Source organism: Paraburkholderia acidicola, assembly GCF_002362315.1.
GTDB lineage: Bacteria > Pseudomonadota > Gammaproteobacteria > Burkholderiales > Burkholderiaceae > Paraburkholderia > Paraburkholderia acidicola.
Genome location: NZ_MTZV01000004.1, coordinates 1,027,104 through 1,083,717, shown reverse-complemented (window position 1 = coordinate 1,083,717; position 56,614 = coordinate 1,027,104). Strand labels below are relative to the sequence as shown.

Here is a 56,614-nt window from a genome sequence, read left to right as displayed (position 1 = left end):
CGCGACGGCGACGCCGTTGCTGGCCGCCGGCGGCACTTCGACGATCTGCGGCTCTTCGAGCATGCCTGACGACTGCGTCTGGTTGGTCGACTGTCCCGGCGCGGTGTTCGGCGGCGCTGGCTGGGCGGCTTGTGGCGGCACCGCTACGCCTGGTGTCTTGCCCTGCAGCGGCCGGTTCGGGTCGTATTGCGGCTGGCTTGCACCTGCGTCCGAGGCGGCGGCCGGCGCGACCTTCGCGACGAACGGCGTCGGTGCGCGCGTGATATAGAGCGCCACCACCACTGCGATCGCCAGGCCGACGATCAGGCCCAGCACGATACCGAGAAAAGTGCCCCCGGTTTGTTTCGACTGCTTCGTAGTGCGGCGCGGTTTTGCCATCGTTTGAATCACCTGCGAAAAGAATCGTGGAACGGCCGTCGATTATAACGACGGCCACACGCATCCCGCTGCGGAACGCTTACATCTTTGCGGGTGCGGAGACGCCGATCGCTGCCAGACCGTTGGCGAGCACCTGACGCGTCGCCGCGAGCAGCGCGATACGGGCGTTGCGGAGCGCCTCGTCGTCGACGAGAACGCGTTCGGCATTGTAGAACGAGTGGAATTCGCCCGCGAGGTCGCGCAGATAGAACGCGACTGCGTGCGGCGCGAGTTCGTCGGCGGCATGCGCGAGCATGTCGGGGTATTCCGCGAGCTTTTGCAGCAGCGCCATCGCCTGGTCGCTGACGAGCGGCGCGACGTCTACCTTGGGCAGCACCGCCTCGTCGGCGTTGAAGCGCGACTTCCATTCGTTGATCACCGAGCAGATCCGCGCGTGTGCGTACTGGACGTAATACACGGGGTTTTCGTCGTTCTGCTTGAGCGCGAGATCGATGTCGAACACGAACTCAGTGTCGGCCTTGCGCGAAATCAGGAAGAAGCGCACCGCATCGCGGCCGCGGCGAATGGTCGCTTCGTCGAGCAGATCCGGCGCGGCTTCCGCGCCTTGCGCGGCGCCGCCCGACCATTCGATCAGGTCACGTACGGTCACATAGCTGCCGGCCCGCTTCGAGATCTTCACTTCCTGGCCGTCGCGCATCACCGTGACCATCTTGTGCAGGATGTAGTCGGGATAGCCCTTCGGAATACCGACGCCGAGCCCCTGCAGGCCCGCGCGCACCCGCGCGATCGTGCCGTGGTGGTCCGAGCCCTGCACATTGATGACCTTGGTGAAGCCGCGCTCCCACTTCGCAACGTGATAGGCGACGTCCGGCACGAAGTACGTGTAGGTGCCGTCGGTCTTGCGCATCACGCGGTCTTTGTCGTCGCCGTCGTCGGTGGTGCGCAGCCACAGCGCGCCTTCCTGCTCGTAGGTCTTGCCCGCGGCGACCAGCGTATTGACGGTCTTCTCGACGAGTCCTTGCGTGTACAGCGACGATTCGAGGAAGTACTGGTCGAAGATCACGCCGAATGCCTGCAGGTCCATGTCCTGCTCGTGGCGCAGATACGCGACCGCGAAACGGCGGATCGCATCGAGGTTTTCGATGTCGCCGGCACCCTTCACCGGTTCGCCGTCCTTGGCTGCCACGGTTTCGCCGCTCAGGTAGTCGTGCGCGATGTCGGCGATGTATTCGCCGTTGTAGGCAGACTCGGGCCAGCCTGCGTCGCCGGGCTTCAGGCCGCGCGCGCGTGCCTGGGTCGACAGGGCGAGCGTCTGGATCTGCACGCCCGCATCGTTGTAATAGAACTCGCGATGTACGGCGTAGCCCTGCGACGCGAGTACGTTCGACAGTGCATCGCCGAGCGCCGCCTGGCGACCGTGGCCGACGTGTAGCGGGCCGGTCGGGTTGGCGGAGACGAATTCGATCAGCACGCGCTTGCCTGCTTCGCGTTCCGAGTGGCCGAAGGTGTCGCGTTCGGTGAACACGGCGCCGACTACGGCCTGCTTCGCGGCAGCGGCGAGGCGCAGGTTGATGAAGCCAGGACCGGCGACTTCGGCGCCATCGACGAGCCCCTTCGCCTGCGGATGCGCGAGCACCGCATCGACGATCTGCTGGGCGAGCTGGCGTGGATTGGCGCGCAGCGGCTTGGCGAGCTGCATCGCGACGTTGCACGCGACATCGCCGTGCGCGGCGACTTTCGGGCGTTCGAGCGTGATGGCGGGCGCGACGAAGGCGGCATCGGCTTGGCCCTGAGTGGCCTGGGCGACCTGCTCGACGATGTCGGCGAGCAGTGTTTCGAGAGTCAGTTTTTGTGCGGGCAGCATGCTTGTTGCGAGTCCAGTGAGGCAGTGCAGTAAGGCGACCGAGGCGCCGGATGGTAGTTCAGCCACGGCAGGCGGTTGGTCCGCTCGCGGCGGAGGGTTCGTTTCGCCTGCGGCGGATCGTTCATTCCGCCTGAGGCGGATCGTTCATCCGCCTGCGGCCGTCGCCACGGCCGCAGGCAGCGATCGGGGAGGCGGGAGCGGGCGGGACCGGCAAACGGATCGGGCGCGTCGGGAGGTGCTTTTTCGGTCTAGACGGATTTTAGCAGGTGCTAATATGTCCATTGAGTGTCCACTGGATGGATGCCCGATCAAGGGCCGTGGCAGCTGGCGCGCGCCGGCCGAGTCAACGAAACCGCACGACCGCCGCCCTATGGCGCCTCGTACGCGAATCCAACATAACGAAAAGGGAATTGCCATGCTGGTTACTTTCAAATGTCGCGCCGCCCCGGACGTCGTGATGCTCGAAAATCTCGCACAGTATCTCGTCGGTATCGTCGGCAAACCGCTGGGCGAACGCGGTGTCATCATGCACGACGAACTCGATGCAGCGATCGCGAAGCTCGAGTCGGCCATCGTCACCGACAAGCAGGAGCGTGCCGAACACGACGGGCACTTCCACGAAGGGGAAGAAGGCCACGAGCACCATGAAATTCCAATTGGCCTCGCACAGCGCGCGTACCCGTTCCTCGACATGCTGCGCCTCGCGAAGCAGGAAAACAACGATGTGCTCTGGGGTATCTGAACGGTTGTCAGGTGGTGACCCGCGGTGCGGGTGCTGGCATTGACCGTTGACCAGGCCGGGTAAGTCACCGTGCGCATCGAGCGCACCAAAAACAATGAGCCCGCTATAAGCGGGCTCTGTCGTTTCTTCAGGTCTGCGGTGTGCCGTACCTCGATTACTGGCTGGCGGCTTCTGGCGTAGCGGCCGGTGCCGACGCACCCTTCTTCACTTTTTTCTTCTTCGCCTTCTTCACGTGTTTCTGGGTGGGTGGCGAGTACGAACTGACCGCGCTCGCTTCGGCGGGCGCGGCGGTTTGGGCGAGCGCCAGCGACGAACCCGCGGCCAGTGACAATGCAGTCAGTAACAGCGTCAGCTTTTTCATACGATTTTCTCCGTGACGGTTGCAAGTCGTTGAAGCCGGCGCGTTGTTGACCCCGCGTCCGGCGGGCACAGCTGCTTCAGCTTACAAAACCGAAATTCGCGCTGCCAGAAATATTCGGCCTTACACATCCGATATATTGCCCACCCGTCGAGGCTTTACAGCAGCGGCGCGAGCGCCCGTTCCGCATCCGTTTTCGACAGAGCCATGCGCTGCGCGAAGTCTTCAACCTGATCCTGGCTGATCTTGCCGACCGAGAAATACGTGCTGTCCGGATGTGCGAGATAGAACCCGGAGACGCTGGCAGCGGGCAGCATCGCCAGCGATTCGGTCACGCTCATACCGATCTCTTCGGCGCGCAGCACGGTGAACATGTCCTGCTTCACGAGGTGGTCCGGGCAGGCCGGGTAGCCCGGCGCCGGCCGGATGCCGCGGTATTTCTCGCCGATCAGATCTTCGTTGGACAGCGTTTCGGCGGCGTCGTAGCCCCACAGGTCGCGACGTACACGTGCATGCATCGCTTCGGCAAACGCTTCGGCGAAGCGGTCGGCGAGTGCCTTCAGCATGATCGCGCTGTAGTCGTCGTGATCCTTCTCGAACTGCTTTTCCTTCACGTCGACACCGAGGCCGGCCGTCACCGCGAACATGCCGATGTAGTCGGCGACGCCGGAATCCTTCGGCGCGATGAAGTCGGCCAGCGACCGGTTCGGCCGCATCACGCCGTCCACCACCGGCCGCACGCTCTGCTGGCGCAGGTTGCGCCACGTCAGCGCGACTTCGGTGCGCGAGTCGTCGGTGTAGATCTCGATGTCGTCGTCGTTGACGGTGTTCGCGGGCAGCAGCGAGATCACGCCGTTCGCGGTGAGCCAGCGGCCCTGGATCAACCGCGACAGCATCGATTTCGCGTCGGAGAACACGCGCCGTGCCGATTCGCCGACGATCTCGTCGTTGAGGATGGCCGGATACGGGCCGGCGAGATCCCACGTCTGGAAGAACGGCGCCCAGTCGATGTAGTTCGCGAGTTCGTTCAGATCGAAGTTCTTGAACACGCGGCGACCGATGAACTTCGGTTTGACCGGCCGGTAGCCGGCCCAGTCGATCTTCGTCTTGTTCGCGCGCGCCTCGGCGAGCGTGACCATCGGTTGCACCTTGCGGTTGGCGTGCTGGTCGCGGATGCGGTCGTAGTCGGTCTTCAGGTCCTGCAGATACTTCGCCGCGCCTTCATCGGAGAGCAGGCTCGATGCAACCGACACCGAACGCGACGCATCCGGCACATACACCACAGGGCCTTCGTAATGCGGCGCGATCTTGACGGCGGTGTGTACGCGCGAAGTCGTAGCGCCGCCGATCAACAGCGGAATCTTCTTGATGCGGAAGTAATCGTCGCGTTGCATCTCGGAGGCGACGTAGGCCATTTCCTCGAGGCTCGGCGTAATCAGCCCCGACAGCCCGACGATATCCGCGCCCTCGACCTTCGCCTTCGCGAGAATCTCGTTGCACGGGACCATCACGCCCATGTTGACCACTTCGAAGTTATTGCACTGGAGCACTACCGACACGATGTTCTTGCCGATGTCGTGCACATCGCCCTTCACGGTGGCGATGACGATCTTGCCCTTCGCGCGCACGTCGCCGCCGGCTTCGGCGAGCAGCCGCTTTTCTTCTTCGATGAAGGGGATCAGATGCGCGACGGCCTGCTTCATCACGCGCGCCGATTTGACCACCTGCGGCAGGAACATCTTGCCCTGACCGAACAGGTCGCCAACGATGTTCATGCCGTCCATCAACGGCCCTTCGATCACGTTGATCGGTCGGCCGCCGGCCGCCTCGATCTTCGCGCGGACCTCTTCGGTATCCTCGACGATGAAGGTCGTGATGCCGAGCACGAGCGCATGCGACAGACGTTTTTCGACGGGCTGGTTGCGCCATTCGAGGTTTTCTTCTTTCTTCGCGGCGCCGGTCTTGAACTTGTCGGCGACTTCGAGCAGACGGTCGGTGGCGTCGTCGCGGCGGTTCAGCACGACATCCTCGACGCGCTCGCGCAGTTCGGCGTCGAGATCCGCATAGACACCGAGCTGGCCCGCGTTGACGATGCCCATGTCCATGCCCGCCTGGATCGCGTGGTACAGGAACACGGTGTGGATCGCCTCGCGCACCGGGTCGTTGCCGCGAAACGAGAACGACACGTTCGACACGCCGCCGCTGATCTTCGCGTACGGCAGGTTCTGCTTGATCCAGCGGGTCGCGTTGATGAAGTCGACCGCGTAGTTGTTGTGCTCTTCGATCCCGGTCGCGACCGCGAAGATGTTCGGATCGAAGATGATGTCTTCGGGCGGAAAGCCGACTTCGTTGACGAGGAAATCATACGAACGCTTGCAGATCTGCGTCTTGCGCTCGAACGTGTCGGCCTGGCCTTTTTCGTCGAAAGCCATCACGACCGCGGCCGCACCGTAGCGGCGAATCAGTTTCGCGTGATGGCGGAACGCGTCTTCGCCTTCCTTCAGTGAGATCGAGTTGACGATCGCCTTGCCCTGCACACACTTCAGGCCCGCTTCGATGACGTCCCATTTCGACGAGTCGATCATCACCGGCACGCGCGCAATATCCGGTTCCGACGCGATCAGATTCATGAAGCGGACCATCGCCGCTTTCGAATCGAGCATCGCTTCGTCCATGTTGATGTCGATCACCTGCGCGCCGTTCTCCACCTGCTGACGCGCGACCGCGAGCGCTTCGTCGAACTGGCTGTTGAGAATCATCCGCGCGAACGCTTTCGAGCCGGTGACGTTGGTCCGTTCGCCGACGTTGATGAAGAGCGTGCCGGTCGTGACGTTGAACGGTTCGAGGCCGGACAGGCGCAGGGTGTGATCGGTCATGGCGTGGTGTTTTCTATGGAGCGGTGCAGGAACGTGGGACGGCCGCGCGGCTCAGGCCGCGTCGCGATAGTGACTTGGCCAGCGGCGCGGCTTGATGTCGGCGAGTGCTTTCGCGATTGCCGCGATGTGTTCCGGCGTCGTGCCGCAGCAACCGCCCGCGATGTTGACGAGCCCGGCCTGGGCGAACTCCTTCAGCAACCCGGAGGTGTCGGCGGGCGTTTCGTCGAAGCCGGTGTCGCTCATCGGATTCGGCAGGCCGGCGTTCGGGTAGCACGACACGTAGGTATCGCAGAGCTTGGCGAGCTCGGCGACATACGGGCGCATCAGCGCCGCACCGAGCGCGCAGTTCAGCCCGAACGTGAGCGGCTTCGCGTGCCGCAGCGAATTCCAGAATGCTTCGACGGTCTGGCCGGACAAGATGCGGCCCGATGCGTCGGTGACGGTGCCGGAGATCATGATCGGCAGGATTTCGCCGGTGTCTTCGAACAGTTCGTCGAGCGCGAACAGCGCGGCTTTCGCGTTCAGCGTGTCGAAGATCGTCTCGACGAGAAACAGGTCGACGCCGCCTTCGAGTAGCGCTTTCGCCTGCTCGTAGTAGGCGGTGCGAAGCTCGTCGAAGGTCACGTTGCGCGCACCCGGATCGTTGACGTCAGGCGAGATGCTGGCCGTTTTCGGCGTCGGGCCAATCGCGCCGGCGACAAAACGCGGCTTGTCCGGGCTCGAGTAGCGCTCGCACGCGACGCGGGCGATCTTCGCCGATTCGAGGTTCATCTCGTACGCGAGGTTCTCCATGCCGTAGTCGGCCTGGGCGACCGTGGTCGCGCCGAACGTGTTGGTCTCGATGATGTCGGCGCCGGCCGCGAGGTACTGCTCGTGAATCTCGCCGATGATCTGCGGCTGGGTGATCGACAGCAACTCGTTATTGCCCTTGATGTCGCGCCCGTAGTCCTTGAAGCGCTCGCCGCGATACGCTGCTTCGCCGAGCTTGTACTGCTGGATCATCGTGCCCATCGCTCCATCGAGGATCAGGATGCGCGACTCGAGCTGCGCGGGCAGCGTTGCGCCGCGCGTGTAGGCACGGGCGGATGCAGCGGTGCGGGCGGCACCGGCGGAGGAGGCAGGCTGGTTCATGGCGAATCGTGGTGAAGGCGCGTGGCAAAAGCAGCTTGCGCCTGATGGAACGCGGGACCCGCCATTGTAGCCGCAGCCGCCCGGGGGCGCTGAGCGCGGCCATCGGGCGCCAAGACGCCTGCACGGGCGGGCGATATGCATTGTGCAATGACAAAGAAAAAGCCCTGTCCGGCATACCGCCGGACAGGGCTTTTGAGTAACGTGTCGCCGGGGCGTGGGTTAGTGAAGCACGACCGGTTGATTCATCAGACTATCGAATTGCCCGAGGAACTCATCGACTTCGTCCAGCGACGGTTCCTCTTCGATCAGCTTCTGTACATGTTCGCGAAAGCGCGCAGCCATGGCGCCGTCGATATAGATCTCGCGTTGCATATTCTTGTCGACGATCTCATAACCGCCAGAGCGCATGGCGAGATGGCCATCTTCAGGCGGAAACTCGACAACACAATAATTGGGGCTGTTGTAGATCATTTGCATGGCGACACTCCTTCTTTCCGTGGGCTCCAGGCCGTTCCTGCGCCATACATGGAGCATATGGTGTGGAATTCAAGGGGTGGGTCCGGGCAACGCTAGTAAAAATTTCCGGACCTGAAGGTTAGACAGGGGTTTGTAGAAACGTTTCAAGCATGGCAGCAAATCGCTGTGATTGCTCGATCGGTGCAAGATGCGCGGCATCGAGCAATTCGTACCGAGCCCCTTTGATCGCTTCGGCGATTGCCGCCGTCGCGGCTGGCGGCGTGCCTGTGTCGTGTCGACCGGCTACGGTGAGCGTCGGCATGTGCAGCGCGGCGAGCCGGTCGCGCACGTCGAAATCGCGCAGTGCTTCGCATGCACGCGCATAACCTTGTGGTGACGTTTGCAGCAGCACTTCGCGGATCGGCTCGACCACTTCGGGGTGCGCCTGCTGGAAGTCCGGCGTGAGCCAGCGACCGATTGTCGCAGGGGCGAGCGGTGCAAGACCATCGCTGCGGGCCGCGGCCGCACGCTGGTCCCAGAGCGCGCGGCCCTCGGGCGGCGTACCCGCGGACGTATCGGCGAGGGTCAAGGTATCCACGCGCTGCGGGTAATCGAGTGCGAACTGCTGCGCGATCATGCCGCCCATCGATATGCCGACCAGATGCGTATGCGTTACACCCAGCGCATCGAGTAGCGACGCCAGGTCGTGTGCCAGATCCGCGACGCTGAAGTCGGCATCCGTCACCGCGGTTGCACCATGACCGCGCACGTCGTAGCGCAGCACCGTGTAGTCGTCACGAAAGTAACCGGCCATCTGATCCCAGATGGACAGATCGCCTCCCAGTTGATGGATAAACGTCAGCCAGGGGCCGCCGCCCTCGTTGCTCAGTACATAACGTGTGTCGATGCCGTCGATGTTCAGTTGCATGCGGGCTCCGTTAGTCGTGATGCGGTGAAGATGCATTGAATGTAGCAATGTCGCGAGATATACGGTCGCACGAAGCGGGCCAGCGGTGTCGGTGGCGCGGCGTGCAATCAACGTCATGGGGACGTCGCTGGAAGTGCATCGGGTGGATGCGAGTGGCGTCTCGCGAGGAAGTTTCAGCAGTCTGTGTAAGACCCGGTGAGATTCAGGGGCTTTCGGGGGTGTTGCCCGAGGGTGCGTTAGGGGTCGGTGCGGCGGCCGGTTCGGGCACAGGTGATGCAACGGGCGGCGTTGCAGGCGACGTGCCTGGTGGAGCGGCGGGTGAAGCCGTGGCTGGTGCAGCCGGTAATGCAGCAGAGGACGAAGCTGGTATGGCAGCGCTACCAGTGTTATCGCCAGCGCTGCCAGGTGTGGGCGCGGCGATATCGTTTGCCCCGTTCGCTCCGTTCGTGCCGCTGACATCCGCAGCAGGCGAAGCGGCACTGCCCGTCGCATCGCCGTCCAGTGCGCCGAGCTTGCCGCGCCAGACAAGCTCAATCTGCGTGCCGTTCGGTTCGGTTTGCACGATCCGCGCCGGCAGCCAGCCGAGCGACGGCGCGAGCCATACATCGATGCGCCGCTCATCGCCGGCGTGGCGCGGCAGGCGCATGAAGTGCCGCGCACCGACAAAGCCTTGCGCCGCACGCACCGTCTCGTCGCCGATCGTCTCGATCGGCCAGATCTCGCCGCTGTTGTTATCCGCCACATAGAACTGCCGCGTGACGCCGGGCTTGTACGCATCGGGGTCGCCGCGCACGAGGCTCGCAAGCTGCATCACCATGCTGAAGCGGTCCTGCGCGCCGTCGGGCAACGCGAGCGTCGTCGGTGTGCGCGTGAACGCAATCTGTTTGTCAGTGCGGTTGAAGATCGTCACGTCTTCGGGACGCCGGCCGCGCTTTTCGATGTACTGATCGGGCGCGAGGCCGAATGGGTCGATCCGGCCGTGGCTCGAATAGGTGAACGGGCCGACAAACGGCACCGGCATCGACACGACGATCTCGTAGTGCTGGCTATCGCTGGTCCAGTGGATCGTGCCCGGCTGGTTGCGTACGCCGTTGTAAAACGTGTCGTACTGCATGTCGCTGGACGGCGGTACTGAAAACTTCACGCCTGGCGTTGCGGGCGTAGCGTTGGCAGCGTTCGAGGCAGAGGCGCCGGTGGCGGCTGCGTTGCCGTTTGCACCTGAAGCTGCAGTTGCGGCCGCAGCGCTTGCAGCCTCGGGCACTGCGGGTGCCGACGCTGCGACTGGCGCCTTCGCATCGGGCTGCGTTGCAGTCAGCACGTGTTCTTGCGGTGCACGGGGACGGGCGCGCTGAACCTGCGCAGGCTTCGGCACAGCAGTAGCGGGTTCGGCGGCCGGCTTTTGCTCGATGCGCTCCGGCTGCAGCAACGCAATTTCAACTGGTGCATGCGCGGCGTCGGCGGGCTGGAACGTTTGCCGATTACGCTCGATCCACTGTGCGGCGATCCAGTGCAGGCACAGCACGGCGATCAGCACCGCGATCCAGCGCCCTGCGCGCGTGCTCAACCGCGCCGCTGCCGTTGGCGGACGGTTCGGGCGATTCGGACGAGGCGGGCGGTTCGGGCCGCGACGGAGCGCAGATGACGACATGCAGGACGGGATGGACCGGCGGTAATAACTCGTGAGGAATCGGGCGGCGAGTGGCTTCGGTCGATACCGTACACGCAATCGATGAGCCAGCGCGCCTGCGGGGTTCGACTGTACCGTTACCCGCGATGTTCCGGACCCACGCGAAGCAACAGGTCAACTCGCTCTGTGAAACCCGGCTCAGCGCGGCGTCGGACTATACCCCAGCTCGTACGACAGCTTGTCCGCGCATTCGCGCATCGCCGTATCGATGGCACCGCCCCAGCGAATGTCGAACGCGCCTTCATGGCCGAGCGCGATTAGCCCCAGCGCGAGTTCGCCGGTCGAATCGAACACCGGCATGCAGAACGCGTGGATCGTCGCGAGCAGCATGCCTTCGACACGGGCCGCGCCGTGTGCGCGCACTTCGTCGAGCGCGCGCTCCACCTCTGCCGGTGTGCGCGGCGTGTCGGTTTGCGTGAACCGTTGCGCGCCAGCCAGTTCGCGCTCCATCAGCGCAGCAGTCTTGCTGCGTGGCAGATAGGCGGCGAATAGCAGGCCGGTTGCCGAGCCGAGCAACGGCATCACGTCGCCGAGCTTCAACGATGCCTTCGCCGGGTAGCTCGATTCCATCCAGTGCACGACCGTCGGCCCCTGGTTGCCCCACACGGCGATGCCGACAGTCATGTCGAGCCGGTCGCGCAGTTCGGCGAGCGCGACGCGCGCGAGCTTCACGCCGTCCACCCGCGCAAGCCGCGCGAGCCCCAGTTGCAACGCGAAACCGCCGAGTTCGTAGCGTCCCGATAGTGGGTCTTGTGCGACCACGCCGAGCCGCAGGAAGCTCACGAGGTAGCGATGCGCCTTCGCCGGACTCATGCCCGCGCGTTGCGCGAGGTCGCGCAGCATCATCGCGCGCGGTTCGTGCGTCAGCACGTCGAGCAGGCGGAAGCCGACTTCAATCGACTGGATGCCCGAGCGCAGTTTCTCTTCGCCGGTGTCTGGTGTGTCGTCGTCGGCTTCGAATGGCTCCGGGGCATCGGCAGCCGTGGGAGCCTTGGACATGGCCGGCGGATCGCCGGCATCGGCAGCGTTGCGACGGGCAGTGCGTGAGCGGGTGGATGACGGCATGAGCGGGAGCAGGCGCGAGCCGCGAAGGCACGTGATATACAGCGGTGGAAAAACGCGCGTTTGGGTCGCGCGGATTCACCATCGTAGAATAGATTCCTTCTATCGTCATCCATACCGCACATTTCCCTATGAAACTTGCCTCGCTGAAGGACGGCACACGCGACGGTCAACTGATCGTCGTTTCCCGCGACCTGCATACCGCGGCGATTGCCGACGCGATCGTGCCGACGTTGCAGCGCGCACTCGATGACTGGACCTTCTATGCGCCGCAACTGCTCGATCTGTACGACGCGCTGAACCAGGGCCGGGCGCGCAACACGTTCCCATTCGATGCCGCAAACTGCATGGCGCCGCTGCCGCGCGCGTTCCAGTGGGCCGACGGCTCGTCGTATGTGAATCACGTTGAACTCGTGCGCCGCGCGCGCGGGGCAGAGATGCCGCCCGAGTTCTGGACCGATCCGCTGATGTACCAGGGCGGCAGCGACGATTTCATCGGGCCGCGCGACGATGTGATCTGCGCCTCGGAAGCGTACGGTATCGACTTCGAAGCAGAAGTCGCGGTGATCACCGGCGACGTGCCGATGGCCGCGACCCCCGAGCAGGCGCTGAAAGGCGTGCGGCTCGTTACGCTCGTGAACGATGTCTCGCTGCGCAACCTGATCCCCGCCGAACTCGCGAAAGGCTTCGGCTTCTTCCAGAGCAAGCCGGCGACATCGTTTGCGCCGCTCGCCGTTACCCCCGACGAACTCGGCGAGCACTGGCGCGCAGGCCGCGTGCATCGACCGATGATCGTCCACTGGAACGGCAAGAAGGTCGGCCAGCCGGACGCCGGCACGGACATGGTGTTCCACTTCGGCCAGTTGATCGCGCATGCGGCGAAGACGCGCAATCTGCGCGCGGGCACGATCGTCGGCTCGGGCACGGTCTCGAACAAGGATGCGAAGCGCGGCTACTGCTGCATCGCCGAGAAGCGCTGCCTCGAAACCATCGAGCATGGCGCACCGCAGACCGAATTCATGCAGTACGGCGACACGGTGAAGATCGAGATGTTCGACGAGGCGGGTAAGTCGATCTTCGGTGCGATCGATCAGGCGATTGCGCCGCCTGACGGGGCGCGCTGAACGGCCCGACTGCATGCGCGGAATCGACGGGCGGCGCGCGCTTGAGCGCATCGGCATGCGCCAGACCGCAAGCGCTTCACTGCCCGGAATACCGCGGCCTGCCGCACAGATCCGAAAGGGTTTCGCCCGATGCCGGGCTGCCGGTGCGCCGCTAAACTGGCTGACGCGCGCGCCGGACGCGCATCAGGCTGCACGACAACGACAGCACGCAACAGCCGGCCGGCATAGAGAACAACATCGCGAACAACAAAAACCATCAGGAGACTTTCATGCTGCGCTTGCGCCCGTTCGACATGACGACCCGGCGTGCCCGGGGCATATCGCGATCAACCGGAACCGGAGCGGGCACGTCGTTACGCGGCTGGCTGCGCCGCGTGCCGTTACTCGCAGCCGGCCTGCCCACCCTGGCGCTCGCCCAGGTGAAGATCGGCCTGGTGCTATCGCTGACCGGACCCGCCGCATCGCTCGGCATTCCTGCACGCGACACCGTCGCGCTATTCCCCAAAGAGCTGGCCGGCCAGAAGGTCGAATACATCGTGCTCGACGATGCATCGGACACGACGCAGGCCGTGCAGGACACCAAGAAGCTGATCTCTGAGAATCATGTCGACGCGATCATCGGTTCGTCGATCACGCCGAACTCGCTCGCGATGATCGACGTAGTCGCGGAAGGCGAGACGCCGGCCATTTCGCTGGCATCGTCCGCGAAGATCATCGAACCGGTCGATGCAAAGCGCCACTGGATGTTCAAGACACCGCAGACCGACGCGATGATGGCCTCCGCGATCGCCGAACATGCCAGTGATCACGGCGTGAAGACGATCGCCTACATCGGCCAGGCCGACGCGCTCGGCGAGACCTTCTATACCGAAGTGGCGAAATTCGCGGACCTGCATCACATGCGCGTCGTCGCGAGCGAACGCTTCAATCGCACCGACCCGAGCGTGACGGGCCAGATCCTGAAGATCATGGCCGCGAATCCCGATGCAGTCGTGGTCGGCGCAGCCGGGACGCCGGCTGCGCTACCGCCGCGGACGCTGATCGCGCGCGGCTACAAGGGCAAGATCTATCACAATCACGGGGTCGGCAATAACGACTTCCTGCGCGTCTGCGGCAGTGACTGCAACGGTACGTTCCTGCCCGCGAGCCCGGTGCTGGTCGCCACACAACTATCCGTCGATCACCCGGCGAAGCGTCTCGCGCTAGACTACATCGGCCGCTTCGAAGCGCTGCGCGGACGCGGCAGCGTATCGGCGTTCGGTTCGTATGCGTGGGATGCCAGCATGCTGCTCTCGAACGCCGTGCCGATCGCGCTGAAAAGCGCGGCGCCTGGTACATCCGAATTCCGCCGTGCACTGCGCGATGCACTCGAAGCGACACGCGGCTTCGCGGATACCAATGGCGTCGTCAACATGAGCACGACCGATCACCTCGGGCTCGATCAGCGCGCACGGGTGATGGTGCAGATCCGCGACGGCAAGTGGGTGTATCAACCGCACTAAGCCACATTCAACCGCATCGAACCGGATACCGCCGGCACGCAACCCTCGATCACGGAAAACCGCCATGTCGAATCAACCACCGGAATCAGCGGAATCAGCGGCCTCGCCCGATGCACCGGACCGCAACCCCGATTTTTACGCGCACTACGAGTCGCTGCAATTGCGCCGCCATCCGCACGGCATCCTCGAAATCGTGATGAACGGTGCTGGCGCCAACCGCAGCGGTCTCGCCACCGCCGACGCGCGCATGCATCGCGAACTGGCTGACATCTGGCGCGACATCGATCGCGACAACGAGACCCGCGTCGCGGTGATTCGCGGCGAAGGCAAAGGCTTTTCGGCGGGCGGCGACCTGCACCTCGTCGAGCAGATGGCAACCGACTTCGATGTCCGCACGCGCGTCTGGCGCGAAGCGCGCGACCTCGTCTACAACGTGATCAATTGCAGCAAGCCGATCGTCTCGGCGATGCATGGGCCGGCGGTCGGCGCGGGTCTCGTCGCGGGGCTGCTCGCGGATATCTCGATCGCAGCGAAAACGGCACGCATCATCGACGGTCATACGCGCCTCGGTGTCGCGGCGGGCGATCATGCGGCGATCGTCTGGCCGTTGCTGTGCGGGATGGCCAAGGCCAAGTACTACCTGCTGCTGTGCGAGCCGGTCAGCGGTGAAGAAGCGGAGCGCATCGGCCTCGTGTCGCGTGCCGTCGATGAAAGCGCGTTGCTGTCCACCGCGTTCGAAGTCGCCGAAAAACTCGCGCACGGCTCGCAGACGGCGATCCGCTGGACCAAGTACGCGCTGAACAACTGGCTGCGGCTTGCAGGGCCGACCTTCGATACCTCGCTGGCGCTCGAATTCATGGGCTTTGCTGGACCGGATGTGCGCGAGGGTGTGAGTTCGCTACGCGAGCGTCGCCCCGCCGATTTTCCGGGCGGTGAGCCGTTCTGATGCGGTTTCGCCTGTGCGCCGCGGCCGTGTTGCGGCGCGCGGCGCGCAGCACGGCCCGCGCGGTATGATCGGACGAAGCGCATCGTGTCCGTGAACGGGCCGCCGCGCTTCAATCGTTTCCGGTGTGAGGAGAAAGTTATATGACCGATCAATCCGGCACCACGCCGCCTTTCCCTGGCTTCCCAGGTTTCCCCCCGGCCGGCATGCTCGACCGGATGTGGGAAATGATGCGTCTCACGCCGTTCGCGGGTGGCCAGCCCGGCGCCGCGCAAGGCTTCGGACCGTCGCTGTCGATGATGTCCGACATGATGGCGCCGCTGACCAACGTCGAAGAACTCGACAAGCGCATCACTGACATGCGAGCCGTCGAGCAATGGCTGAAGCTGAACCTGAACATGCTGCAGTCGGCGATCCAGGCGCTCGAAGTGCAGCGCGCAACGCTCGCGACGCTGCGCGCGTTCGGCGCGTTTGCGCAGGCGCCGTTGGGACCGAAGGAGACGTCGTCTGCGGCGTCGCCGTTTGCATTCTCGGCAGCGGCAGCGTCTGGCAGCAAGCCGGCTGAGCCCGCTGCAAAAGCGGCCCAGGCGTCGGCGTCGGAGGAAGCAGCCTCGACAGCCACCGCTGGTGCAGAAGGCGGCAGCACACCCGCGTTCGATACATCCGGCTGGTGGAACCTGCTGCAATCACAGTTCAATCAGCTCGCGCAGTTCGCCATGACGCAGCCAGGCGCGACGCCCGATGCGCCAGCGGGCGCGGCCGCGCCTAAGGCAGCTGGAGCGAAGCGGCCGGCCGCGAAGCGCGCACCGGCGGCGAAGCGGGCGTCTAGCAGCACAGGCGCGAAGAAGACTCCACCGAAGTCCGAGTAAAACGCCACCACCGATAACCCGACGCGTACCTCATGCGACTCGCACTGGTTCTGATGGGCGGTGGGGCACGCGCGGCCTACCAGGCCGGCGCTTTGCAGGCGCTCGCGAGCATTGCCCGCGAGGTCGCGCCCGCGCAGCGCGCGTCGCCGTTCACCGTCGTGTGTGGTACGTCGGCGGGAGCGATCAATGCGACCTCGATTGCGAGTCACGCCGACGATTTCGCGCGCGGCGCAGAACGGCTCGTCGATGTGTGGTCGGGCATGCGCGCGAATCACGTGTATCGCACCGACTGGCCTGGTGTCGTCGGAGCGGGGGCGCGCTGGCTCGCGGCGATGACATTCGGTTGGGCCGCTCGCCGCTCGCCGCGTGCGCTGTTCGACAACGCACCGCTCGCGAAGCTGCTCCATGAAGCGCTCAGCTTTCACCGCATCGACCAGATGCTCGGATCGCGCGCGTTGCATGCGCTGTCGGTGACGGCGCTCAGCTATTCGTCGGGGCGTCACCTCACGTTCTATCAGGCCAGCGAACCGATTCACGCATGGCGGCGCGCACAGCGCACGGCGCGGATGGTCGAACTGACGCCTGCGCATCTGCTCGCTTCGTCGGCGATTCCGTATGTGTTTCCCGCTGTACCGCTTGAAATCGACGGTCGCCACGAATATTTCGGCGACGGCTCGGTGCGCCAGATCGCGCCGCTCAGCCCCGCGATTCACTTCGGCGCCGACCGCATTCTCGTGATCGGTGCGGCCACGCCGCGCCCGGAAGTGCCGGCGGTCGAGCTGCAGGATAGCTATCCATCGCTGGCGCAGATCGGCCAGCAGGTGCTCGCGAGCGTGTTTCTTGACGCAATTGGTGCGGACATCGAAAGGATCGAGCACGTGAACCGGATGGTCTTGCAGCTACCCCATGCCGTCGAACCGGAAAGCGGCTGGCGTCACGTAGACGTGCTGGCGATTGCACCGAGCGAACGTATCGAGCTGATCGCAGCGCGCCATCTGAAGCGCTTGCCGCTAACGGTGCGCGGGCTGCTCGGTGCGGTCGGCGGCAACCGGGCTTCTGGTGCGTCGTTTGCCAGTTATCTGTTGTTCGAAAGCGAATTCACGAGCGAGCTGATCGAACTCGGCCGGCGCGACGCACTTGCCCGACGCGATGAAGTGGCCGCGTGGATCGAGCAGGCGGGTGCAAGCGGGCACGCTGGCCGCTGACACAATCGCGATGATGCTGAATCAACGTGGCAACCCGCTTTCCTGTACCTGATCTGGCAGCGAGCCGGACCGTCCCGGACGCAACCAGGTTTTGTCAAGTTCGCGTGCTATCATGCAACGAGCTTTCAGAATTTTCGGGCGCACAGAAAACAATCTACGAATCGCCCGTTTGTCGGCCCAGGCAAGGTACTTCTCCACCCACGGCTGACCGCGTGGCGGTCGCCGCCCCGCGCAAAAACCGGTTTTTTCGCACACGCACAATCGTTTCCAGACGTTTCTTTGCGACATGCATGCATCTGAGCGTCCGATTGCCGCGTAAAATTGAACATTGAGCGTGTGAACAAGCGGTTTCCGTTCGCCAGCCGAAACAGTAACCAGATTCAACAGTCGTCGTAACGCGCAGAAACAGGGGTGGGAATATGAACACCATGCTTTATCCGGAACTTTACAGATCGCTCGAGTCCGTTCGATGGGACATGGAGAAGGACATTCCATGGGACTCGTTCGATGCTTCGCTGCTCACCGACGAGCAGGCGGCGACGATCAAGATGAACGCGATCACCGAATGGTCGGCGTTGCCCGCGACGGAAATGTTCCTGCGCGACAACCATCACGACAGCGACTTCTCTGCCTTCATGAGCGTATGGTTCTTCGAAGAGCAGAAGCATTCGCTGGTGCTGATGGAATACCTGCGGCGCTTCAAGCCGGAACTGGTTCCGACCGAAGAAGAACTGCATGCGGTGCGCTTCGTGTTCGATCCGGCGCCCCCGCTCGAAACCTTGATGCTGCACTTTTGCGGCGAGATCCGTCTGAACCACTGGTATCGCCGGGCCGCCGAATGGCATACCGAGCCGGTCATCAAGCACATCTACGAAACCATCTCGCGCGATGAAGCGCGTCACGGCGGTGCCTACCTGCGCTACATGAAGAAGGCGCTGACGAACTTCGGCGACGTCGCACGTGCGGCATTCGCGAAGATCGGCGTGCTGATGGCGTCGGCGCGTCGCACCGAAAAGCCGCTGCATCCGACCAACCTGCACGTGAACCAGGCACTGTTCCCGCGCGACACGATCCAGTCGCGCCTGCCCGATCCGGAATGGCTCGAACGCTGGCTCGACGAGCAGATCCGCTTCGACGACGGCTGGGAAAAGAAGGTTGTCGAGCGCATCCTGCACAACCTGTCGATCCTGTTCGAGCGCACCTTCAACACGGCGCAGGAACTGAATCGCTACCGCAAGGAAGTGGTCGGCCGTCTGCAGGCCGAGCAAGGTTCGGCGCAGCAACAACCGGCCTGATTGCGCCGGTAGCCGGTAGCAAGAATCAGTAGCCCGAACCGGCAACGGACACGAAACGGCCCGACAGGCGCAAACCTGCCGGGCCGTTTTTCTTTCTGCCGTCGTGTCCGCCTTCGTGGTGTCTTCATTCGTCCGATATTTACTCCTCACTCACCGTCCATTTGCCCGATTCCCATGCCTGCCATTTTTGAACGCAAGCTCACAACCCGCGAAGCACTCGCGCAACTACGTCCGTCGCTAACCGGCCCGGTGGTGTTCACGAATGGCGTGTTCGACATCCTGCATCGCGGGCACGTTACGTACCTCGCCGACGCGAAGGCGCTCGGCGCGAGTCTGATCGTCGGTGTGAATAGCGATGCGTCGGTGCGCATGCTCGGCAAGGGCGATGACCGGCCGATCAACGCAGAAGCCGACCGCATGGCGCTGCTCGCGGCGCTGGAAAGCGTCGACTGGGTGGTGTGTTTCGAAGAGCAGACACCGGTGAAGTTGATCGAAGCGCTGCGTCCCGACGTGCTCGTGAAGGGCGGTGACTACGACATGGACACGTTACCGGAATCTGCACTGGTGCGCGGCTGGGGCGGTAGCGCGCTCGCCATTCCGTTCGAGCACGATCGCTCGACGACCTCGCTGCTGAAGAAAGTGCGCGCTCAGGGCTGATGCGCGTATTTCGTCTGGGGAATCGCGTGCCGGTGATGCGGCGGTAGCGCGGTTATTACGTGGCGATTGCTCGGCTATTGCGCAATCGCCGACGCCGCGATCGCCGGAGCAGGGGCCGGTCCACCAACGACAGCCTGGTCCGCCGCATCCGCAGCCGACAGCGGACGCACCTTGAGCCAGTCGGCGTGAATCTGCCGGTTCAGATGATTCGGCTCGCGTATGCCGGCGGCCGGCAAAGGACCGAAGACGCCGCGCATCGCGACAAACGCGAGCACATTGGCAAGAAGCAGAATGGCGATCAGCCAGCGCAGCATGGTCAGAGTCTCCGTCGAGAGGATGAGGCTGCGTTCATCGGGCACGTGCGGGTCAGGTCGATGGTGCGGAGGATGCGGGTGGTGCGGTCCGTGCGGCATCGTCGGCAGCGATCAATGCGAGGCCGGACAGCACGAGCGTGTCGTGGCGAGTATGCGGTACCTGCAGCGCGCCTGTCACTTCGATCGCTGCGCCGCCGCCCACCACGAGCCGCACCGGCACCTGCCACGCCGCCTGCAGATCGCGCCACGCCCGCTCGATCAGCCCCGCCTGTGCCAGCACGCAACCGGCCGACAGCGAACGCAGTGTATCGGTTGCAAACGACGGGCCGGAGCCATTCTCACCCTTGAGCAAACCTTGCGCGGACGGTATATCGAGTGTCGGCAACTGGGCGGTGTGCTCACCGAGCGAGCGCATCATCAGCGACCAGCCGGGCGCAATCAGACCACCGACAAAACTGCCGTCCGCCCGCAGCGCTTCGAGCGTCGTCGCGGTGCCGAACGTCGCGATCAGCAGATGCTCGCCGGGAAACGCCGCGTGCGCGCCGATCAAGCCAGCCCAGCGGTCGCTGCCGAGCGCGGACGGCGTCGTATAGCCATTGGACACGCCGCATTGCCGCGCGACCGCACGGATCGCCGTGCGCGGCAGAGCGGGCCAGTGCGCATCGAGCAGTGCGTCGATGCGTTGCCCAACCGCGGCGCCCGCGACGTTCGACAGCCACGCTCCGCGCGGTACCGGCAGTTGCGACCAGTCGGGGCCATCGGCGGCTTCGTCGACCCCGGCCTGCGCCTTGCGATGTTCGAACGTGCCGCTCTGTACTTGCGTGCCGTCGGCCCGTACTAGCGCCCACTTCACCCGGCTATTACCTGCATCGATCAGCAAAAATAGCGCGTCGCTCATGCGGCACCGTCGCTGGCGAGCCGCAGCGACACATCGCCGGTAGCGATCGTTTCGCGGCCGCTCGCGGTGTCGAGCAGCAACTGGCCGCTTTCGTCGACACCCGCCGCCACGCCGCGCGCGATCTCCTTACCCTGTTCGATCAGCACCACTTCGCGGCCCGCGTAAGCGTGGCAGCCGTTCCAGCGCTGGCGGAACGGCGCGAAGCCGTCGGTTGCGAAACGCTGCAATGCGGGTTCGAGGGCATTCAGTTCGGCGGCGAGCGTATCGGTGAGATTCGCCGTCGGTAGCGCGCGCGACAGCGCGGTCGGCGCCGTACCGCGCACCTGCGCCGGCACATTGGCATTGAGCGCCCCAACCTTCGCGGCGAGCGCGTCCGCGCCCTTCACATTGGTACCGATGCCGATCACGACGGCGCTAGCATCGTCGGTACTCCAGGCGGTTTCGATCAGGATGCCAACCAGCTTGTCGCCTTGGAACAGCACGTCGTTCGGCCACTTCAGGGCGATCTGGCCAGCCGCGGGACCGAGCGGCAGCGAGCGCAATCCGTCGACCAGCGCCACGCCGACCGCGAGGCTCAACCCCGCGAGCCCTTCGAGCGGCCGCGGCAGCACGCAGGCGACAGAAAACAGCAGCGCATTGCCCGGTTCCGCATACCAGGTGCGACCGCGCCGGCCACGACCGGCGGTCTGCAGATAGGCGACCCGCACGATCGGCCGGGCAAGCGCGCTGGCCTTGCGCGGCAGCGCCTTGACGGTGGCCATCAGGTCGGCGTTGGTCGAACCGGTTTCTTCGACGATCTCGATCGGCCAGTCTTGCGCATGCGAGCCGAACAGCGCGACTGCGCGGGCCCGGTCGATGCGCCAGTCGCCTGCCGAACCGGCGCTGGAGGGGGGGGTAGGTGGGTTCATGGCCCGTATTGTAGCCACAGGGACCAACCGCGGGCGCGGCCACGCTTGCGACGCGCTGCGTTCGTTACAATGACCGCTGGTCCGGGCACACGAATGCTGACACCCGGGTCGCTGCCCCCAAACCCATAACCCCTTTCTTCCACGCACCCTTGAACTTCGACACTCCGCCCGGTCTCGACATCACTGCGGGCAATCAGGGCAAGGTGGTCCGGCTCTCCGGCCAGTGGACGGCGCTCGCGCTGGCGCGCTCGCGCAGCCACGTGGTGCCGCGTCTGCGCGCGCTGGCGGGCAGTGCGGAGCGGGTCGTGCAATGGGACCTGTCGCGCGTCGAGCGGCTCGATCACGTCGGCGGCCAGGCACTGTGGCGCATCTGGGGCCACCGGCTGCCGCCGGAACTCGCGGAACTGAACGACACACAGCGCGATATCTTCGAGCGCATCGCGCTGCTCGACGCGGGCCGCGAACCGGTCGAGGCCGTGCCGCGCATCGATCCGTTCACGCGCCTCGGCCTGTCGCTCTTCTCGTTCTTCGAGCATCTGTCGGGTGGCATCGCGATGTTCGGTCGTGTCGTGCTCGATCTGCTGGCCATCGCGCGCAATCCGAAGATCACGCCGTGGACCGAGATCTCCGCGAACGTCTACGGCGCCGGCACGAAAGCGCTGCCAATCACCGCGCTCGTCGCGTTCCTGATCGGCATCGTGCTGAGCTATCTGTCCGCGCAGCAGTTGCGGCTGTTCGGTGCGAACCAGTACATCGTGAACATTCTCGGGCTGTCGGTGATCCGCGAACTGGGGCCGGTGCTGTCGGCGATTCTGGTTGCCGGGCGCTCGGGCTCGGCGATCACCGCGCAGATCGGCGTGATGCGCGTCACCGAAGAACTCGACGCAATGCGCGTGATGGGCATCCCGCACGGCCTGCGGCTGATCCTGCCGCGCGTCGTCGCGCTCGCCGTCGCGATGCCGCTGCTCGTGATGTGGACCAACATCATCGCGCTCACCGGCGGCGCGCTCGCCGCGAAAATCGTGCTCGGCATCGACATGTCTTATTTCGTGCGCGCGCTGCCGGGCGTCGTGCCGGTAGCGAACCTGTGGATCGGCCTCGGCAAGGGCGTCGTGTTCGGCATGCTGATTGCGATTGTCGGTTGTCATTTTGGCTTTCGCATCAAGGCGAACTCGCAGAGTCTCGGCGAAGGCACGACGACTTCGGTCGTGTCGTCGATCACGGTCGTGATCCTCGCAGATGCCGTGTTCGCGATCCTGTTCCAGAACGTGGGGCTCGGATGATCGCGCCACTCACTTCCGCCGTGCGCGGCCAGCCGCTACCGTCGATCGCCGAGCCGGTGATCGAGGTGCGCGACCTCACCAAACGCTACGGCCGCAACATCGTCCATCAGCATCTGAACTTCGACGTGAAGCGCGGCGAGATCGTGTCGATCGTCGGCGGGTCGGGCTCGGGCAAGACCACGCTCGTGCGGCAGATCCTCGGGCTCGAGCGGCCGTCGTCGGGGACCATCCTGGTGTTCGGCGAGGACACCTCGAAGATCGACCCGGAGGCCGCGCATCTGATGCGCAGCCGTTCCGGCATGCTGTTCCAGCAGGGCGCACTGTTCTCGTCGCTATCGGTGTTCGACAACATCGCGCAACCGCTGCGCGAACTCGGCAAGATTCCCGACGACCTGCTGCGCGACATCGTGATGCTCAAGCTCGAGATGGTCGGGCTGCCGTGCAAGCACGCATCGAAGATGCCGGCCGCGCTGTCGGGCGGCATGATCAAGCGCGTGGGCATCGCGCGCGCCATCGCGCTCGAACCCGAGTTGCTGTTTCTCGACGAACCGACCGCCGGGCTCGATCCACGCGCCTCCGACGAATTCGTCGAACTGATCAGCTCGCTGCATCGCGCGCTCGGTCTTACGGTCGTGATGGTGACGCACGATCTCGATACGATGGTCGCGTTGTCGACGCGCGTTGCGGTGCTCGCGGATCGCAAGGTGCTCGTCGCCGCGCCCGTCGAAGAAGCCGCGAACGTCGATCATCCGTTCATCCGCGAATATTTCCTCGGCCTGCGCGGCCGCCGTGCGCTCCAGGCGTTGCCGCCCGAGCGCCGTGCGAAGCTGCCGCCGGCCGCGCTCGAGCCGGCGTCATCCGAGCTACCGCTGTGAACCAGGGAACCTGACCATGGAAAACAAATCGCACGCCTTCTGGGCCGGGCTCTTCACTGTCGCGCTGCTGGTCGCGATCGCCGTGGCGGCGTTCCTGTTCAACGTCGACCGGTCGGTGCGCATTCCGTACGACCTGATCGCGCGGACCAATGTCACCGGGCTTTATACCGATGCCGCCGTGCGGTATCGCGGGCTCGACGTCGGCAAGGTGCAGACGATCAAGTTCGATCGCTCGCATCCGGGACAGATCGTGATTCGCATCGTGGTCGACAAGAATGCGCCGATCACGCGCTCCACATTCGGCAGCCTCGGCTTTCAGGGCGTGACGGGAATCGCGTTCGTCCAGCTCGACGATACGGGCCACGATCCTGCACCGCTGCCGTCCACCGTGAAGGATGTGGCGCAACTGCCGATGCATCCGGGCCTGCTCGACCAGTTGCAGGAGCGCGGCGACGTGCTGCTGCGGGAACTTGAAAAGGCGGTGGGCGACGTCGACGCGATGCTCTCCGACGACATGCGCAACCAGTTGCTCGCAACGGCTGCCAGTTTGCAGCACGCTGCCGACGGCGTGACGACGCTCAGTCAGCAGATGGGCCCGACGGTCGGCAAGCTGCCCGGCACGCTGACGCAACTGGACAGCACGCTCGCGTCGACTAACCAGTTGATCACGAGCCTGAACCGCTCGGACGGCCCGCTCAACAAGGTCGGCACGGCGGCACAGCAGGCGGGCATCGCGCTGTCGTCGATGGATAGCACGCTGCAGGATCTGTCCGCGCGGGTCAGCTACGAGACGCTGCCGCGTGTGAATTCGCTGTCTCAGGATGTGAGGTCGGCGGCGCGCTCGGTGGATCGTGCCGCCGATGCATTCAGCAACAACCCGCGCAGTGTGCTGTTCGGCACGGCGCCCTCTGCGCCGGGCCCCGGCGAGCCAGGCTTTAGCTGGCCCGCATCGCGTGTGCCCGCGGCAGCGCAATGATTTCAAAGGACCCCTGCCATGTCACGCTTGCTTGATCGTTACTTTTCAACTGGCGCTGTGCTGTCTGCGGTGCTCGCCGTGAGCCTGCTCGCGGGCTGCAGCACACCGGCTGCAGTCGCCGATTTCCGCTATGACCTCGGCCCGGCAACGCCGGCGATCACCGGTGGCGCTCTGCCCGCCATCAAGGTGCTCGAGGTCAGCGCGCCGCAGACGCTCGATTCCGATCACCTCGTTTATCGCCTCGGCTATGCCGATGCGCAGCGGCTCTCGTCGTACTCGAACAGCCACTGGACGATGGCCCCTGCGCAACTGTTGACCCAGCGTTTGCGCGCCGCGCTGTCGTCGCGCGGCACGGTGCTGACCGGTGCGGATGGTGTGCGAGCGCCGGTGCTGAAGATCGAACTGGACGAGTTCGAGCAGGTCTTCGACGGACAGGCCCAAAGCCACGGCGCGGTCACGACACGCGCCACGCTGATCCAGAACGGTAAGGTGATCGGGCAGCACACGTTCGTGGCCCGCGCACCCGCCAGTTCGCCCGATGCCGCAGGGGGCGCCGCCGCACTGGCCGCGGCGAGCAACGATCTGATCGCGCAGATCGCCGCATGGCTCGGCGTGCAGCCGCTGGTGGCCGCGCAATGAGCAACCGGCGATGAGCGGCGCGTCGTGAGCGGCGCGCCGCGCGGACACCGGAGCGCCGCATGAGCGACAAGCCGTGGCAGCGCCGCCCGTCCGCGCTCGCGCGGCAGGCGTTGGGGCTGTATACCGCGCTCATCGTCTACGGGTCGTGGTATCCGTTTTCCGGCTGGCGCTCGCTCGGCCTCGGTCCGTTCGACTATCTGAACGATCCGCTTCCGCGTTACCTGACTGCATTCGACGTCGTGACGAACGTCCTCGGCTATATGCCGTTTGGTGCGCTTGTCGTGCTCGCGATCTATCCGCGTCGGCGCGGCGCGTCGGCCATCGCACTGGGGTTTGCGCTCGGTGCGCTGCTATCGAGCGTGATGGAGGCGGTGCAGACCTATCTGCCGACCCGTGTCGCATCGAACCTCGATCTCACGGCGAACGCACTAGGTGCGTTGCTCGGTGCCGCGCTGATGGCGCCCGCGACCGGTGCGCTGCTCGATCGCGGCGCATTGCGCCGGTTGCGCTTTTTGTGGCTCGAGCGCGATGCGGCGGCGCTGGTCGCGCTGACCGGGTTATGGCCGTTCGCAACGATGTTTCCCGCACCGTTGCTGTTCGGCATTGGCGACTGGCCGCGCGTGTTGTGGCTGAACTTCGATTCGACGATGCAGGACGCGCTGCTCGCGTGGACGCCGGCTTCGTGGCATGTCGCGGCGTGGCCAGGATTGCTCGCCGCGTGGATGCCGGACGACGCGTGGGAAGCGGTGGTCACCGCGTTGAACCTGTTTGCGGCAGCCGCACTTGCATCGCTGCCGATCCGGCCGCGCGCCCCGCGCGTGCGCTTGATGCTCGGCCTGATCGCGCTGACGCTGTTCGTCAAGGTCGGCGCCACGTTCCTGCAATCGCAGTCCGGTCTCGCTTTCGACTGGGCGACGCCCGGTGCGCTGATCGGGCTCGTGGCGGGCACTGCGGCGGCGCTACTGGCGCTCGTCCTGCCACCCACGTGGCGAGCCACCCTGGCCGCGGGCGCGCTTGCCGTCGCGCTGGTGTGCGTGAATCTGCTGCCGGTGAATCCGTACTTCGATGTCGTGCTCGCCGACTGGCGCCAGGGCCGCTATCTGCACTTCAACGGACTCGCGCGCTGGCTCGCGTGGACGTGGCCGTATGCGATGCTCGTGTGGCTCGCGTTTTCGGCGGAACGGGCGTGGCTTACACGGCGTCGTGCCGGGCGCTGAATCTTTCCGGCGCTCGCTTCGGCTCACCTCGTTGAGCTTCATCGACGCCTGTGGCTGCGAGCTGCCACCGCGCTCGTTATAATCGACCGCACAACTAGCCGTGCGTAGCGCGCATGCAGCATATACAACGTATTGCAGCGTCGCGCCGCAGCGGTCCCCACACTCCCGCGTACCTTCCGGCCCATCATGGATTCGTTCTTCAAGCACCACGTCTTCTTCTGTCTGAATCAGCGCGACCCTGGCGCAGACCGTCCGAGCTGCGCGAACTGCAATTCGCAGGCGATGCAGGAGTACGCGAAAAAACGCGTCAAGCAACTGGGCCTTGCGGGTCCGGGGCAGGTGCGGATCAACAAGTCCGGCTGCCTCGACCGCTGCGAGGAAGGTCCGACCATCGTCGTGTATCCGGAAGGCATCTGGTACACGTACGTCGATGAAGCCGACATCGACGAGATCGTCGATTCGCATCTCGCGAATGGCAAGATCGTCGAACGGCTGTTGATCGACCGGTAAATCACACGATGAACGTTCACACACAGCATTTTCTGATCGACGGCCCGGTCGGCAAGATCGAGGTCGCACTCGATCTGCCCGACGCCGTGCGCGAAACCGGCGCCGCACCGCGCGGCATCGCGCTGGTGGCGCATCCGCATCCGCTCTTCGGCGGCACGATGGACAACAAGGTTGCGCAGACGCTCGCGCGTACGCTCGTGCAACTCAACTACGTCACCTACCGGTCGAATTTTCGCGGTGTCGGGCAAACGCAAGGCGAGCACGACGACGGCCTCGGCGAGCGCGACGACCTGCACGCGGTGCTCGATCACATGCGCGCGCAACCGGGTTATGCCGATCTGCCGCTCGTGCTCGCGGGTTTTTCATTCGGCACGTTGGTGTTGTCGCACGTCGCGCAACAACTGCGCGAGGCTGGCAAGGCGATCGAAAGAGTGGTGTTCGTCGGCACGGCGGCGAGCCGCTGGGAGGTCGCGCCGGTGCCTGAGAATACGCTCGTGATTCACGGCGAAACCGACGATACGGTGCCGATTCAAGCGGTGTACGACTGGGCGCGACCGCAAGAACTGCCGGTCGTCGTGATTCCGGGCGCCGAGCATTTTCTGCATCGCAAGCTGCATATTTTAAAGCGCATCATCGTCGACGCCTGGCATTGATGCGGTACTGATGCGGCACGAATCGCACCTACGCGATGAAGCCGTTTTTCGCGTCACACAGGCTATTTTCTGGCGGTTTTCGCTGACCGGCCCCGATCGGTCGATACGGCGGCGCGTATAATGAGCGCTCTTTTTTGGGCGCAGCGCCGCCCATCCGGTAGTGCGCGGGCCCGATTGAGCACGTGCAGCGCCGGATGCCCGGCATCTGCGCGAACCGATCGCGTGGCCGCAAGTCCAATGGGCGCCGCACTGTTTTTGCGGCGCTGCGCTCGCCGACCGGCTCTACCCAACCATGCACTGCGCGTGTGCCCTCGTGTGCACGAAGCTCACCCTGCCCGAATCGATCCTATGCGTTTTTCCACTCCCGGCTCTTCGTCACTGTCCTCTCTCGTTCCGTCTTCCCTCAGCCGTGCCGTGACGCTCGGCGTGCTGCTGCCCGCTACGCTGGTCGCGAGCACGGCCTTCGCGCAGGTGCCGCCGCCAGCGGTGAACGCGCGCTCGTGGGTACTCGTCGATGCCACCAGCAACCAGGTGCTGGCATCGGGAAACCCCGACGAGCGCGTCGAACCCGCATCGCTGACCAAGCTGATGACGGCCTACCTCGTCTTTGAAGCACTGCAGACGAAGAAGATCTCGATGGACCAGACGGTGATGCCGAGCGAAGCGGTGCGCCGCGTGCGCACCGACGAATCGCGGATGTTCATCGAAGCGAACAAGCCGGTCACGGTGCACGATCTCGTCTACGGGATGATCATCCAGTCGGGTAACGATGCGGCGATCGCGCTGGCCGAACTGGTCGGCGGCAGCGAATCGCAGTTCGTCAACATGATGAACACAGAGGCGCAGCGCCTCGGCATGGCGCATACGCATTTCGCGGATGTGAACGGCATGCCCGACGCGCAGCACTACACGACCGCCGGCGATCTCGCGCTGCTGTCCACGCGCCTGATTCGCGATTTCCCCGACTACTACAGCATCTTCTCGGTGAAGGAATTCACCTACAACAAGATCAAGCAGCCGAACCGCAACCGTCTGCTGTGGATCGATCCGACCGTCGATGGTCTGAAGACCGGTCACACGCAAGCGGCCGGCTACTGCCTGATCGCGACCGCGAAGCGTTCGCTGCCAGGTACGCCCGATGCATCGCGCCGTCTCGTCACCGTGATGATGGGTGAGGTGAAGGAACACGACCGCGTGCAGGACAGCCTGAAAATGCTGAACTACGGCTATAGCGCGTACGACACGGTGCGGCTGTACAAGGCCGGTCAGACGATCGAGACGGCGCGTATCTACAAGGGCGCGCAGGACACGGTGAAGGTTGGTGTGAAGAGCGACCAGTTCCTCACGTTGCCGAAGGGCGCCGCCGACAAGGCGAAGCCGCAGGTCACGCTGAATTCGCCGCTGATCGCGCCGCTCACGGACGGCCAGCAGGTCGGCAACGTGCAGCTCGTGGCCAACGGCAAGACGCTTGCGCAATTCCCGGTCGTCGCGCTCGAAGCAGTGCCGCAGGCGGGTGTAGCGGGTCGCGTGTGGGATTCGCTGATGCTGATGTTCAACAAGAAGAAGTAAGACCCGCGGCGTCCCGGGTTGCGCCGCGCGCGTCGTCGGGTTACGCCGTGCGCGGTGTTTCAAGGAGTCAAGAATGAGCCCTGTGAACGAAGAATCACTCATTGAGTATCCGTGCGATTTCCCGATCAAGGTGATGGGCAAGTCGCATCCTGAATTCGCCGACACGATCGTGACGGTGATCCGTCAGTTCGATAACAGCGTCGACGCCGGGCGCATCGAAGTGCGGCCGTCGAGCGGCGGCAACTACACCGGTTTGACGGTGACGGTGCGGGCGATTAACCGCGAGCAGCTCGACGATATCTACCGCGCGCTGACCGGACACCCGATGGTCAAGGTCGTGCTCTGAGCGGAACAGCCGTTCAGGGCTCGACCTGCAGCGACGGCCGGGCGGCTTTTTCCGCTTTGCCGGTCTTTCCGCCCTTCACCGCTTTCTGCGGACCTTCCTGGCAGGCGCGCTCGAAGAGTTGCCGGAACCGTCTGACTTCCTCGAATACCCAGTTGCGGAACGCCATCACGCGTGCTGTCTGTAGCATCTGCGGCTGGCAGAGGAAATAGTATTGCCACGGGCTCGGCCCGTCGATGTCGAAGAGCCGTACCAGCCGGCCAGCGGCAACCTCGGGCATAGCCAGCGAGCGCCGCGTGAGCGCAATGCCCTGACCTTCGATCGCAGCCTGCAGCAGGTTCGACGAATCCTCATACAGCACCCCGCGCTTGGGCTCCGGCCAGTCGTTCAAACCCGCCGCGTCGAACCACGGGCGCCACAACTCGTCGTCTGAGCGCAGCAGCGGAAATTTCGCGAGATCCGTCGGGACTTTCGGCAGCTTGCCGCCGTTGAAGGTCGGCGAGCACGCGGGAAAGAACACCTCCTCCAGCAGCAATTCAGCGTGTAACCCCGGATATTTGCCGTAGCCGAAGCGGATCGCCACATCGATGTCGTCGCGTGTGAAATCGGCGAGCGCGTTGGTGGACAGCAGCTCCAGGTCCCACTGCGGATTGGCTTCGATAAAGCTGCCGAGGCGCGGCGTTACCCAGCGTGCGGCAAACGACGTCAGCATCGACACCACCAGCCGCCGCTCGCGGTCGCCGCCGCGGATGGCCTGCGTCGCGTCGACAAGCGCGGTCAATGCGGCGCGCACCTGGGTTGCGTAGCGCCGGCCGACGTCGGTGAGCTGGACGCGCTTGCCGTCGCGGGAGAACAGCGCAATGCCGAGCTCCGCTTCGAGCGCGCGGATCTGATGGCTGACGGCGCCGTGGGTGACGAAGAGCTCGTCGGCGGCGCGCGAGAAGCTCTCGTGCCGGGCGGCGGCCTCGAATGCCTTGATGGCGTTCAGCGCGGGGAGCTGTCGTAGGTCCATGGTGGTCGGTCCATCGCAATCTGGCTCACATAGCCGTGAGAATTGATCGTTATGCGCAATCCCTTGTTACGCCTAGGATTGTAGTCAGTCAACGAGCCTTTGCGGAGTCTGTCATGCGAGAAATTTCCTCTAGTATCGTGTTCGAAATCAAGTCCGGCGAAACCGTACCGATGCGGGTCACGCGCAGCACGCGGCTGGCGATTAGCGGTGGCCCTGTCTGGGTGACGCGCAGCGACGACACCCGGGACTACTGGCTCCAGCCGGGCCATACGTTGCGGCTGCGCAGCGGCGAGCGGCTGTGGCTCAGCGCCGAGAGCGATCTGGCTGCGAACGTCGCCTTTTCGGTGCCCGGTCGTTGCGACCAGCGCGTACGCGGCTGGCTGGGGCGGATCGTCGAGCGGCTGACGATGCATCTGCAGCGGGACGGCTGGCGCACGGTTTGAGCCGGTCCGAACCAGTTTGAGCCGGCCCGGACGTTCCATAGCGATATGGCGTGCCTCCGGCGAGGTGCCACGGTTTTCGGTAAACTGCTGGAACTATGTGCGCTTCGCCGGTTTTGCCTTCCTCCCCCTCTCCCAGCCCGATTGCTCCTGACGCCGCCAGCGCGAACGTCCAGACGGCGCCTGCCGTTCCGGCTCCGCTGCTGCGCTGGCGCGGCGTGGAAGCCTACGAAACCAGCTTCGCGGCCATGCGCGCGTTCACCGACGAGCGTACCGCCGACACCCCCGACGAAATCTGGCTCGTCGAACATCTCCCGGTTTTCACGCTCGGTCAGGCCGGCGACCCCGCCCACCTGCTCGCCGCCGACAGCGACATTCCGCTCGTCAAGGTGGATCGGGGCGGGCAGATCACGTATCACGGGCCGGGGCAGGTTGTCGCATACCTGCTGCTGGACCTGCGACGGCGCAAGCTGATGGTGCGCGAACTGGTCACACGGATCGAGCAGGCCGTGATCGATACCCTCGCGGCGTATAATCTCGCCGGAGAACGCAAGGCGGGCGCGCCCGGCATTTACGTGGCACCCGGCCCGCACGCGGGGCTGCATGCCGGCGCGAAAGTTGGCGCCCTCGGGCTGAAGATCCGCAACGGCTGTAGCTATCACGGCGTCAGCCTGAATGTAGCGATGGATCTGCAGCCGTTTCTGGCCATCAATCCCTGTGGTTACGCCGGGCTCGAAACCGTCGATATGGCGACGCTCGGCGTTGCCGCCGGCTGGAACGACGTAGCCGGCACCCTTGCAGCCCGCCTCACCGCAAACCTCGACGGCAGCACCGCAGCCGCCGCCCAACCGCAGGCCGGTGCCGTCACCGCCTGACTGGATCGAACGAATGACTGACGCTACCGCGAACCTCGCCGGCGCTACTGCCGCCCCTACCGACGCTGCCGCCGCTCCCGCTGCCTACGATGCCACGGCGAAACAGAAGGCACAGGCCAAGACCGCGCGCATCCCGATCAAGATCATCCCGATCGAAAAGCTGAAGAAGCCGGAGTGGATTCGCGTGAAGGCTGCGACCGGTAGCTCGCGCTTCTCCGAAATCAAGCAGATCCTGCGCGAGCACAACCTGCACACGGTGTGCGAGGAAGCGAGCTGCCCGAATATCGGCGAATGCTTTGGCAAGGGCACGGCGACGTTCATGATCATGGGCGACAAGTGCACGCGTCGCTGCCCGTTCTGCGACGTCGGGCACGGCCGCCCCGATCCGCTCGATACCGATGAGCCCGTCAATCTCGCCCGTACGATTGCGGCGCTGAAGCTGAAGTATGTGGTGATCACGAGCGTCGATCGTGACGATCTGCGCGATGGTGGCGCGGGCCACTTTGTGGAATGTATTCGCCAGGTGCGTGAACAGTCGCCCGCAACGCGCATCGAGATTCTCACGCCGGATTTCCGCGGTCGTCTGGATCGTGCGCTCGGAATTCTCAACGCCGCGCCGCCCGATGTGATGAACCACAACCTCGAAACGGTGCCGCGTCTCTACAAGGAAGCGCGTCCGGGTTCCGACTACGCGCATTCGCTGAAGCTGCTGAAGGACTTCAAGGCGCTGCATCCCGATGTTGCGACGAAGTCCGGGCTGATGGTCGGTCTTGGTGAAACTGAAGAGGAAATTCTTCAGGTGATGCGCGATCTACGCGCACACGACGTCGACATGCTGACGATCGGGCAGTATCTGCAACCGTCCGAACACCATCTGCCGGTGCGTGCTTACGTGCATCCGGATACGTTCAAGATGTACGAGGAAGAGGCGTACAAGATGGGCTTCACGCACGCTGCGGTTGGCGCGATGGTGCGCTCGAGTTATCACGCCGATTTGCAGGCGCATGGGGCGGGTGTCGTAGATATTAATAGCTGAAAATTTGCGGTTTCTCACGCCTCGCCCCGAAGCTCTGGTCGCACCGCCAGCAGATCAACCCGGCAAAATCGCCGTTCAGAACAGTGCTCCGAGTTCTGGGCCCGGTATCTCCACATTCAGACGGAACGGCGAAGCCGCGGTTTCGTTCGGGTCAGGTACGCCGGCAGGATCAGTCCGTTGCTGCCCGTCGGCGCGGTTCCGGGAAGGTGGCGCAAGCTGTTGCGCGAGCTCTTCCAGAGTCCTTCTGTTTTCGCCAGCACCGGTGGTGCCGGCTCCATCTTGATTGCCGACATTTGGCTGCAGCATCGGGGCCGGTTCGGGATTGGGTACCTCCGCGCCGGTCAGCGCGGCTGGCATACGCTCCAGTTCTATGGGTTCATCCGCAGGTCTGCCCGAACTCCGGACGCCACCTGGAGCGACGGCGGGTGCTTCGGGATCGATCCGAATCGGTGTGCGAACCTCGGTCTTCAAGGTGCCCACGAACAGACTGTAGAGCGCACCCAGTATCCCTCCGCCCAGGATAGAGCTGAAGATTTTCTGGGCCTCTGGTGACAGCTCCGCTGTCTTTGCAACGAATACCTGCGAGAGCAGGACCGCTGCGCCAAATACCGTAACGCGCGCAGCGAACTGGCCAAAAGTGGTATTGAGCAGATCCTCGCCGGAGGGTCTCTGAGGTGCCAGCCTCGTCTGGAAGGGCACGCCTTGCCGCCAGGCCTGAAGAGCACCGAGAACCGTATCGTCGACTGTCTCGCCAGCCCAGTTAAACAAAGCCCGCAGCAGGTTGTTGCCCATTTCGAGGGACATCGTCCCCTGGCCAGATGGCGAAGCGAAAAAAGCCATCGCAAGGTTGACCACCGTCTGATTGCCGCCGTAAAAGAGACCCGCAATCATCACCGCGACCATATCGATGCCGGGTAACTGGTCCTTTAGCTGGAGGACTCGTTGTGCAAAGTCGCGATTCGCGCAGTAGTTGTAAAACACCGCCAGCGCTCGCGCGGATTGCGTCAACGCGCTCGTAGGCCCGGCACCGTCGGCCCCATTCGGGGTTTTTGCGGCAGCCGCGAGAGAAGTGACGCTGACCCCAATCATCGCCAGGCGCGATGTACGCGTGAGCGCGGTGTCTCGTTGCTTGTAGCGATCCAGCAATAGTCCCCCGGTCTCAAGCGCGATAGGCATTCCACTAAGGAGGTAGCCCGCGATTTCGTCGATTTTCTTTGGGTCATTGCCAATGAAGTGCGCAAGCGTCTGGCGTATGGCGGTCGGTAGCCCCACCGTGGGAGCGTTACGTAAAGCAATGTTGAAGATCGATGCAGCAACCCTTGCGGCGGGGAGCGCGAACTCGTTATTCACGACGTCGAGGAAAAACTTCGCCACTGCGCTACGCTCACCGGCGCTCAGGTTCGCGAACCATCCGGCGTTGCCGGCCTCTCTCGCGGCCTCCAGCTCATGGTTTTTTGGCGCAGCAACCGTTTCGACGCGGGTTTCGGTATGCGTCGCCACGGGCTCTTGCTCGACTGTCGACGTTTGTTCCAGTGTTGACGTCGATGTTCGTTCCACTGCAGATGTCGGCGTCTGAGGCCGTGTATTACCAGCCGGTTGCATCGGCTCAGAGAGGCGTTGCTCCATGTCATCGAACATGGAACTAATGAGGGATCTTGCATTTGCGAGATCCGCAGCGTCTTCCGGTGACACCGTCTGTTGGGTCGAGCCAAGGTTGGCACGAGGCGAATCAAGCTGCGTTCTGCCGGCATCGCTTGCAGAAGATGCGCGGCGGGTACCCGACAGATTCGCCGACGTGCGCATAGGGTTCGCGTTTCCTGGCGAACTCGATGAGCCTCTTCTAGGCGGAGGCACCAGACCCGTTAGAAGTGGGGATGTCGCTACAGGCGAAGGAGCGACTCCATTTCCAGTACGTGGCCCTTCAGGGGGAGGCGTAGGTGTGGCTTCGGGGCGAGGAGCAATAGTCCCGACGAACGACCCGCCAGATTCTGTAATTGAACTCAAGACTTAGCCTCTGGAATAGCGTCAAACGAAGTGAATCCGAGGCAGTCCGGATTAGCGGAGATACCATCGCACCAGCACGTTGTATGACGAGTACTCGCTAATCTATTTCCCGTTGAATCGAATTAATCTTCAAGGAATTCATAAAAACATCAAACTCACCTGGTCGGTTGATCAGGCGCGAAAATTTGAATCGCCCTGCGAAGATGGCCGCCCTGAACGGTCGCGATGCGGCCGGAACTTCCTGCTACATGCAACCCGCATCGCACCGTCTGCCGCATAGGGCCATTCATACACCCCCACCGTCCCGACAATCCACCCCAACGCGAAAAGCAATGCTCAAACATCGTCATTAGCAATCGCGGATTAATTAGAACCGCACGGCATCAAACTCCCTATAGTCGGAAGCCTTTTAGACATCCTGATCCAACGGGGCTTCCAGATGAACCGACTCTTTCGTCCGCTCGCAGCTGCACTGGCGTGCTTTGCACTGTCGGCGTCGCTCGCCAACACCGCGCACGCCGACACGCGCGAGGTCGTCATTGCCTATCAGGACATGGTCGTGCCGTGGCGCTATGCGCAGGCCACCGGCGCCGTCGAGAAAGCCACCGGCTACAAGGTCACGTACCGCAAGCTCGGCAGCGGCGCCGATGTGATCCGTGCGCTCGCATCGGGCTCGGTGCAACTCGGCGAAGCAGGCTCGAGCCCGATCGCGGCCGGGTTGTCGCAGGGTGTCGATATCTCGCTGTTCTGGATTCTCGACAACATCAACGATGCCGAGGCGCTGGTTGCGCGCGATGGCTCGGGGGTATCGAGCATCGCGGGGCTCAAGGGCAAGAAGATTGGTGTGCCGTTCGTGTCCACCTCGCACTTCCACACGCTCGTCGCGCTGCAGAACGCGGGCGTCAATCCTTCAGACGTGAAGATCGTCAACCTGCGTCCGCCTGAAGTTGCTGCGGCATGGGCGCGCGGCGACATCGACGCGACCTACATCTGGGACCCGGTGCTCGCCAAGGTGAAGCAGAACGGCAAGGTGCTGATCACGTCGGGACAGGTCGCTCGCGAGACGGGCAAGGCAACCTTCGATGGCTTCGTCGTCGACCGGCGCTTCGCTCGCGATAACGCAGACTTCGTCGCGCGCTTCGTCAAGGTGCTCGCCTCGACCGATGCCGACTATCGTGCGCACAGCGCCGCGTGGAATGCAGCCTCGCCGCAGGTGGTCGCGGTCGCGAAGGAATCCGGCGCCAACGCGCAGGATGTGCCCGCGAGCCTCGCGCTCTACGCGTTTCCGACGCCGGCGGAGCAGGCGTCGAACGTATGGCTCGGTGGCGGCGCGCAGTCAGGTGCAGCGAAGTCGCTGGCGGCGACGGCGACGTTCCTGAAAGCACAGGGCACGATCCAGAACGTGCTGCCCGACTATTCGGTGGGCGTCGATCCGCAATTCGTGCAGCATGCGACACCTTGAGCCGGACATGACATGAGCGGACTCGAAATCCGGCATCTATCGGTTGCTTATCCGGGCGCGCGCGGCACACCGCCGACAATCGCGCTCCAGGATGTCGACCTGCACATCGAGCCCGGCGAATTCGTCGTGGCGCTCGGCGCGTCGGGCTGCGGCAAGACGACGTTGCTCAACTGCATCGCTGGTTTTATCGCGCCCGGTGAAGGCGAGATTCTGCTGAACGGCGAACCGGTCGATGGGCCCGGTGCCGATCGCGGCGTCGTGTTCCAGAAGTACGCGTTGATGCCGTGGCTCGATGTGCTCGACAACGTCGCGCTCGGGCTGCGCTTTCAGCGCGTGCCGAAGGCGGAGCGCGAGCGCATCGCACGTCGCGTGCTCGCGCTGGTCGGGCTCGAGCGGTATGCGCATTCGCGTGTGTATGCGTTGTCGGGTGGTATGCAGCAGCGGGTGGGTATCGCGCGTGCGCTTGCCAGCGATCCGCAGGTGCTGTTGATGGACGAACCGATGGGCGCACTCGACGCAATGACACGCGAGTCGATGCAGGAGCTGGTACTCGACGTGTGGGATCGAACCGGCAAGACGGTGTTCTTCATCACGCACAGTGTTGAAGAGGCGCTGTTTCTCGCGACACGTCTCGTCGTGATGACGCCTGGTCCGGGTCGTATCGCGCAGACGTGGACCTTGCCGTTCGCGCGGCGCTTCATCGAGACGCGCGATGCGCGCGCGGTGAAGTCCGCACCGGATTTCATCGAGTGGCGTGAACGGCTGGTGCGGCATCTGCACGAACGCGCGCCGCAGGAGAGTGTGTCATGACGGCATCGCGCGATTCACTCGAGCGGCCTGTGCTGGAGCCGGTTGTCTACGCCAGGACGGACCATGCATCGGGTCGCGTTCGAACGGCAAAACCTGCCAGACGCTCCGCACGCACATGGCGCATGCCCGGCGAAGGACCGACCGCAGCGTTGAGCGCGGCTTCGGTGGCGACGCTGGCCGCGCTATGGTGGCTCGCCACGCACCTGCACTGGCTGCCGCCGCTGTTTTTGCCCACGCCCGAAGCGGTATGGGCCGCGTTTATCGATGCATGGCACGGCCGCATTCAGGGCGGTCTGCCGTTATCGGAGCATCTGGCGTGGAGTGCGTTGCGCGTGTTCGGCGCGTTCGCACTGGCAGCGGCCACCGCAGTGCCGGTCGGCATCCTGATGGGCGTGAGCCGGATCGCGCGCGGGTTGCTCGATCCCCCTCTGGAGTTCTACCGACCGCTACCGCCGCTCGCTTACCTGCCGCTCGTCGTCATCTGGTTCGGTATCGATGAAACCGCGAAGATCGTCGTTATCTATCTGGCCTGCTTTGCGCCGATCGCGATGGCCGCGCGCGCCGGAGCGCGTAGCGCTACCGTTGAACAGATTCATGCTGCGTATTCGCTCGGTGGTCGCTTTGCGCAGGTCGTGCGCCATGTCGTATTGCCGGCGGCGCTGCCCGAGATCCTGACCGGGCTGCGCATCGCGATCGGTTTTGGCTGGACGACGCTCGTCGCTGCCGAAATGGTCGCGGCGACTGCGGGGCTCGGACAGATGGTGCTCAACGCGTCGAGCTTTCTGCGCACCGATGTGGTCGTGATGGGGATTGTGCTGATCGGCCTGATCGCGTGGATCTTCGATCTCGGGATGCGTGCGCTCGAGCGGCGGCTCGTGCCGTGGAAGGGGCGTGCGTAACGTTATGCAACTACGACGTCACGCAACTACGACGTCACGCACTCGCTCACGCGCCGGATCAGGCAGTGCCAAATAACTCAAGCACCGGCCAGCCTCGCTCCTTCGCCACAACGCGCAGCCGGTCGTCCGGATTCGTCGCGACCGGATCGGTGACGCGTTCGAGCAGCGGCACATCGTTGATCGAGTCGCTATAGAAGTAGCTCTTCGGAAAGTCCTTCAGCGTGTGCCCGAGCGATGCGAGCCACTCGTCCGTGCGCACGATCTTGCCTTCACGAAAACTCGGTACGCCGGTCGCAGCGCCGGTATAGCGCGCAGCCGGGTCGTTGCCCTCGGTGCCGATCTCAATGCCGAGCAGATGCTCGATGCCGAGTGCCTTCGCGATTGGCGCCGTGACGAACACGTTGGTCGCGGTGACGATGCAGCACAGGTCACCCGCATCGAGATGCCGACGCAGCAGCGCAACTGCGGCAGGGCGAATGGCCGGGACGATCACCTTTTCCATGAACTGTGCATGCCACGCGTCGAGCTGCGCGCGCGAATGGCGAGCCAGCGGCGCGAGCGTGTAGTTCAGGTAATCGTTCATGTCGAGCGTGCCTGCTACGTATTGCTGGTAGTACGCGTCGATTTCATCGGCGTGCTGCTGCGCCCCGTCGATCCCCAACCCTGCAATGAAATGCGCCCACGACTGATCGCTGTCGAGCGGCAGCAGCGTGTGGTCCAGATCGAACAGCGCAAGATTGCGGCTCATTACTTCTCTCTCCCGGCAGTGGTCAGTCGGGGCGATCGTATATTTAAATGCACAAAATTACAATATGGCAAAAATGTGCAACACTACTGTCACAAACGCCGCGCTGCTTCTGGCCGGCAGCCAGCGACCATCGTGGCCGAAGGTATCGAAAGCGTAGTCAGTCATGTTGATTCTTCTCAATCTGCTGTCTGGGGTCGCCCTGCTCGTGTGGGGCTCGCATATCGTGCGCACTGGCATCCTGCGCGTGCTCGGCGCCGATCTGCGGCGCGTGCTCGGCCGTAGTACCGATGGTCGTCTGAAGGCATTTCTCGCCGGGATCGGCGTGACGAGTCTTGTACAGAGCAGTAATGCGACTGCGGTGATCGTGACGTCGTTTGCGGCGCAGGGGCTGTTGCCGCTCACGGCCGGCCTCGCAATCATGCTCGGTGCCGACGTCGGTACGGCGCTGATGGCGCGCGTGTTGACGCTCGATCTGTCCTGGCTGTCGCCGATCCTCGTGCTGTTCGGCGTACCGGTGTTCCTGTCACGCAAGCAGACGCGTCTCGGCCAGGTGGGCCGGACCGCGATCGGCCTCGGCATGATCCTGCTCGCGCTGCATCTGATCGTCGAAGCCGCTCAGCCGATGATGACCGGCGCCGGCGTGCGCGTGATGTTCGGCGCGCTGACCGGCGACACGATGCTCGATGCGCTGGTCGGCGCGGCGTTCGCGATGATCTCGTACTCGAGCCTCGCAGCGGTGCTGCTGACGGCGACGCTCGCCTCGTCAGGCGTGATCTCGCTGAAGGTCGCGCTGTGCCTCGTGATTGGCGCAAACCTGGGCAGCGGCATGCTGGCGCTGTTCGGTACGCTGGCGCAGAACGCCGCGGCGCGACGCCTTGCGCTTGGCAGCCTTGCGTTCAAGTTTGCCGGCGCATTGCTGATCCTGCCGTTCGCGTCGTTGCTCGCGCGCGGGCTGCCGGTGCTGATCGCCAATCCGCGCGAAGCGACCGTCGGCTTTCATCTGATCTACAACACGCTGCGCTGTTGCGTGTGCCTGCTGCTGATCGATCCGGTCGGACGCATCTGCGAGCGCCTGCTGCCCGATCGTGCCGTGCCGAACGGCGAGATCCGTCCGTTGCATCTCGACGCGGCCGCGCTGTCTACGCCGAGCCTCGCGCTCGCAAACGCTGCCCGCGAAGTGCTGCGCGTCGGCGACATCGTTCGTGCGATGCTCGATAACGTCGCCGAGCTGCTACACAACAACGATCTGCAGAAAGCGCGCGAAACGATCCGCATGGACGACGACATCGATCATCTGTATGCGGCCGTGAAGACCTATCTCGCGCAGATTTCCCGCGAACAGCTCGACGAGCCCGATAGCCGCCGCTGGACCGACATCATCGCGTTGACAATCAATCTCGAACACGCGGGCGACATCATCGAGCGCATCGTCAGCGATATCGAGGAGAAGAAGATCTCGCATCGTCTGTCGTTCTCGGAAGAAGGGCTCGGCGAACTCGAGGACCTGCATACGCGGCTCGTCAGCAATCTGCAGCTTGGGCTATCGGTGTTCCTGAACAGCGACCTGCGTTGTGCGGAGCGGTTGCTGGCCGAGAAGGAACGTTTCCGCGATCTCGAACGCGCCTATTCGTATGCGCACGTCGACCGGCTGACGGGACAGACGCTGCGCAGCATTGAAACCAGCGCGCTGCATCTGGACCTGATCAGCGATATGAAGCGGCTCAACTCGCTGTTCTGTTCGACGGCCTACCCCGTGCTCGACGCAGCGGGCGCCCTGCGGCAAACACGGCTGCGCAAGCGCGCGCTCGACACGATGCACGTGAAGGAATGAGCGACCTGTACGCCGCGCTCAGGCGAAGATTACTTTGCGCACTTTCTTTTTTAGCGGCGCGAAGTCGGGCACGTCGGTCGCCTTGCTGTTGGTGATCAGCACGTCGATGCGTTCGGCGGGGCAATACGACACGCGGCTGCGCTGGCCAATCTTGCTGTAGTCCGCGAGGATCACGATCTTGTCCGCGCAGTCCACCATCGCACGCGCGACTTCCGTTTCGGCGTGATCGAAGTTCGTCGCACCACTGCGCACATCGACGCCGGTTGGCGACAGCAGCGCGACATCGGCGCGATAGCGCCGGATGTCGAGTATCGTCGTCGCCCCGGTAGTGGCGAACGCGCGTTCGCTGATCGAGCCGCCCAGCAGGATGACTTCGTTCGACATTTCCGTAGATTCGGCAGAGCCACGCAGCTTTAGCGCGACGTCGATCGAGTTGGTGACGATGGTCAGATTGGCGAGCTTCGCCAGTTCTTCGGCGAGTAGCGCAGTGGTCGTGCCCGCATCGATGAAGAGCGTCTGGCCGCTCGCGATCACACCGGTTGCCGCTTTTGCGATCGCGTTCTTGGACTTGACGTGGGTATGCGCGCGTTCCGCGATCGGCGCTTCGTCACCGGGCCGTACCGCGCCGCCGTGTACGCGCCGCAGCTCACCCAACGCTTCGAGGTCGAGCAGATCGCGCCGCACGGTTTCGCGCGACACATCGAGGTCCGCCATGATGCGCTCGGTGGATACCCGTTGTAGCGTCGACAGGAGTGCGCGGATTCGTTGATGACGGTCTTTCTGCCACATGCCATTAGTCCCGGCGCAAAAAGGAAACAAAATAAGGAAAATTAAGCGTGCTACGCATACCCATCACTGCCATTCGGGTATGTCATACAGATGTCGAGCGTACTATTTTATCCGCCGCGTGTTGTATTTTTTTGGCAGCTTGCATAGTTGTGTATTTGAATTTAGCCTTCGCAGATTGGCGATTCGGTGCGCATTTCGAAAATCGGATGTTCGGAAAGGAAGGGATGTGTCCGCTTTCGAACAATCGATGTCGCTTTCGGTAAACTGCGCGTCGTTTTAGCTGGACATACTGCCAGGGCGATCGGCGGGGCCACCGCTGTACGGGTGCGCACGAGCGCTTTGGGTGCACTGCAGCGCGACGCTTGCCGGCGGCTGCAGAGGGCTATCAGCGGCGGGGCCGACGGGTCGATCAAGCTCATTGAAAAGGGTGACGGGACGTGAAAGAGGAGAGCACTCATGCAGCCGCGCGGGATGCACGCGGCACGTGGCCTTATCCGGCGCGCGTCGCTCACCGGATTGGCGGATCGCTGACGCCCGAAAACACGCTGGCAGGATTCGACGCCTGTATCCGTTACGGCTACCGGATGATCGAATTCGACGCAAAGCTCTCCGCGGACAATACGGTCTACCTGCTGCATGACGATCTGCTCGATCGCACGACCAATGGTCACGGCGCTGCTGCGCAACATTCCTGGGCGCAACTCGCCGCGCTCGACGCCGGCTCGTGGTACGGACCGGACTTTGCCGGCACGCGGCTGCCCACTCTGGCCGACGTCGCCGCCCGCTGCGCGCGCGAAGGAATTGCCGCCAACATCGAAATCAAGCCGTGCCCCGGGCGCGATGCGCTGACCGGGACGCTTGTCGCGCAGGCTGCGCGCACGCTGTGGCAATCGGCAACGCTGCCGCCGCTGCTGTCGTCGTTCTCCATCGAAGCGCTCACCGCTGCCCGCGATGCCGTGCCGGAACTGCCGCGCGGCATGCTGTTCGAGGCGCTGCCCGACGACTGGTTGCGCATCGTGCGCGAACTCGATTGCGTATCGCTGCATACGGACCACAAGCGGATCACCGAACAGCAGGTCGAGGCGATTCACGCTGCAGGCCTGCGCGTGCTGACCTATACCGTCAACGATCCCGCACGCGCGGAAGAACTGGTGCGCTGGGGCGTCGACATGATCTGTACCGATCGCATCGATATCATCGCTGGCGACGCACGCACCGTTGCGTGAAGTCCGGACACATTCATCAACGTAGCAATTTTCGGCAGAGGATGGGAACACCATGAACCGCACGAAGTTAAGCCGTTTTGTTTCGCTGTCGGCCGTTGCGGGCGTCGCGGCGGGGGGGATGAGCGTTGCATTCGCCGCGCCGTCCGACGCGCTGGTGGCCGCCGCGAAGCAGGAAGGTCAGCTGACCACGATCGCCCTGCCGCATGACTGGTGCGGTTACGGCGCGTTGATCGCCGGCTTTCAGAAAAAATACGGCATCAAGATCAACGAACTGAATCCGGATGCGGGTTCCGGCGATGAAGTCGAAGCGATCAAGGCGAACAAGGGCAACAAGGGGCCGCAGGCGCCCGACGTGATCGACGTCGGCCTGTCGTTCGGACCGACCGCGAAGGCGCAAGGCCTGTTGCAGCCGTACAAGGTCTCGACGTGGAATTCGATTCCGGCTGAATCGAAAGATCCGGAAGGTTACTGGTACGGCGATTACTACGGCGTACTGTCGTTCGAGGTCAACGCGGACATGATCGACAAGGTGCCGACCGACTGGTCGGACCTGCTCAAGCCCGAATACAAGAACGCCGTGTCGTTTGCGGGTGACCCGCGTGTCGCGAACCAGGCGATTCAGAGCGTCTATGCCGCTGGCCTGTCGCAGGCGAAGGGCGATGCATCGAAAGCCGCTGACGCTGGCCTGAAATTCTTCGCCGAGCTGAACAAGCGCGGCAACTTCGTGCCGGTGATCGGCAAGGCCGCATCGCTCGCGCAAGGGACGACGCCGATCATCGTGCGCTGGGACTACAACGCGCTTGCCGATCGCGACACGCTGAAGGGCAACCCGAAGGTCCAGGTCGTCGTGCCGAAGACGGGTGTGGTGGCCGGTGTCTACGCACAGGCGATCAGCGCCTATGCGCCGCATCCGAATGCCGCGAAGCTGTGGATGGAATACCTGTATTCGGACGAAGGCCAGATCGGCTGGCTGGCCGGCTACTGCCATCCGATCCGCTACAACGAGCTGGTTGCCGCCAAGAAGGTCCCGCAAGCGCTGCTCGACAAGCTGCCGCCGGCTAGCGCCTACAAGAACGCAGTGTTCCCGACGCTGTCGCAGCAGGACGCGTACAAGGACACGATCACGAAGCAGTGGGACACGGCGGTCGGCGCCAGCGTGAAGTAAGTCCCGTCAGGTAAAAGCAGGAGCGGTGCCGGGTATCTGTTGTGCCCGGCGCCGGCAAACGCATCAATCAGATGCATCGACCTGTCGTGCGAACGCAGGCTCGCGCTGTCGGCGAGCCGCGCAGCGCATGGCAGCCGCGGGTGATGTGCAAGAACGCATGCACACCAACCCGCAAGCCCTTTCGGGGTGAGCTATGAGCGCTTCATCCGAGGCCGGAGCCGGGCCCGCGGAACTACTGGTTCCACCCGTGCCGAGTCCGACGCCGCAGGTCAACGGTCCAGGACGCGCGTCGCCGCTCTGGAGCTGGATCGGCGTCATGCCGTTCTTTATCTTCGCGGTGCTGTTCCTGATCCTGCCGACCGGCTTCCTGATCGTCGGTGCATTCCAGGACCCCCAGGGCCATTTCACGCTCGAGAACTTTCGCGAGTTGCTTCAGCCTGGCGTGCTCGATGCGTACTGGATCAGCGTCAAGGTGAGCGCTGCATCGGCGCTTGGTGGCGCGTTCATCGGTTCGCTGCTCGCATGGGCGGCAGTGCAGGGCAAGCTGCCTGCGTGGATCCGTCCGACACTGATGACGTTCTCCGGCGTCGCGTCGAACTTCGCGGGTGTGCCGCTGGCGTTCGCGTTCATCTGTACGCTCGGCCGCGTCGGGCTCGTCACGATGCTGCTGAAGAAGTATCTCGACTTCAATCTGTATTCGACCGGTTTCAGCGTGCTGAGCTTCTGGGGGCTCACGCTGACCTACCTGTACTTCCAGATTCCGCTGATGGTGCTGATCGTCACGCCGGCGCTCGATGGCCTTAAGCGCGAATGGCGTGAAGCGTGCGACTGCCTGGGCGGCACACCGTCGCAATACTGGCGCTATGTCGCGCTACCGGTGCTGTGGCCGAGCGTGCTCGGTGCGACGTTGTTGCTGTTCGCGAACTCGTTTGGTGCGGTCGCGACTGCGTATGCACTGACCGGCAGCTCGCTGAACATCGTGACGATCCTGTTGTATGCACAGATCCGCGGCGATGTGCTGCACAACCAGAACCTCGGTTACGCACTCGCACTCGGGATGATCCTCGTCACCGGCCTGTCGAACGGCGGCTACATCTGGCTGCGTTCGCGCGCAGAAAGGGGCCGTCGATGAAACGCCAGTCGCGCGTAGGCGCATGGACCGCGATGATCGTCGGTTCGCTGTACTTTCTGATCCCGCTGATCGCCACGTTCGAATTCAGCCTGCGCATGCGCCGCGGCACCTACAGCTTCGACGCCTATCGCGTGGTGCTCGCCGATCCGCGCTTCCAGGCGTCGTTTGGCTACTCGATGCTGATGGCGGTGCTGACGATCATCGTCGGTATTCTGCTGGTCGTGCCGACCGCGTACTGGGTGCAGTTGCGTCTGCCGAAGCTGCGCCCGTTCGTCGAGTTCATCACGTTGCTGCCGCTGGTGATTCCGGCCATCGTGATCGTGTTCGGCTATCTGCGCATCTACAACAGCAGTTCGATCCTGCCGCTCACCGGCAACGAACGCGCGACGGATTTATTGCTGGTGCTCGGCTACGTGACGCTGTCGCTGCCGTACATGTACCGCTCCGTCGATGCAGGGCTACGCGCGGTCGATATCCGCGCACTGACCGAAGCCGCCGAATGTCTGGGTGCGAACTGGACGACGATCCTCTTCAAGGTGATCTTTCCGAACATCCGCTCGGGCATTCTCTCGGGCGCGTTTCTCACCTTTGCGGTGGTGATCGGTGAATTCACACTGGCGAGCCTGCTCGACCGGCCCGCGTTCGGACCGTACCTGCAGTTGATCGGCGCGAACCGCGCATATGAACCGTCGGCGCTCGCGGTGATCGCGTTCGTCGTGACGTGGGCCTCGATGGGGCTGATCCAGGTGTTCGGTTCGGCGCGCTCGCTGGCCGGACAGAAGACCTGACGAACTGGGGCAACGCATCATGGCATTTCTCGAAATCGACAATCTGCACAAGTCCTTCGGGGCGAACATCGCGCTGCATCACTTCGACATGAAGATCGAGCGCGGCGAGTTCATCACGTTTCTGGGGCCCTCGGGCTGTGGCAAGACGACCGTGCTGCGGATGATCGCGGGCTTCGAAGGTCCGACGCGCGGGACGATCAAACTGGACGGACGCGACGTTACGCATCTGCGTACGCGGCAGCGCAAGGTCGGCATGGTGTTCCAGTCGTACGCGCTGTTTCCGAACATGACGGTAGCCGACAACATCGGCTTCGGTCTGCGCGTTGCGCGCCGGCCGCAGGACGAGATCCGCGCGCGCGTCGAGGAGATGCTGAAGCTGATCAGCCTGCCTTCGCTTGGCGAGCGTTATCCGTGGCAACTGTCGGGTGGCCAGCAGCAGCGTGTGGCGCTGGCGCGTGCGCTGGCCGGCAAGCCGCAGGTGTTGCTGCTCGACGAGCCGTTGTCGGCGCTCGATGCGAAGATCCGCATTTCGCTGCGTCAGGACATCCGCGCGTTGCAGCGCGAACTCGGCATCACGTCGATCTTCGTCACGCACGATCAGGAAGAAGCGCTGTCGATCTCGGATCGCATCGTCGTGATGAACGAGGGGCGTGTCGAACAGGTCGGCTCGCCGTCGGAGATCTACAACTATCCGCGCACGCGCTTCGTGGCGTCGTTTGTTGGGACGCTGAATATTCTTTCCGGTCAGGTGGTGGATCCGGCGAGCGGGCGCATGGCGGTTGATGGGCAGGAGCTTACGACGTCGCGCGAACTACCAGCTAACGATGCCGGCAAGCAGCGTCTGCTCGCGTTGCGGCCCGAGGCGATCGTGCTGGAACCGGCGGCGCCGGGACGCAACACATTGAATGCGACCGTCGAGGAAGTGAATTTTCTCGGCGCGGTGGTGCGGATCAGGACGCGTGTGAAAGATGCAGTGATTTCGCTCGATGTGTTCAACGATCCGAATCGCAGCTTGCCGGAGCGCGGGCAGCCGGTTGCGCTGGGGTTCTCCCATGACAATCTGCTGGTGCTTGAAGAGGGCGCTTGAATTGATGAGGAGGTGCTGGCGGAAGAACGGCTATCGCACCTTCTCTATCGGAGCCGTCAATTAGAGGCGGGGTTTGGCGTAGCGGTCCCATTCGGAGTGCGCTCGAACTGTGTTTCGACGGCCTCAAACATCTTGCTCACCGCTCGGTGTGCCCGCTGCAGCGCTTGCGTCTGTTCTAGTGACAAACTCCTTGCCGTTGCCGCGCTCTTCTCGAAACCGGGTTTGTCGACGAACGCTATATCGCGCATCGCATCCTGAAGGCTGAAGCTTCTATCCCCATCGGTGAACAAGGCACTAGCACTACCGGTTTCGTCGGCAGGCGTTTCCAGTATTTCCTTGCGGAAGCGGCGGATTGCCTCGACCGGTTCTGCTCCGATCGCGCTCATCATGTTGCTATATTCACCCGCGTTAGCGAACTGCGCTGCTCCCGGTAAATAGTCGGTGTTGTGCAGGTAGTTAAGCAGCGTAAAACATTCGCGCAGTGTTGCCAGCGAATCGGTCGCGGTTTCATAGGCGCCCAATGGCACGCGCGGGGCCGCCTTGAAATTGATGGTTCGCTTGCCGTCGTGCGGCATTTGCGCGACGTACGTGAGGGTCTGTCTGAGGACTGCGGCCGGCGTGCCGCACACGACGATATCGATGGGTTCGTCAGACGGCTTGCGTGAAAGGAGCTGCCCAACATAGCGCGCGTTTTCACCACTGTTGGTCGAGAACGGCTCAACGACGATTTGCCCGCGATCAATGCCCGCTTCGCGAAGAAGCTGCACAAACCGGTCCGCCTCCGTCCGGTCGGTCCGTACCGGATAGCGATCCGTCGTTCCGTGACCACCGAAACCTGAAACGATAAACCTCACCTGCTTGAGATGCGCAAGCTGTGCACCTAGCGTTTTGACGTATCCCTCATCGTTGTTGCCGTTCAGTACGAAAACCGTCGACGGGCTGTCTTTGATCTTCGATATGTCGAGGCTTTGTTTGACCGAGAACCGCTGCAGGGTGAGTTGTCCGGTAGATTGCTGGATCTCGACGGCTGCGCTTAGTGATTCGAGCGTGGCAGGTGTGACCGCCTTTACGACAGCTTCTTCGCAGTGACGTGCGAGGCCGTGGACGGGATCCGCGGTATCTCCGGCATGCGTGGCATCTGCGGCATCATGCGTGCGGTACGACGCAGCGGTTTCGGACAAAGCCACCAGTCCGGCGACGGATTCGGCTGCAGCCGACGTCTTTTCGTCGACGGTTGCTTTGTCGTTCGATTCCCGAGCCTTCAGCTTTTCAATCTCAAGGGCAAGCTGGATCTGCCTCGTACGAAAATCGAGCGAAACACCGTCGCTGGCGTGTGAAGTGCATCTCACTCCGACCAGCTTGGCGGGATTGAACGTGGACAGATCGGTGACGGGTGCGCCGTATCGTCTGAGGGCGGAACGATCTGCCTCCGGAGACAACTGCCTTGCTCTCTTGAGCGGTGGCAAGTTCCCTTCCGAAAGTGAGCCCGACGATGAACGCTCGCGCCTGATCGGCTTACGCTGATCGACAGGCGAAGGCGACTCGCCACCGGTAGGCGGCCGAGGCGCTGGTCCCGTGATTCGCGGGGAGGCGGGCATGACGTTCCAGAATGGTTTTTCGTGTGTGGTTCAGAAAATACGGGTGGCAACAAGGCCAGATGGCTTCATTAAATCGGACGGAGCGCGAAAGACCGGCTGGCGATGCGAAGCGGATTGCCATTGTGCGAACGCGTTGGCGTGGCGAAGATCGTCCGGATTCCCCGACGCCAGCATTCCCGTTTTCCGGAAATCCGGACGGCGCACCCGCGTCGTTTCAAAAAAACCCATATAAATCAAAGCCAAAAGCTCATCATCAAGCTGGCATCACCCTTGCAAAAAGCATAGGCAGCCGCCAAGGCCCGACAAACTAAAGCAAGGAGACAACCGATGTCCGCATTCCCTTCCCGGTATCACTAGACGCATCGCTTTGTCGCGGCCCGACTGCCGTGCACAGGCGTGCGTTGATTCGTTCGCGTGATGCGCAGCGTGGCAGGCCTCTGCTTCGGCTCATCCACATTGCAGGAACCATCGTGAAGAAACCCTTTTATAAAATTCTCTATGTCCAGGTGATCGCCGCGATCATCATCGGCGTCGTGCTCGGCCACTTCTCGCCGGCATTTGCCGTCGATATGAAGCCGCTCGGCGACGCGTTCATCAAGCTGATCAAGATGGTGATCGGTCCGATCATCTTCTGTACGGTCGTCACCGGCATCGCGGGGATGCAGGACATGAAGAAGGTGGGTCGGGTTGGCGGCAAGGCGCTGCTGTACTTCGAAATCGTCTCGACGTTCGCGCTGTTGCTCGGCCTGATCGCGACGCACGTGCTCAAGCCCGGCGTCGGCTTCAACGTCGATCCGACCACGCTCGATGCCAAGGCGGTCGCGTCGTATGCCGCGAAGGCGCACGGCCAGACCACCGTCGACTTCCTGATGCACATCATTCCCGACACGATTTCGTCGGCCTTCGCGCAGGGCGAGATCCTGCAGATCCTGCTGGTCGCGATGCTGTTCGGTAGCGTGCTGGCGACGCTCGGCGAGCGCGGCAAGGTGGTGACGGACTTCATCGAAGGGATTTCGACGGTGCTGTTCGGTGTGGTGCGCATCATCACGAAGCTGGCGCCGATCGGCGCGTTTGGTGCGATGGCGTTCACGATCGGCAAGTACGGTGTGGGGTCGCTGGTGCCGCTGCTGAAGCTGATCGGGACGTTCTATCTGACGTCGATTGTCTTCGTGGTGGTGGTGCTCGGCATCATCGCGCGTGCGGTCGGTTTCAACATCCTGCGCTTCGTCGCGTACATCAAGGAAGAAATGCTGATCGTGCTCGGCACGAGTTCTTCCGAAGCCGCGCTGCCGCAACTGATGCTCAAGCTCGAGAAGCTCGGCTGTTCGCGCTCGGTGGTGGGTCTCGTCGTGCCGACCGGTTACTCGTTCAACCTGGACGGCACCAACATCTATATGACGATGGCGGTGCTGTTCATCGCTCAGGCCACCAACACCGATCTCACGCTCACGCAGCAACTGACGCTGCTTGCGGTGACGATGCTGACGTCGAAGGGCGCGAGCGGTGTGACCGGCGCGGGCTTCATCACGCTGGCCGCGACGCTTGCCGTGGTGCCGACCATTCCGCTGTCGGGCATGGTGCTGATCCTCGGCATCGACCGCTTCATGAGCGAGTGCCGCGCGCTGACGAACATCGTCGGCAACGGCGTGGCGACGGTCGTTGTGTCGGCGTGGGAGAAGGAACTGGACCGCTCGAAGCTGAACGCCGCATTGCGCGGCGAGGTGCGGGTCAACGAAACCGCCGGCGCATGACGTGATGAAACGCGCGGGGCGGCGCCGGCCTCGAGTGGGCCCGTCCCGCGCGCCGGACGGTGGTGCGGCAGCCTATGCCACAATGGTCGACTTCCACCGACCGGACACCGCCACCTTGACGCGCCGTCTGTTGATTTTCTTCGTGCTCGCTGCCGGGCTCGTGGCGGCGAGCGGGTTCACGTATAGCTTCACGTGGCAGCGCGGTATCGACAATCTGCGGCGCAACGCCGCTGTGCGCGCGGACCGTACGACGAGCGCGCTGAAGAGCACGCTCGAGCGCTACGAATCGCTGCCTTATCTGCTTGCCGAACACCCGTTCGTGCAGGACGTGCTGGCCGAGCCGAATCCCTCGCGCGTCGATCGCGCCAATCGCTACCTCGAAGATCTAAACCGGCACGCACGCGCCACCGCAACCTATGTCATCGGGGCGGGCGGCATCTGCGTCGCGGCCAGCAACTGGCACGACGCGGAGAGTTTTGTCGGCGTCGAGTATCGCTTCAGACCGTACTTCGATGTGGCGGTGAAGGGGGGCGTCGGCCGCTTCTTCGGCATCGGCACGATTTCGCACGATCCTGGTTACTACATCTCGCAGCCCGTCTATCGCGACGGCAAGATCGTCGGCGTTGCGGTCGTGAAGTTGAACCTCGAATGGTTTCAGGGCGCCGACGCATCCGAACCGCTGATCGTCACCGACGATCACGGTGTCGTGTTTCTCTCGTCAGTGCCCGCGTGGAAATATCACACGGTGCGGCCGTTGTCGGGACCGGTAGCCGAGTCGATCTGGCAGACGCGCCAATACGCGCAGCAGCAGATCGCGCCGCTGCCGGTGACAATCGAACGGACGCTCGAAGGCGATGCGCAGATCGTGCGCATCGGCGGTGGGCGCTATGCGCCGCGCTATCTTGCGTCGCGTCGTGCGCTCGGCGAACCCGACTGGCATCTGATCACGATGGCACCCGTTGATCCCGTCGACCGCGATGCACGCAACGCGACTATCGTGACCGGCTTCGGCTATATCTCGCTGTGCCTGTTTGCGTTCTACTGGCGCATGCGCCGGGCGCGTGTGCGCGAAATGATCCGTAGCCGCGCGCTGCTGCAAAAAGCGTATGCGGAACTGAACCAGCGCGTCGCGGAGCGCACCGCCGACCTGTCGCAAGCCAACGAACAATTGACGAAGGAAGTCGGCGAGCGCACGCGCGCCGAACAGGAACTGCGCGCTGCGCACGACGAACTCGTGCAGGCGAGCAAGCTCGCAGCGTTGGGCCAGATGGCCGCGGGTATCACGCATGAGTTGAACCAGCCGCTCGCTGCGTTGCGCGGTTTCTCCGACAACACACGCGTGTTGCTCGAACGCGGCGACCACACATCGGCGCGCGAAAATCTCGAAGCGATTGCGGCGCTGACCGAGCGCATGGGCAAGATCACGAACCAGTTGAAACTGTTCGTCGGACGGGCGCGGCCGCGTAGTGCGCGTGCACCGGTTGCGCGTGCTTTGAGCAACGTGCTCGCATTGCTGCAAAAGCGCCTGCTCGGTGTGAGTGTCGACATCGTGTCGCGGGACCCGCAGACGCGCACACTCACGCCGTTCGATATCGGCGGCAGTGCGACACACCTGAACGAACAACTGGTCGCGCATTGCGACGAACTGCGACTCGAACAGGTGTTGATCAACCTGCTCGGCAACGCGCTCGATGCAACCAGCGGCGTGACATCGCCGCACATCGTCATCGATATCGAGGCGGCAGAAAGCACGCTATCGATCGCGGTGCGCGACAACGGCCCCGGCATTCCCGACGACGTCTTGCCGCGTCTCTTCGAACCGTTCTTCACGACGAAGGAGATGGGGCAAGGGCTCGGATTGGGGCTTGCGATTTCGTCGTCGATTGCACGCGACTGCGGCGGCTCGCTCGTCGCGCGCAACGCGCCGGATGGCGGCGCGCAATTCGTCCTCACGTTGCGCCGCGCCCGCGCGCCGGCCACAGACCCGCTTGTCGCGGGCTCCTGATTTCAGGTGACAACGATCATGGTGAACAACGGTTTGCAGGTGCTGTACATCGAAGACGACGAACTCGTGCGGCGGGCGAGCGTGCAGAGCCTGCAGCTTGCGGGCTTCGACGTGGTCGGGTTTGCGTCGGTTGAAGCGGCGGCGCGGCTGATCGTTGCGGATTTCGCGGGCGTGATCGTCAGCGATATTCGTCTGCCGGGCGCGAGTGGGCTCGACCTGCTCGCGCAATGCCGCGAGCGGGCACCCGATGTGCCGGTGATCCTCGTCACCGGACACGGCGATATATCGATGGCGGTTCAGGCGATGCGCGACGGTGCTTACGATTTCATCGAGAAGCCGTTCGCGTCGGAGCGTCTGATCGAAACCGTGCGGCGTGCGCTCGAGCGTCGCACGCTTGTGCTGGAGAATCTCGCGCTGCGTCGTCAACTGGCCGGTCAGCAGTCGGTGGCGCCACGCATCATCGGACGCAGTCCCGCGATCGAGCAGGTGCGCCGGCTCATCGCGAACGTTGCGCCGACCGATGCGTCGGTGCTGATCAATGGCGATACCGGGGCCGGCAAGGAGCTGATCGCGCGCAGTCTGCACGAGCTGTCGCCGCGTCGCGACAAGCCGTTTATCGCTGTGAATTGCGGTGCGTTGCCCGAGCCGATGTTCGAGTCGGAGATGTTCGGCTACGAGCCTGGCGCGTTTACCGGTGCGGCCAAACGCCGCATCGGCAAGCTCGAACATGCGTCGGGTGGCACGCTGTTTCTCGATGAAATCGAGAGCATGCCGCTCGCGTTGCAGGTGAAATTGCTGCGGGTGCTGCAGGACGGTGTGCTCGAGCGGCTCGGCTCGAATCAGCCGATCCGCGTGAATTGCCGCATCGTCGCCGCGGCCAAAGGCGAGATGACGGAGCACGTGGCGAGCGGCACCTTCCGGCGCGATTTGCTGTATCGCTTGAACGTCGTAACGATCGCGTTGCCGCCGCTCGCGGAGCGGCGCGAGGATATCGTGCCGCTCTTTGAGCATTTCCTGCTCGACGCGGCGGTGCGTTATGAGCGCCCTGCACCGCTGCTGACGGATCGTCAACGCAGCGCGTTGATGCAGCGCGACTGGCCTGGCAACGTGCGCGAGTTGCGCAATGCCGCGGACCGGCTCGTGCTTGGCATTGTCGATGAGCACGCGCAGTTATCGTCCGCTGACGACGACGCCGTTCAGCCGCTGAAGGAGCGGGTCGAGCAGTTCGAACGGGCGGCGATCGCGCAGGCACTCGATCAGGCCGGCGGCGCAGTTGCGCTTGCTGCAGACCGGCTGCAACTCGGCAAGGCGACACTCTACGAGAAGATCAAACGATACGGCCTGGCGGCGCGCGGAGAGGGAGAGCGTTGAAGCTGAAGGGACTGCGTGATTGCGGCTTCGGCGAAGTGCGCCGAAGCCGCAAACTGAGTAAAACGAAGGGGAAAATCAGGCGGCGTTCAGCGCCTTTTTGAGCAACTCATCAAGCTCGGCAAACTGCGGCTCGCCGACATAGCGCTTGAGGATCTTGCCGTTCCTGTCGACCACGAACGTGGTCGGCGTCAACTGCACATTGCCGAACTGCTTCGCCGCCGAGCCGTCGTCCATCGCCACCTTGAACGGCAACTGGCGCGTTTGCGTGTAGTTGGTCACGTACATCGGCGCGTCGTAGTTCATCGCGACCGCAACGAACTCGAGGCCCTGGCCCTTGAAGCGGTTGTAGGTGTTCACCATCTGCGGCATTTCCTTCATGCAGGTATCGCAGTTGGTCGCCCAGAAGTTGACCAGATAGACCTTGCCCTTGAGGTCGGAGGTCGTGACCTTCTGGCCGGACAGCAACGTGAACGACGCATCCGGAACATGCTGCTGGCTGCCGAACGCGAAATAGCCAGCGACCGCAATCGCACCAGCGACGACAACTGCCGCGATGTAGCGCAGCGGACTGGCGCGTCGGGAAACAGGAGTAGGGCTCATGAACAGGACCTCGGGAAGCGCATTGCGCTGAAACGGCGTGGGATGGTCGGTATTGTAGCCTCAATCCTGCTGGGCGGCATCGACGCGCCCGCGAGTGGATAATGCGACTTTCCGTTTCTGTCTATCGGCTTTCAGGTCTTATGTTCCGGCTCACCTCTCGCTTTTTTCCGTTCGTTCATGCGTTTCGCCATCATGCCGGGCGCGCTGCTTCTTCTGGCGCGGGCACCGTGCTGCGATCGGTGACCTGCGTTGCCGTTGCGAGTGCCGCGTTAATCGCCTGCTCCCCGACCTACGACTGGCGCACCGTCACGAATGACACGCAGGGCTATTCCATCGATCTACCGGCCAAGCCGAGCAACGACGAGCGGCAGATCGATATCGGCGGAACGCCGATGAAGATGGCGATGCAGATTGCGGAGGCCGATCACACCGTGTTCGCCGTCGGTACCGTGACCTTACCCAGCGATGATCCGCAGATGCAGCGCACCGCGCTCGAATTCCTGCGCGCCGGACTGGCGCGTAACCTCGGCGCGACGCCCAATGCACACGTCACCCAGATTCCCCTCGCGGCAGGCGGTCAGGTGCTCGGTATCGAGATGACGTTCAGCGGCAAGGCAGGCGCGAACCAGGAGTCGCGCACGATGCACGCGCGACTGGTGGCACGCGGCCGGCATGTCTATCAAGCGGCGATTATCGGGAGCAAAAACCCGGCGCCGGAGCAGATCGATCAGTTTTTCCAGTCGTTCAAGCTCGATTGACGGTAGTACGCCGACGAAATGCGCGTTCTGCGAGCTGTCCAGAGTGATCGCTACTGAAAGTTCCTTCGCAGGTTATCGCTCTAATAGACGGATTTAATGAGGGTTTTCAGGTTACCCACAGGACTTGTGGATAACTTTGTTGAAAACTCTCGCAAACCTCGCTCGAATGCCCGTCCAGCGGGGGTTCCGTTAATTTGCCCGCGAACATGGCAATAAAAAATACTAAATAAAATCAATGTGTTAAAAGATTGACCCGACACAATCCTTTCAATTGTATCGAAATCTAACCGAAGCTCGTCTGTGTGTATAAGTCAAGTCTTGACAGGCGTTTTTTTGCCTTCGTTGACCATTCATCGAGCCGAAAAAACGCGGCGGTACTGCACGGCCTCGGCGACCTGCCCCCCATTGGGCACGTCGTTTCCCGCGAGGTCGGCAATCGTTCGGGCTACCTTCAGCACACGGTAGTAAGCGCGGGCTGACCAGCCGAAACGCTCGCCGGCGTCGCGCAGCAGCGCTTCGCCGGCGGCATCCGGCCGGCACACCTCGTCGACCTCGCGCCCACTTAACTCACGATTGGTCTTGCCCTGGCGCGCGAGCTGGCGCTCACGTGCGCCGTGAACGCGTTCTGCGATCGGTGCGCTCGCCTCGCCCGTGGTCGACGCGCGTGCCGACAACTCGGCGGGCGTCAGCGCGGGAATCTCGATCTGGATGTCGATGCGATCGAGCAACGGCCCGGACAGCTTGCGCAGATAACGCGCGGCGATGTCCGGCGTGCAGCGGCAACGCCCGTTCGGATCGCCGCGCCAGCCGCAGGGACACGGGTTCATCGCGGCGACCAGCTGGCACGCGGCGGGGAAATCGGTTTGCCAGGCCGCGCGCGAGATCGTGATCCGACCGGCTTCGAGCGGCTCGCGCAGCGTCTCCAGCACGTGACGATCGAACTCGGGTAATTCGTCGAGGAAGAGCACACCGAGATGCGCGAGTGTGATCTCGCCAGGCTGCGGCGGATTGCGGCCGCCGACCAGCGCACCGGCGCTCGAAGAATGATGGGGCGCGCGAAACGGGCGACGGCGCCAATGTGTCGGCGAGAAGCCCGCGGCGCTGGCCGACAGTAGCGCGGCCGAGGTGAGCGCCTCGTCGTCGGTCATCGGTGGGAGCAGGCTGGGCAACCGGGCTGCGAGCATCGACTTGCCCGCACCGGGCGGCCCGACCATCAGCACGTGATGTCCGCCTGCCGCGGCGACTTCGAGTGCCCGGCGCGCGGCCCGCTGACCGATGACGTCGAGCATGTCCGGCAGGGTGGCGGACGACATCGCGTCGACGAAAGGGGGCGGCTGGACGGGCGAGAGCCGTCCGTCTTCGACACCCGCAAGGTGTGCGCACAGCGACGGCAGATCGGGCGCGCCGTAGACAGCCACGCCAGGCACCAGCGCTGCTTCAGCCGCGCTCGCGGCGGGCAGATAGAGTTCGGGCTCGCGCCTTGGCGCTGTGTCAGCGCTGTCTGCGTGCTGATCGCCCAGATCGCGCGCCGTGCCGCACGCCATCGCGAAGGCGCCGCGCATTGGTCGCAAGGCGCCAGTCAGCGACAGCTCGCCGGCAAATTCTCGATTGAGCAGAGATTCGGCAGGAATCTGTCCGCTGGCCGCGAGGATACCGAGCGCGATCGGCAGATCGAAGCGACCCGATTCTTTAGGAAGGTCAGCCGGCGCCAGGTTGACTGTGATCCGGCGCACCGGAAAGTCGAGCCCGCAGTTTTGCAGCGCGGCTCGCACACGTTCGCGGCTCTCGCGGACCTCGAGGTCCGGCAGGCCAACGATTGAAAAAGAAGGCAACCCGTTGGCGAGATGAACCTCAACGGTAACTTCGGGCGCGCGGCCAGCGGCCGGCGCGCGGCTGCGCACCACGGCAAGCGACATGTTTTCTCCCGTCGAAGGCGCGCTTTGTAGCGTAGCGCCCCTTCCTCAA

The 56,614-nt window shown here is 63.6% G+C and carries 52 protein-coding genes and 1 pseudogene (1 of these 53 running past the window's edge); 33 read left to right on the top strand and 20 right to left on the bottom strand.

Annotation, left to right across the window (positions count from 1 at the left end; translation table 11 throughout):
* Together BWP39_RS15160 and argS are read right to left on the bottom strand one after the other, a co-directional pair.
* Positions 1-378: the beginning of an SPOR domain-containing protein gene (locus tag BWP39_RS15160; protein ID WP_096721441.1), read on the bottom strand. Its footprint begins 417 nt before the window's first position; only the first 378 of its 795 coding nucleotides appear in the window; its start codon is at positions 376-378; its stop codon lies off the left edge, out of view.
* A gap of 79 nt (positions 379-457) precedes the next feature.
* The gene (gene argS / locus BWP39_RS15155) at positions 458-2,242 is read right to left on the bottom strand and encodes an arginine--tRNA ligase (RefSeq protein ID WP_096721439.1); all 1,785 of its coding nucleotides are present in this window, start codon (positions 2,240-2,242) and stop codon (positions 458-460) included.
* 415 nt (positions 2,243-2,657) lie between these two features.
* Here argS and BWP39_RS15150 point away from each other — a divergent pair, with 415 nt between their 5' ends.
* Positions 2,658-2,984: a DUF1840 domain-containing protein gene (locus tag BWP39_RS15150; RefSeq protein ID WP_091009327.1), complete on the top strand. Its 327-nt coding sequence runs from the start codon at positions 2,658-2,660 to the stop codon at positions 2,982-2,984.
* 154 nt (positions 2,985-3,138) lie between these two features.
* Here BWP39_RS15150 and BWP39_RS15145 read toward each other — a convergent pair whose 3' ends face one another.
* From BWP39_RS15145 to BWP39_RS15115, 7 genes and pseudogenes are all read right to left on the bottom strand, one after another.
* Positions 3,139-3,345, bottom strand: coding sequence for an acid-shock protein (locus tag BWP39_RS15145; protein WP_096721437.1), 207 nt, complete (start codon positions 3,343-3,345; stop codon positions 3,139-3,141).
* 155 nt (positions 3,346-3,500) lie between these two features.
* A pseudogene (gene metH / locus BWP39_RS15140) lies at positions 3,501-6,239 on the bottom strand (methionine synthase); the annotation flags it as partial.
* 30 nt (positions 6,240-6,269) lie between these two features.
* Positions 6,270-7,349, bottom strand: coding sequence for a homocysteine S-methyltransferase family protein (locus BWP39_RS32325; RefSeq protein ID WP_096721433.1), 1,080 nt, complete (start codon positions 7,347-7,349; stop codon positions 6,270-6,272).
* Positions 7,350-7,568: 219 nt separating this feature from the next.
* Complete coding sequence (locus BWP39_RS15130; RefSeq protein ID WP_096721431.1) at positions 7,569-7,826, bottom strand: BTH_I0359 family protein; 258 nt, start codon at positions 7,824-7,826, stop codon at positions 7,569-7,571.
* A 118-nt stretch (positions 7,827-7,944) separates the two neighbouring features.
* Positions 7,945-8,733: a 3-oxoadipate enol-lactonase gene (gene pcaD / locus BWP39_RS15125; protein WP_096722610.1), complete on the bottom strand. Its 789-nt coding sequence runs from the start codon at positions 8,731-8,733 to the stop codon at positions 7,945-7,947.
* Between the two features lie 202 nt (positions 8,734-8,935).
* Complete coding sequence (locus tag BWP39_RS15120) at positions 8,936-10,381, bottom strand: DUF3108 domain-containing protein (RefSeq protein ID WP_096721429.1); 1,446 nt, start codon at positions 10,379-10,381, stop codon at positions 8,936-8,938.
* A 177-nt stretch (positions 10,382-10,558) separates the two neighbouring features.
* Positions 10,559-11,485: an IclR family transcriptional regulator gene (locus BWP39_RS15115; protein ID WP_096721426.1), complete on the bottom strand. Its 927-nt coding sequence runs from the start codon at positions 11,483-11,485 to the stop codon at positions 10,559-10,561.
* A 128-nt stretch (positions 11,486-11,613) separates the two neighbouring features.
* Here BWP39_RS15115 and BWP39_RS15110 point away from each other — a divergent pair, with 128 nt between their 5' ends.
* From BWP39_RS15110 to rfaE2, 7 genes are all read left to right on the top strand, one after another.
* Entirely contained in the window at positions 11,614-12,606 is a 993-nt protein-coding gene (locus BWP39_RS15110; protein WP_096721424.1) for a fumarylacetoacetate hydrolase family protein, read from the top strand.
* Between the two features lie 269 nt (positions 12,607-12,875).
* On the top strand, positions 12,876-14,108 hold the full coding sequence (locus BWP39_RS15105; RefSeq protein WP_096721422.1) for an ABC transporter substrate-binding protein: 1,233 nt from the start codon (positions 12,876-12,878) through the stop codon (positions 14,106-14,108).
* 64 nt (positions 14,109-14,172) lie between these two features.
* Entirely contained in the window at positions 14,173-15,054 is an 882-nt protein-coding gene (locus BWP39_RS15100) for an enoyl-CoA hydratase/isomerase family protein (RefSeq protein WP_096721420.1), read from the top strand.
* A gap of 140 nt (positions 15,055-15,194) precedes the next feature.
* Positions 15,195-15,920, top strand: coding sequence for a PhaM family polyhydroxyalkanoate granule multifunctional regulatory protein (locus BWP39_RS15095; protein ID WP_096721418.1), 726 nt, complete (start codon positions 15,195-15,197; stop codon positions 15,918-15,920).
* 32 nt (positions 15,921-15,952) lie between these two features.
* Positions 15,953-17,125 (top strand): patatin-like phospholipase family protein, encoded by a 1,173-nt coding sequence (locus BWP39_RS15090; RefSeq protein ID WP_096721416.1) that lies wholly within the window; start codon positions 15,953-15,955, stop codon positions 17,123-17,125.
* A 419-nt stretch (positions 17,126-17,544) separates the two neighbouring features.
* Positions 17,545-18,420, top strand: coding sequence for a ferritin family protein (locus BWP39_RS15085; protein ID WP_096721414.1), 876 nt, complete (start codon positions 17,545-17,547; stop codon positions 18,418-18,420).
* Positions 18,421-18,594: 174 nt separating this feature from the next.
* Positions 18,595-19,077 carry a D-glycero-beta-D-manno-heptose 1-phosphate adenylyltransferase gene (gene rfaE2 / locus BWP39_RS15080; RefSeq protein WP_096721412.1) on the top strand — a complete coding sequence of 161 codons (483 nt, stop codon included), beginning with the start codon at positions 18,595-18,597 and terminating at the stop codon, positions 19,075-19,077.
* 74 nt (positions 19,078-19,151) lie between these two features.
* On the opposite strand, the gene BWP39_RS15075 is transcribed toward rfaE2, so the two are convergent.
* The 3 genes from BWP39_RS15075 to BWP39_RS15065 are packed head-to-tail and all read right to left on the bottom strand — an operon-like array spanning position 19,152 to position 21,197.
* Positions 19,152-19,391: a hypothetical protein gene (locus tag BWP39_RS15075; RefSeq protein WP_096722608.1), complete on the bottom strand. Its 240-nt coding sequence runs from the start codon at positions 19,389-19,391 to the stop codon at positions 19,152-19,154.
* A 52-nt stretch (positions 19,392-19,443) separates the two neighbouring features.
* Positions 19,444-20,289, bottom strand: a complete 846-nt coding sequence (locus BWP39_RS15070; protein ID WP_096721410.1) for a type III pantothenate kinase — start codon at positions 20,287-20,289, stop codon at positions 19,444-19,446.
* Complete coding sequence (locus BWP39_RS15065; protein WP_096721408.1) at positions 20,286-21,197, bottom strand: biotin--[acetyl-CoA-carboxylase] ligase; 912 nt, start codon at positions 21,195-21,197, stop codon at positions 20,286-20,288. Before BWP39_RS15065 ends, BWP39_RS15070 begins: the two co-directional genes overlap by 4 nt.
* 125 nt (positions 21,198-21,322) lie before the next feature.
* Here BWP39_RS15065 and BWP39_RS15060 point away from each other — a divergent pair, with 125 nt between their 5' ends.
* The 9 genes from BWP39_RS15060 to BWP39_RS15020 all read left to right on the top strand — a co-directional run bounded on the left by BWP39_RS15060 (position 21,323) and on the right by BWP39_RS15020 (position 29,265).
* Positions 21,323-22,480: an MlaE family ABC transporter permease gene (locus tag BWP39_RS15060; RefSeq protein WP_235851449.1), complete on the top strand. Its 1,158-nt coding sequence runs from the start codon at positions 21,323-21,325 to the stop codon at positions 22,478-22,480.
* On the top strand, positions 22,477-23,355 hold the full coding sequence (locus BWP39_RS15055; RefSeq protein ID WP_096721406.1) for an ABC transporter ATP-binding protein: 879 nt from the start codon (positions 22,477-22,479) through the stop codon (positions 23,353-23,355). Before BWP39_RS15060 ends, BWP39_RS15055 begins: the two co-directional genes overlap by 4 nt.
* A 16-nt stretch (positions 23,356-23,371) precedes the next feature.
* Entirely contained in the window at positions 23,372-24,331 is a 960-nt protein-coding gene (locus BWP39_RS15050) for an MlaD family protein (RefSeq protein WP_096721404.1), read from the top strand.
* A gap of 18 nt (positions 24,332-24,349) precedes the next feature.
* Entirely contained in the window at positions 24,350-24,970 is a 621-nt protein-coding gene (locus BWP39_RS15045) for an ABC-type transport auxiliary lipoprotein family protein (RefSeq protein WP_096721402.1), read from the top strand.
* Between the two features lie 59 nt (positions 24,971-25,029).
* Positions 25,030-26,187 carry a VanZ family protein gene (locus BWP39_RS15040; protein ID WP_096721400.1) on the top strand — a complete coding sequence of 386 codons (1,158 nt, stop codon included), beginning with the start codon at positions 25,030-25,032 and terminating at the stop codon, positions 26,185-26,187.
* A gap of 186 nt (positions 26,188-26,373) precedes the next feature.
* On the top strand, positions 26,374-26,697 hold the full coding sequence (locus tag BWP39_RS15035; RefSeq protein ID WP_096721398.1) for a (2Fe-2S) ferredoxin domain-containing protein: 324 nt from the start codon (positions 26,374-26,376) through the stop codon (positions 26,695-26,697).
* A gap of 8 nt (positions 26,698-26,705) precedes the next feature.
* The gene (locus tag BWP39_RS15030; RefSeq protein ID WP_096721396.1) at positions 26,706-27,350 is read left to right on the top strand and encodes an alpha/beta hydrolase; all 645 of its coding nucleotides are present in this window, start codon (positions 26,706-26,708) and stop codon (positions 27,348-27,350) included.
* A 348-nt stretch (positions 27,351-27,698) separates the two neighbouring features.
* Positions 27,699-28,919 carry a D-alanyl-D-alanine carboxypeptidase family protein gene (locus BWP39_RS15025; protein WP_096721393.1) on the top strand — a complete coding sequence of 407 codons (1,221 nt, stop codon included), beginning with the start codon at positions 27,699-27,701 and terminating at the stop codon, positions 28,917-28,919.
* A 73-nt stretch (positions 28,920-28,992) separates the two neighbouring features.
* Entirely contained in the window at positions 28,993-29,265 is a 273-nt protein-coding gene (locus BWP39_RS15020; protein ID WP_096721391.1) for a DUF493 family protein, read from the top strand.
* A 13-nt stretch (positions 29,266-29,278) separates the two neighbouring features.
* Here BWP39_RS15020 and BWP39_RS15015 read toward each other — a convergent pair whose 3' ends face one another.
* A complete protein-coding gene (locus BWP39_RS15015) occupies positions 29,279-30,274 on the bottom strand; it encodes a transcriptional regulator GcvA (protein ID WP_096721389.1) in 996 nt (331 codons plus the stop codon).
* 113 nt (positions 30,275-30,387) lie between these two features.
* Here BWP39_RS15015 and BWP39_RS15010 point away from each other — a divergent pair, with 113 nt between their 5' ends.
* From BWP39_RS15010 to lipA, 3 genes are all read left to right on the top strand, one after another.
* On the top strand, positions 30,388-30,717 hold the full coding sequence (locus tag BWP39_RS15010) for a DUF2917 domain-containing protein (RefSeq protein ID WP_091009412.1): 330 nt from the start codon (positions 30,388-30,390) through the stop codon (positions 30,715-30,717).
* 95 nt (positions 30,718-30,812) lie between these two features.
* Positions 30,813-31,589, top strand: coding sequence for a lipoyl(octanoyl) transferase LipB (gene lipB, locus BWP39_RS15005; RefSeq protein ID WP_096721387.1), 777 nt, complete (start codon positions 30,813-30,815; stop codon positions 31,587-31,589).
* A gap of 13 nt (positions 31,590-31,602) precedes the next feature.
* On the top strand, positions 31,603-32,625 hold the full coding sequence (lipA, locus tag BWP39_RS15000; protein ID WP_096721385.1) for a lipoyl synthase: 1,023 nt from the start codon (positions 31,603-31,605) through the stop codon (positions 32,623-32,625).
* Positions 32,626-32,700: 75 nt separating this feature from the next.
* Here lipA and BWP39_RS14995 read toward each other — a convergent pair whose 3' ends face one another.
* Positions 32,701-34,428: a hypothetical protein gene (locus tag BWP39_RS14995; RefSeq protein ID WP_133116880.1), complete on the bottom strand. Its 1,728-nt coding sequence runs from the start codon at positions 34,426-34,428 to the stop codon at positions 32,701-32,703.
* A 640-nt stretch (positions 34,429-35,068) separates the two neighbouring features.
* Between BWP39_RS14995 and tauA the strand changes: the two genes are divergently transcribed.
* The 3 genes from tauA (at position 35,069) to BWP39_RS14980 (ending at position 37,800) form a co-directional block, all read left to right on the top strand.
* A complete protein-coding gene (gene tauA, locus BWP39_RS14990; protein ID WP_096721381.1) occupies positions 35,069-36,091 on the top strand; it encodes a taurine ABC transporter substrate-binding protein in 1,023 nt (340 codons plus the stop codon).
* Positions 36,092-36,103: 12 nt separating this feature from the next.
* A complete protein-coding gene (locus BWP39_RS14985; RefSeq protein ID WP_096721379.1) occupies positions 36,104-36,901 on the top strand; it encodes a taurine ABC transporter ATP-binding protein in 798 nt (265 codons plus the stop codon).
* A gap of 122 nt (positions 36,902-37,023) precedes the next feature.
* Complete coding sequence (locus tag BWP39_RS14980; protein ID WP_207556925.1) at positions 37,024-37,800, top strand: ABC transporter permease subunit; 777 nt, start codon at positions 37,024-37,026, stop codon at positions 37,798-37,800.
* 58 nt (positions 37,801-37,858) lie between these two features.
* Here BWP39_RS14980 and BWP39_RS14975 read toward each other — a convergent pair whose 3' ends face one another.
* Positions 37,859-38,548, bottom strand: a complete 690-nt coding sequence (locus tag BWP39_RS14975) for a histidinol-phosphatase (protein ID WP_096721375.1) — start codon at positions 38,546-38,548, stop codon at positions 37,859-37,861.
* 163 nt (positions 38,549-38,711) lie between these two features.
* On the opposite strand from BWP39_RS14975, the gene BWP39_RS14970 reads away from it, so the two are divergent.
* A complete protein-coding gene (locus tag BWP39_RS14970; RefSeq protein ID WP_096721373.1) occupies positions 38,712-40,379 on the top strand; it encodes a Na/Pi cotransporter family protein in 1,668 nt (555 codons plus the stop codon).
* A gap of 18 nt (positions 40,380-40,397) precedes the next feature.
* Here the strand turns inward: BWP39_RS14970 and BWP39_RS14965 are convergent, their stop codons facing one another.
* Entirely contained in the window at positions 40,398-41,168 is a 771-nt protein-coding gene (locus BWP39_RS14965; RefSeq protein WP_096721371.1) for a DeoR/GlpR family DNA-binding transcription regulator, read from the bottom strand.
* 437 nt (positions 41,169-41,605) lie between these two features.
* On the opposite strand from BWP39_RS14965, the gene ugpQ reads away from it, so the two are divergent.
* From ugpQ to BWP39_RS14940, 5 genes are all read left to right on the top strand, one after another.
* A complete protein-coding gene (gene ugpQ, locus BWP39_RS14960; protein ID WP_096721369.1) occupies positions 41,606-42,394 on the top strand; it encodes a glycerophosphodiester phosphodiesterase in 789 nt (262 codons plus the stop codon).
* A gap of 52 nt (positions 42,395-42,446) precedes the next feature.
* On the top strand, positions 42,447-43,559 hold the full coding sequence (locus BWP39_RS14955; RefSeq protein ID WP_096721367.1) for an ABC transporter substrate-binding protein: 1,113 nt from the start codon (positions 42,447-42,449) through the stop codon (positions 43,557-43,559).
* 193 nt (positions 43,560-43,752) lie between these two features.
* The gene (locus BWP39_RS14950) at positions 43,753-44,691 is read left to right on the top strand and encodes an ABC transporter permease (RefSeq protein WP_096721365.1); all 939 of its coding nucleotides are present in this window, start codon (positions 43,753-43,755) and stop codon (positions 44,689-44,691) included.
* On the top strand, positions 44,688-45,479 hold the full coding sequence (locus BWP39_RS14945; RefSeq protein WP_096721363.1) for an ABC transporter permease: 792 nt from the start codon (positions 44,688-44,690) through the stop codon (positions 45,477-45,479). The genes BWP39_RS14950 and BWP39_RS14945 overlap by 4 nt, the downstream gene beginning before the upstream one ends.
* A gap of 19 nt (positions 45,480-45,498) precedes the next feature.
* Positions 45,499-46,566 carry an ABC transporter ATP-binding protein gene (locus BWP39_RS14940; RefSeq protein WP_096721361.1) on the top strand — a complete coding sequence of 356 codons (1,068 nt, stop codon included), beginning with the start codon at positions 45,499-45,501 and terminating at the stop codon, positions 46,564-46,566.
* Positions 46,567-46,622: 56 nt separating this feature from the next.
* Here BWP39_RS14940 and BWP39_RS14935 read toward each other — a convergent pair whose 3' ends face one another.
* A complete protein-coding gene (locus BWP39_RS14935) occupies positions 46,623-48,032 on the bottom strand; it encodes a YdcF family protein (RefSeq protein ID WP_157915146.1) in 1,410 nt (469 codons plus the stop codon).
* Between the two features lie 162 nt (positions 48,033-48,194).
* A complete protein-coding gene (locus tag BWP39_RS31505) occupies positions 48,195-48,407 on the bottom strand; it encodes a hypothetical protein (protein WP_133116879.1) in 213 nt (70 codons plus the stop codon).
* A 227-nt stretch (positions 48,408-48,634) separates the two neighbouring features.
* Here BWP39_RS31505 and BWP39_RS14930 point away from each other — a divergent pair, with 227 nt between their 5' ends.
* Genes BWP39_RS14930 through BWP39_RS14920 form a run of 3 tightly spaced genes read left to right on the top strand, consistent with a single transcriptional unit; the run spans position 48,635 to position 53,291 of the window.
* On the top strand, positions 48,635-49,915 hold the full coding sequence (locus BWP39_RS14930) for a dicarboxylate/amino acid:cation symporter (protein WP_091010878.1): 1,281 nt from the start codon (positions 48,635-48,637) through the stop codon (positions 49,913-49,915).
* Between the two features lie 4 nt (positions 49,916-49,919).
* Positions 49,920-51,920 carry a sensor histidine kinase gene (locus tag BWP39_RS14925; RefSeq protein ID WP_096721357.1) on the top strand — a complete coding sequence of 667 codons (2,001 nt, stop codon included), beginning with the start codon at positions 49,920-49,922 and terminating at the stop codon, positions 51,918-51,920.
* Between the two features lie 18 nt (positions 51,921-51,938).
* Entirely contained in the window at positions 51,939-53,291 is a 1,353-nt protein-coding gene (locus BWP39_RS14920; RefSeq protein WP_207556924.1) for a sigma-54-dependent transcriptional regulator, read from the top strand.
* 75 nt (positions 53,292-53,366) lie between these two features.
* Here the strand turns inward: BWP39_RS14920 and BWP39_RS14915 are convergent, their stop codons facing one another.
* Positions 53,367-53,891, bottom strand: coding sequence for a TlpA disulfide reductase family protein (locus tag BWP39_RS14915; RefSeq protein WP_091009462.1), 525 nt, complete (start codon positions 53,889-53,891; stop codon positions 53,367-53,369).
* 227 nt (positions 53,892-54,118) lie between these two features.
* Here BWP39_RS14915 and BWP39_RS14910 point away from each other — a divergent pair, with 227 nt between their 5' ends.
* Positions 54,119-54,649, top strand: a complete 531-nt coding sequence (locus tag BWP39_RS14910) for a hypothetical protein (RefSeq protein ID WP_207556821.1) — start codon at positions 54,119-54,121, stop codon at positions 54,647-54,649.
* Between the two features lie 350 nt (positions 54,650-54,999).
* Here the strand turns inward: BWP39_RS14910 and BWP39_RS14905 are convergent, their stop codons facing one another.
* The gene (locus tag BWP39_RS14905; RefSeq protein WP_096721355.1) at positions 55,000-56,565 is read right to left on the bottom strand and encodes a YifB family Mg chelatase-like AAA ATPase; all 1,566 of its coding nucleotides are present in this window, start codon (positions 56,563-56,565) and stop codon (positions 55,000-55,002) included.
* Between the last annotated feature and the right edge of the window lie 49 nt (positions 56,566-56,614).

Bases quoted from the DNA above. Each gene is read 5' to 3' on its own strand.
- argS (WP_096721439.1), bottom strand. From the start codon at position 2,242: ATGCTGCCCGCACAAAAACTGACTCTCGAAACACTGCTCGCCGACATC.
- BWP39_RS15150 (WP_091009327.1), top strand. From the start codon at position 2,658: ATGCTGGTTACTTTCAAATGTCGCGCCGCCCCGGACGTCGTGATGCTC.
- BWP39_RS15145 (WP_096721437.1), bottom strand. From the start codon at position 3,345: ATGAAAAAGCTGACGCTGTTACTGACTGCATTGTCACTGGCCGCGGGT.
- BWP39_RS32325 (WP_096721433.1), bottom strand. From the start codon at position 7,349: ATGAACCAGCCTGCCTCCTCCGCCGGTGCCGCCCGCACCGCTGCATCC.
- BWP39_RS15130 (WP_096721431.1), bottom strand. From the start codon at position 7,826: ATGCAAATGATCTACAACAGCCCCAATTATTGTGTTGTCGAGTTTCCG.
- pcaD (WP_096722610.1), bottom strand. From the start codon at position 8,733: ATGCAACTGAACATCGACGGCATCGACACACGTTATGTACTGAGCAAC.
- BWP39_RS15120 (WP_096721429.1), bottom strand. From the start codon at position 10,381: ATGTCGTCATCTGCGCTCCGTCGCGGCCCGAACCGCCCGCCTCGTCCG.
- BWP39_RS15115 (WP_096721426.1), bottom strand. From the start codon at position 11,485: ATGCCGTCATCCACCCGCTCACGCACTGCCCGTCGCAACGCTGCCGAT.
- BWP39_RS15110 (WP_096721424.1), top strand. From the start codon at position 11,614: ATGAAACTTGCCTCGCTGAAGGACGGCACACGCGACGGTCAACTGATC.
- BWP39_RS15105 (WP_096721422.1), top strand. From the start codon at position 12,876: ATGCTGCGCTTGCGCCCGTTCGACATGACGACCCGGCGTGCCCGGGGC.
- BWP39_RS15100 (WP_096721420.1), top strand. From the start codon at position 14,173: ATGTCGAATCAACCACCGGAATCAGCGGAATCAGCGGCCTCGCCCGAT.
- BWP39_RS15095 (WP_096721418.1), top strand. From the start codon at position 15,195: ATGACCGATCAATCCGGCACCACGCCGCCTTTCCCTGGCTTCCCAGGT.
- BWP39_RS15090 (WP_096721416.1), top strand. From the start codon at position 15,953: ATGCGACTCGCACTGGTTCTGATGGGCGGTGGGGCACGCGCGGCCTAC.
- BWP39_RS15085 (WP_096721414.1), top strand. From the start codon at position 17,545: ATGAACACCATGCTTTATCCGGAACTTTACAGATCGCTCGAGTCCGTT.
- rfaE2 (WP_096721412.1), top strand. From the start codon at position 18,595: ATGCCTGCCATTTTTGAACGCAAGCTCACAACCCGCGAAGCACTCGCG.
- BWP39_RS15075 (WP_096722608.1), bottom strand. From the start codon at position 19,391: ATGCTGCGCTGGCTGATCGCCATTCTGCTTCTTGCCAATGTGCTCGCG.
- BWP39_RS15070 (WP_096721410.1), bottom strand. From the start codon at position 20,289: ATGAGCGACGCGCTATTTTTGCTGATCGATGCAGGTAATAGCCGGGTG.
- BWP39_RS15065 (WP_096721408.1), bottom strand. From the start codon at position 21,197: ATGAACCCACCTACCCCCCCCTCCAGCGCCGGTTCGGCAGGCGACTGG.
- BWP39_RS15055 (WP_096721406.1), top strand. From the start codon at position 22,477: ATGATCGCGCCACTCACTTCCGCCGTGCGCGGCCAGCCGCTACCGTCG.
- BWP39_RS15050 (WP_096721404.1), top strand. From the start codon at position 23,372: ATGGAAAACAAATCGCACGCCTTCTGGGCCGGGCTCTTCACTGTCGCG.
- BWP39_RS15045 (WP_096721402.1), top strand. From the start codon at position 24,350: ATGTCACGCTTGCTTGATCGTTACTTTTCAACTGGCGCTGTGCTGTCT.
- BWP39_RS15040 (WP_096721400.1), top strand. From the start codon at position 25,030: ATGAGCGACAAGCCGTGGCAGCGCCGCCCGTCCGCGCTCGCGCGGCAG.
- BWP39_RS15035 (WP_096721398.1), top strand. From the start codon at position 26,374: ATGGATTCGTTCTTCAAGCACCACGTCTTCTTCTGTCTGAATCAGCGC.
- BWP39_RS15030 (WP_096721396.1), top strand. From the start codon at position 26,706: ATGAACGTTCACACACAGCATTTTCTGATCGACGGCCCGGTCGGCAAG.
- BWP39_RS15025 (WP_096721393.1), top strand. From the start codon at position 27,699: ATGCGTTTTTCCACTCCCGGCTCTTCGTCACTGTCCTCTCTCGTTCCG.
- BWP39_RS15020 (WP_096721391.1), top strand. From the start codon at position 28,993: ATGAGCCCTGTGAACGAAGAATCACTCATTGAGTATCCGTGCGATTTC.
- BWP39_RS15015 (WP_096721389.1), bottom strand. From the start codon at position 30,274: ATGGACCTACGACAGCTCCCCGCGCTGAACGCCATCAAGGCATTCGAG.
- BWP39_RS15010 (WP_091009412.1), top strand. From the start codon at position 30,388: ATGCGAGAAATTTCCTCTAGTATCGTGTTCGAAATCAAGTCCGGCGAA.
- lipB (WP_096721387.1), top strand. From the start codon at position 30,813: ATGTGCGCTTCGCCGGTTTTGCCTTCCTCCCCCTCTCCCAGCCCGATT.
- lipA (WP_096721385.1), top strand. From the start codon at position 31,603: ATGACTGACGCTACCGCGAACCTCGCCGGCGCTACTGCCGCCCCTACC.
- BWP39_RS14995 (WP_133116880.1), bottom strand. From the start codon at position 34,428: ATGCGCACGTCGGCGAATCTGTCGGGTACCCGCCGCGCATCTTCTGCA.
- tauA (WP_096721381.1), top strand. From the start codon at position 35,069: ATGAACCGACTCTTTCGTCCGCTCGCAGCTGCACTGGCGTGCTTTGCA.
- BWP39_RS14985 (WP_096721379.1), top strand. From the start codon at position 36,104: ATGAGCGGACTCGAAATCCGGCATCTATCGGTTGCTTATCCGGGCGCG.
- BWP39_RS14980 (WP_207556925.1), top strand. From the start codon at position 37,024: ATGCCCGGCGAAGGACCGACCGCAGCGTTGAGCGCGGCTTCGGTGGCG.
- BWP39_RS14975 (WP_096721375.1), bottom strand. From the start codon at position 38,548: ATGAGCCGCAATCTTGCGCTGTTCGATCTGGACCACACGCTGCTGCCG.
- BWP39_RS14970 (WP_096721373.1), top strand. From the start codon at position 38,712: ATGTTGATTCTTCTCAATCTGCTGTCTGGGGTCGCCCTGCTCGTGTGG.
- BWP39_RS14965 (WP_096721371.1), bottom strand. From the start codon at position 41,168: ATGTGGCAGAAAGACCGTCATCAACGAATCCGCGCACTCCTGTCGACG.
- BWP39_RS14955 (WP_096721367.1), top strand. From the start codon at position 42,447: ATGAACCGCACGAAGTTAAGCCGTTTTGTTTCGCTGTCGGCCGTTGCG.
- BWP39_RS14950 (WP_096721365.1), top strand. From the start codon at position 43,753: ATGAGCGCTTCATCCGAGGCCGGAGCCGGGCCCGCGGAACTACTGGTT.
- BWP39_RS14945 (WP_096721363.1), top strand. From the start codon at position 44,688: ATGAAACGCCAGTCGCGCGTAGGCGCATGGACCGCGATGATCGTCGGT.
- BWP39_RS14940 (WP_096721361.1), top strand. From the start codon at position 45,499: ATGGCATTTCTCGAAATCGACAATCTGCACAAGTCCTTCGGGGCGAAC.
- BWP39_RS14925 (WP_096721357.1), top strand. From the start codon at position 49,920: ATGAAACGCGCGGGGCGGCGCCGGCCTCGAGTGGGCCCGTCCCGCGCG.
- BWP39_RS14920 (WP_207556924.1), top strand. From the start codon at position 51,939: ATGGTGAACAACGGTTTGCAGGTGCTGTACATCGAAGACGACGAACTC.
- BWP39_RS14915 (WP_091009462.1), bottom strand. From the start codon at position 53,891: ATGAGCCCTACTCCTGTTTCCCGACGCGCCAGTCCGCTGCGCTACATC.
- BWP39_RS14905 (WP_096721355.1), bottom strand. From the start codon at position 56,565: ATGTCGCTTGCCGTGGTGCGCAGCCGCGCGCCGGCCGCTGGCCGCGCG.